The sequence below is a fragment of the Pantoea sp. EKM20T genome (genome assembly GCF_011800485.1).
Taxonomy (GTDB): Bacteria; Pseudomonadota; Gammaproteobacteria; order Enterobacterales; family Enterobacteriaceae; genus Pantoea; species Pantoea agglomerans.
In genome coordinates, this window is sequence record NZ_JAALFW010000006.1 from 172,089 (window position 1) to 229,759 (window position 57,671).

Annotated in this window: 46 protein-coding genes, 1 tRNA gene, 1 pseudogene and 1 riboswitch (2 of these 49 cut by a window edge); of the genes and pseudogenes, 23 read left to right on the top strand and 25 right to left on the bottom strand. The window is 56.1% G+C overall.

Features of this window, described 5'->3' with window-relative positions:
- The 5 genes from HFD94_RS12885 to HFD94_RS12905 all read left to right on the top strand — a co-directional run.
- A protein-coding gene (locus tag HFD94_RS12885; RefSeq protein WP_010249015.1) for a TRAP transporter substrate-binding protein crosses the window boundary here: on the top strand, positions 1 to 834 show its 3' portion. Its footprint begins 138 nt before the window's first position; 834 of the gene's 972 nt are visible here — the last part of the coding sequence; its start codon lies beyond the left edge, outside the window; it ends in the stop codon at positions 832 to 834.
- Positions 835 to 882: 48 nt separating this feature from the next.
- On the top strand, positions 883 to 1,389 hold the full coding sequence (locus tag HFD94_RS12890; protein WP_167433186.1) for a TRAP transporter small permease: 507 nt from the start codon (positions 883 to 885) through the stop codon (positions 1,387 to 1,389).
- Positions 1,390 to 1,403: 14 nt separating this feature from the next.
- Positions 1,404 to 2,690 (top strand): TRAP transporter large permease, encoded by a 1,287-nt coding sequence (locus HFD94_RS12895; RefSeq protein WP_022623879.1) that lies wholly within the window; start codon positions 1,404 to 1,406, stop codon positions 2,688 to 2,690.
- A gap of 135 nt (positions 2,691 to 2,825) precedes the next feature.
- Positions 2,826 to 4,016 carry a cystathionine beta-lyase gene (metC, locus tag HFD94_RS12900; RefSeq protein ID WP_010671119.1) on the top strand — a complete coding sequence of 397 codons (1,191 nt, stop codon included), beginning with the start codon at positions 2,826 to 2,828 and terminating at the stop codon, positions 4,014 to 4,016.
- 210 nt (positions 4,017 to 4,226) lie between these two features.
- Positions 4,227 to 4,889, top strand: a complete 663-nt coding sequence (locus HFD94_RS12905; RefSeq protein ID WP_010249020.1) for a DedA family protein — start codon at positions 4,227 to 4,229, stop codon at positions 4,887 to 4,889.
- Positions 4,890 to 4,921: 32 nt separating this feature from the next.
- Here the strand turns inward: HFD94_RS12905 and HFD94_RS12910 are convergent, their stop codons facing one another.
- A complete protein-coding gene (locus tag HFD94_RS12910) occupies positions 4,922 to 5,830 on the bottom strand; it encodes an AraC family transcriptional regulator (protein ID WP_010249021.1) in 909 nt (302 codons plus the stop codon).
- A 204-nt stretch (positions 5,831 to 6,034) separates the two neighbouring features.
- Between HFD94_RS12910 and dkgA the strand changes: the two genes are divergently transcribed.
- Complete coding sequence (dkgA, locus tag HFD94_RS12915) at positions 6,035 to 6,859, top strand: 2,5-didehydrogluconate reductase DkgA (protein ID WP_010249022.1); 825 nt, start codon at positions 6,035 to 6,037, stop codon at positions 6,857 to 6,859.
- Positions 6,860 to 6,957: 98 nt separating this feature from the next.
- On the opposite strand, the gene ftsP is transcribed toward dkgA, so the two are convergent.
- From ftsP to HFD94_RS12935, 4 genes are all read right to left on the bottom strand, one after another.
- Entirely contained in the window at positions 6,958 to 8,388 is a 1,431-nt protein-coding gene (ftsP, locus tag HFD94_RS12920) for a cell division protein FtsP (RefSeq protein WP_010249023.1), read from the bottom strand.
- Positions 8,389 to 8,529: 141 nt separating this feature from the next.
- Positions 8,530 to 9,267 carry a 1-acylglycerol-3-phosphate O-acyltransferase gene (locus tag HFD94_RS12925; protein ID WP_010671121.1) on the bottom strand — a complete coding sequence of 246 codons (738 nt, stop codon included), beginning with the start codon at positions 9,265 to 9,267 and terminating at the stop codon, positions 8,530 to 8,532.
- A 45-nt stretch (positions 9,268 to 9,312) separates the two neighbouring features.
- Positions 9,313 to 11,586 (bottom strand): DNA topoisomerase IV subunit A, encoded by a 2,274-nt coding sequence (gene parC, locus HFD94_RS12930; protein WP_010671122.1) that lies wholly within the window; start codon positions 11,584 to 11,586, stop codon positions 9,313 to 9,315.
- 192 nt (positions 11,587 to 11,778) lie between these two features.
- A complete protein-coding gene (locus HFD94_RS12935) occupies positions 11,779 to 12,597 on the bottom strand; it encodes a transporter substrate-binding domain-containing protein (protein ID WP_029519639.1) in 819 nt (272 codons plus the stop codon).
- Between the two features lie 114 nt (positions 12,598 to 12,711).
- Here HFD94_RS12935 and HFD94_RS12940 point away from each other — a divergent pair, with 114 nt between their 5' ends.
- The gene (locus HFD94_RS12940; RefSeq protein ID WP_010249028.1) at positions 12,712 to 13,293 is read left to right on the top strand and encodes an NAD(P)H-dependent oxidoreductase; all 582 of its coding nucleotides are present in this window, start codon (positions 12,712 to 12,714) and stop codon (positions 13,291 to 13,293) included.
- Between the two features lie 48 nt (positions 13,294 to 13,341).
- Positions 13,342 to 13,650, top strand: a complete 309-nt coding sequence (locus HFD94_RS12945) for a putative quinol monooxygenase (protein ID WP_010249029.1) — start codon at positions 13,342 to 13,344, stop codon at positions 13,648 to 13,650.
- Between the two features lie 295 nt (positions 13,651 to 13,945).
- Here the strand turns inward: HFD94_RS12945 and HFD94_RS12950 are convergent, their stop codons facing one another.
- From HFD94_RS12950 to nudF, 6 genes are all read right to left on the bottom strand, one after another.
- Positions 13,946 to 14,845 (bottom strand): LysR substrate-binding domain-containing protein, encoded by a 900-nt coding sequence (locus tag HFD94_RS12950; protein ID WP_010671124.1) that lies wholly within the window; start codon positions 14,843 to 14,845, stop codon positions 13,946 to 13,948.
- A gap of 94 nt (positions 14,846 to 14,939) precedes the next feature.
- The gene (gene parE, locus HFD94_RS12955) at positions 14,940 to 16,835 is read right to left on the bottom strand and encodes a DNA topoisomerase IV subunit B (protein WP_010249031.1); all 1,896 of its coding nucleotides are present in this window, start codon (positions 16,833 to 16,835) and stop codon (positions 14,940 to 14,942) included.
- A gap of 49 nt (positions 16,836 to 16,884) precedes the next feature.
- Entirely contained in the window at positions 16,885 to 17,466 is a 582-nt protein-coding gene (gene yqiA / locus HFD94_RS12960; protein ID WP_010249032.1) for an esterase YqiA, read from the bottom strand.
- Positions 17,467 to 17,469: 3 nt separating this feature from the next.
- Positions 17,470 to 18,297, bottom strand: a complete 828-nt coding sequence (gene cpdA, locus HFD94_RS12965; RefSeq protein ID WP_022623882.1) for a 3',5'-cyclic-AMP phosphodiesterase — start codon at positions 18,295 to 18,297, stop codon at positions 17,470 to 17,472.
- Between the two features lie 42 nt (positions 18,298 to 18,339).
- On the bottom strand, positions 18,340 to 18,765 hold the full coding sequence (locus tag HFD94_RS12970) for a DUF1249 family protein (protein ID WP_008925735.1): 426 nt from the start codon (positions 18,763 to 18,765) through the stop codon (positions 18,340 to 18,342).
- Positions 18,762 to 19,397, bottom strand: coding sequence for an ADP-ribose diphosphatase (gene nudF / locus HFD94_RS12975; RefSeq protein ID WP_033758832.1), 636 nt, complete (start codon positions 19,395 to 19,397; stop codon positions 18,762 to 18,764). Before nudF ends, HFD94_RS12970 begins: the two co-directional genes overlap by 4 nt.
- Before the next feature lie 213 nt (positions 19,398 to 19,610).
- On the opposite strand from nudF, the gene tolC reads away from it, so the two are divergent.
- The 3 genes from tolC to HFD94_RS12995 all read left to right on the top strand — a co-directional run bounded on the left by tolC (position 19,611) and on the right by HFD94_RS12995 (position 23,059).
- Positions 19,611 to 21,077, top strand: a complete 1,467-nt coding sequence (tolC, locus tag HFD94_RS12985) for an outer membrane channel protein TolC (RefSeq protein WP_010249035.1) — start codon at positions 19,611 to 19,613, stop codon at positions 21,075 to 21,077.
- 142 nt (positions 21,078 to 21,219) lie between these two features.
- Complete coding sequence (locus HFD94_RS12990) at positions 21,220 to 21,891, top strand: DUF1190 family protein (RefSeq protein ID WP_010249037.1); 672 nt, start codon at positions 21,220 to 21,222, stop codon at positions 21,889 to 21,891.
- Between the two features lie 7 nt (positions 21,892 to 21,898).
- Positions 21,899 to 23,059, top strand: a complete 1,161-nt coding sequence (locus HFD94_RS12995; RefSeq protein ID WP_022623884.1) for a glutathionylspermidine synthase family protein — start codon at positions 21,899 to 21,901, stop codon at positions 23,057 to 23,059.
- Positions 23,060 to 23,248: 189 nt separating this feature from the next.
- On the opposite strand, the gene ygiD is transcribed toward HFD94_RS12995, so the two are convergent.
- A complete protein-coding gene (ygiD, locus tag HFD94_RS13000) occupies positions 23,249 to 24,034 on the bottom strand; it encodes a 4,5-DOPA dioxygenase extradiol (RefSeq protein WP_010249041.1) in 786 nt (261 codons plus the stop codon).
- A gap of 234 nt (positions 24,035 to 24,268) precedes the next feature.
- Positions 24,269 to 24,925 (bottom strand): 3,4-dihydroxy-2-butanone-4-phosphate synthase, encoded by a 657-nt coding sequence (gene ribB, locus HFD94_RS13005; protein ID WP_031590879.1) that lies wholly within the window; start codon positions 24,923 to 24,925, stop codon positions 24,269 to 24,271.
- Between the two features lie 110 nt (positions 24,926 to 25,035).
- Positions 25,036 to 25,193: riboswitch (FMN riboswitch) on the bottom strand.
- 171 nt (positions 25,194 to 25,364) lie between these two features.
- Here ribB and HFD94_RS13010 point away from each other — a divergent pair.
- Complete coding sequence (locus HFD94_RS13010; RefSeq protein ID WP_010249045.1) at positions 25,365 to 25,754, top strand: accessory factor UbiK family protein; 390 nt, start codon at positions 25,365 to 25,367, stop codon at positions 25,752 to 25,754.
- Between the two features lie 39 nt (positions 25,755 to 25,793).
- Here HFD94_RS13010 and hldE read toward each other — a convergent pair whose 3' ends face one another.
- From hldE to HFD94_RS13025, 3 genes are all read right to left on the bottom strand, one after another.
- Positions 25,794 to 27,218 (bottom strand): bifunctional D-glycero-beta-D-manno-heptose-7-phosphate kinase/D-glycero-beta-D-manno-heptose 1-phosphate adenylyltransferase HldE, encoded by a 1,425-nt coding sequence (gene hldE / locus HFD94_RS13015; RefSeq protein WP_031590883.1) that lies wholly within the window; start codon positions 27,216 to 27,218, stop codon positions 25,794 to 25,796.
- A gap of 70 nt (positions 27,219 to 27,288) precedes the next feature.
- Complete coding sequence (gene glnE, locus HFD94_RS13020; protein WP_122889603.1) at positions 27,289 to 30,141, bottom strand: bifunctional [glutamate--ammonia ligase]-adenylyl-L-tyrosine phosphorylase/[glutamate--ammonia-ligase] adenylyltransferase; 2,853 nt, start codon at positions 30,139 to 30,141, stop codon at positions 27,289 to 27,291.
- 33 nt (positions 30,142 to 30,174) lie between these two features.
- A complete protein-coding gene (locus HFD94_RS13025) occupies positions 30,175 to 31,485 on the bottom strand; it encodes an inorganic triphosphatase (RefSeq protein ID WP_010671132.1) in 1,311 nt (436 codons plus the stop codon).
- Positions 31,486 to 31,757: 272 nt separating this feature from the next.
- Here HFD94_RS13025 and HFD94_RS13030 point away from each other — a divergent pair, with 272 nt between their 5' ends.
- On the top strand, positions 31,758 to 32,378 hold the full coding sequence (locus HFD94_RS13030; protein WP_010671133.1) for a TIGR04211 family SH3 domain-containing protein: 621 nt from the start codon (positions 31,758 to 31,760) through the stop codon (positions 32,376 to 32,378).
- A 158-nt stretch (positions 32,379 to 32,536) separates the two neighbouring features.
- The gene (locus HFD94_RS13035) at positions 32,537 to 33,769 is read left to right on the top strand and encodes a multifunctional CCA addition/repair protein (RefSeq protein ID WP_122889602.1); all 1,233 of its coding nucleotides are present in this window, start codon (positions 32,537 to 32,539) and stop codon (positions 33,767 to 33,769) included.
- Between the two features lie 15 nt (positions 33,770 to 33,784).
- Here HFD94_RS13035 and bacA read toward each other — a convergent pair whose 3' ends face one another.
- Entirely contained in the window at positions 33,785 to 34,603 is an 819-nt protein-coding gene (bacA, locus tag HFD94_RS13040) for an undecaprenyl-diphosphate phosphatase (protein ID WP_010249058.1), read from the bottom strand.
- 191 nt (positions 34,604 to 34,794) lie between these two features.
- Complete coding sequence (folB, locus tag HFD94_RS13045; RefSeq protein WP_010249061.1) at positions 34,795 to 35,154, bottom strand: bifunctional dihydroneopterin aldolase/7,8-dihydroneopterin epimerase; 360 nt, start codon at positions 35,152 to 35,154, stop codon at positions 34,795 to 34,797.
- A gap of 108 nt (positions 35,155 to 35,262) precedes the next feature.
- Between folB and plsY the strand changes: the two genes are divergently transcribed.
- A complete protein-coding gene (gene plsY / locus HFD94_RS13050; protein ID WP_167433187.1) occupies positions 35,263 to 35,868 on the top strand; it encodes a glycerol-3-phosphate 1-O-acyltransferase PlsY in 606 nt (201 codons plus the stop codon).
- Between the two features lie 226 nt (positions 35,869 to 36,094).
- Here the strand turns inward: plsY and tsaD are convergent, their stop codons facing one another.
- Positions 36,095 to 37,108 carry a tRNA (adenosine(37)-N6)-threonylcarbamoyltransferase complex transferase subunit TsaD gene (gene tsaD / locus HFD94_RS13055; RefSeq protein WP_010249066.1) on the bottom strand — a complete coding sequence of 338 codons (1,014 nt, stop codon included), beginning with the start codon at positions 37,106 to 37,108 and terminating at the stop codon, positions 36,095 to 36,097.
- A 278-nt stretch (positions 37,109 to 37,386) separates the two neighbouring features.
- On the opposite strand from tsaD, the gene rpsU reads away from it, so the two are divergent.
- The 3 genes from rpsU to rpoD all read left to right on the top strand — a co-directional run bounded on the left by rpsU (position 37,387) and on the right by rpoD (position 41,844).
- Positions 37,387 to 37,602, top strand: coding sequence for a 30S ribosomal protein S21 (gene rpsU / locus HFD94_RS13060; RefSeq protein WP_001144069.1), 216 nt, complete (start codon positions 37,387 to 37,389; stop codon positions 37,600 to 37,602).
- A gap of 118 nt (positions 37,603 to 37,720) precedes the next feature.
- Positions 37,721 to 39,466 (top strand): DNA primase, encoded by a 1,746-nt coding sequence (dnaG, locus tag HFD94_RS13065; protein ID WP_010699748.1) that lies wholly within the window; start codon positions 37,721 to 37,723, stop codon positions 39,464 to 39,466.
- A gap of 536 nt (positions 39,467 to 40,002) precedes the next feature.
- Positions 40,003 to 41,844: an RNA polymerase sigma factor RpoD gene (gene rpoD / locus HFD94_RS13070; RefSeq protein ID WP_010699749.1), complete on the top strand. Its 1,842-nt coding sequence runs from the start codon at positions 40,003 to 40,005 to the stop codon at positions 41,842 to 41,844.
- A gap of 74 nt (positions 41,845 to 41,918) precedes the next feature.
- Here rpoD and mug read toward each other — a convergent pair whose 3' ends face one another.
- Both mug and HFD94_RS13080 read right to left on the bottom strand, forming a co-directional pair.
- Positions 41,919 to 42,437 (bottom strand): G/U mismatch-specific DNA glycosylase, encoded by a 519-nt coding sequence (mug, locus tag HFD94_RS13075; RefSeq protein ID WP_167433188.1) that lies wholly within the window; start codon positions 42,435 to 42,437, stop codon positions 41,919 to 41,921.
- Positions 42,434 to 43,018: a TetR/AcrR family transcriptional regulator gene (locus HFD94_RS13080; protein WP_122889601.1), complete on the bottom strand. Its 585-nt coding sequence runs from the start codon at positions 43,016 to 43,018 to the stop codon at positions 42,434 to 42,436. The genes mug and HFD94_RS13080 overlap by 4 nt, the downstream gene beginning before the upstream one ends.
- A gap of 138 nt (positions 43,019 to 43,156) precedes the next feature.
- On the opposite strand from HFD94_RS13080, the gene HFD94_RS13085 reads away from it, so the two are divergent.
- Entirely contained in the window at positions 43,157 to 43,948 is a 792-nt protein-coding gene (locus HFD94_RS13085; RefSeq protein ID WP_122889600.1) for an SDR family oxidoreductase, read from the top strand.
- Between the two features lie 202 nt (positions 43,949 to 44,150).
- Positions 44,151 to 44,226: transfer RNA gene (locus HFD94_RS13090), tRNA-Ile, on the top strand.
- A 193-nt stretch (positions 44,227 to 44,419) separates the two neighbouring features.
- Here HFD94_RS13090 and HFD94_RS23175 read toward each other — a convergent pair.
- Positions 44,420 to 44,503: pseudogene (locus HFD94_RS23175) on the bottom strand (STM2901 family protein); the annotation flags it as partial.
- A gap of 392 nt (positions 44,504 to 44,895) precedes the next feature.
- Between HFD94_RS23175 and HFD94_RS13095 the strand changes: the two are divergent.
- Entirely contained in the window at positions 44,896 to 45,168 is a 273-nt protein-coding gene (locus tag HFD94_RS13095; RefSeq protein ID WP_235194758.1) for a hypothetical protein, read from the top strand.
- A 118-nt stretch (positions 45,169 to 45,286) separates the two neighbouring features.
- Here the strand turns inward: HFD94_RS13095 and HFD94_RS23125 are convergent, their stop codons facing one another.
- Positions 45,287 to 45,442 carry a YnfU family zinc-binding protein gene (locus tag HFD94_RS23125; protein ID WP_216844881.1) on the bottom strand — a complete coding sequence of 52 codons (156 nt, stop codon included), beginning with the start codon at positions 45,440 to 45,442 and terminating at the stop codon, positions 45,287 to 45,289.
- 307 nt (positions 45,443 to 45,749) lie between these two features.
- Between HFD94_RS23125 and HFD94_RS13100 the strand changes: the two genes are divergently transcribed.
- Both HFD94_RS13100 and ddlA read left to right on the top strand, forming a co-directional pair.
- Positions 45,750 to 54,335: a GH36-type glycosyl hydrolase domain-containing protein gene (locus HFD94_RS13100; protein WP_167433189.1), complete on the top strand. Its 8,586-nt coding sequence runs from the start codon at positions 45,750 to 45,752 to the stop codon at positions 54,333 to 54,335.
- A 225-nt stretch (positions 54,336 to 54,560) separates the two neighbouring features.
- Positions 54,561 to 55,658, top strand: a complete 1,098-nt coding sequence (ddlA, locus tag HFD94_RS13105) for a D-alanine--D-alanine ligase (protein WP_010699767.1) — start codon at positions 54,561 to 54,563, stop codon at positions 55,656 to 55,658.
- A gap of 20 nt (positions 55,659 to 55,678) precedes the next feature.
- On the opposite strand, the gene HFD94_RS13110 is transcribed toward ddlA, so the two are convergent.
- On the bottom strand, positions 55,679 to 57,100 hold the full coding sequence (locus HFD94_RS13110; protein ID WP_122889574.1) for a GGDEF domain-containing protein: 1,422 nt from the start codon (positions 57,098 to 57,100) through the stop codon (positions 55,679 to 55,681).
- A 269-nt stretch (positions 57,101 to 57,369) separates the two neighbouring features.
- On the bottom strand, positions 57,370 to 57,671 hold the final stretch of the coding sequence (locus tag HFD94_RS13115; RefSeq protein ID WP_010256584.1) for a SulP family inorganic anion transporter. The gene runs 1,174 nt beyond the window's last position; 302 of the gene's 1,476 nt are visible here — the last part of the coding sequence; the start codon falls outside the window, past its right edge; it ends in the stop codon at positions 57,370 to 57,372.

Genomic DNA, 57,671 nt, shown 5'->3' on the forward strand with positions numbered 1-57,671 from the left:
GACAAACTCAAACAGGCCACCGATGGACGGCTGGAGATGAAGCTCTTCGCCGGTGGCGTGCTGGGGGACGAAGATCAGACGCTGCAACAGGTGCAGCTGGGCGCAATCGACATGATCCGTGTGTCGCTGGCGCCAGTCACCTCGATCGCCCCGGAAACCAGCGTGCTGACCCTGCCCTACATTTTCCGCGACATTGACCACATGCACAAAGTGCTGGATGGCGAGATAGGTCGCGAAATTGCCGACAAATTCGATAAAGATCCCAACGCCCGCATGGTGTTCCTGGGCTGGACCGATGCCGGTGAGCGCAACATGATCACCAAGAAGCCGCTGGCAAAACCGGAAGATCTGAAAGGCATGAAGATTCGGGTGCAGAACAGCGCCATCTCATTGGCGACCCTGAAAGCGATGGGCGCGAATCCGGTGGCGATGGGCGTCAGTGAAGTGTTCAGTGCGATGCAGACCGGCGTGGTCGATGGCACCGAGAACAACCCACCGACCTTTGTCGCCCATAACTATATGCCGGTGGCGAAGTACTACACCCTCAGCGGCCACTTTATCCAGCCAGAGATGATCCTGTTTTCAAAACGCGCCTGGGATCGCCTGAAACCTGAGGATCAGGCGCTACTGAAGAAGCTCGGCAAAGAGGCGCAGGATGAGGAGCGCCAGCTCTGGGCGACCTATACCGAAGAGTCGATCGCCAAAATGAAGGCGGGTGGCGTCACCTTCCAGCAGACCGACCGCGACTACTTCGTCAAAGCGACCCAGCCGGTGCGCGATCAGTTTGGCGGCAAATATCAGGATCTGATGACCCGGATCGCTGAGGTGAAATAACCCTTCCGCGCCACACTGCCGTGTGGCGTGCTTAATCAGGTATCAATTATGGCTGCTTATACACGTCTGATGGATGGGCTCTATCTGCTCTGCATGCTGGTGGCCGCCGTGGCACTGATGATTATGGTGACGGTGATCCCGATCGGGATCTTCGCCCGCTACGTGATGAACGGCGCGCTCTCCTGGCCGGAACCGGTGGCCATTATCTGCATGATCATTTTTACGTTTATTGGCGCACCGGTCGGACTGCGGGCCGGAACGCATATCTGCGTTTCCATGGTCACCGATCGCCTGTCACCCGCCCGGCAACGCCTGATGCTGCGCGTCAGCGATCTGCTGATGATCCTCACCTGTCTGGTGATCTTTCAGGCCAGTTACAGCCTGTGCGAAGCGATGTGGGTGCAGACGCTCGCTTCATTACCGGCAGTGACTTACGGTGAGATGTATCTGCCGATCCCGATTGGCGCGATCTTCACCCTGCTGTTTGTTGTTGAGCGATTGCTGACCGGCGATCAGAGCCAGCGGCCGATTGTCACGCTGGGCGGCACCCACTAACGCGGAGCAGAAAAATGGATGCATTGATCTTGATAGGCAGTTTGCTGGTGTTGCTGATGGTGGGTTTTCCGGTCGCCTTTGCGGTGGGGCTGAGCGCCTTTATTGGCGCCTGGTGGATCGATCTGCCGCTGGAAGCGGTGGTGATTCAGGTGACCAACGGCATTAACAAATTTTCGCTGCTGACTATCCCGTTCTTTATTCTCGCGGGTGCGATTATGGCGGAGGGCGGGATTGCCCGGCGGCTGGTCAACTTCGCCTATATCTTTGTCGGCTTTATTCGCGGTGGCCTGTCGCTGGTGAACATTGTCGCCTCGACCTTCTTTGGCGCGATTTCCGGCTCATCGGTGGCCGATACCGCCTCGATTGGCTCGGTGATGATTCCGCAGATGGAGGAGAAAGGCTATCCGCGTGATTTCGCCGCCGCCGTCACCGCCAGCGGCTCAGTGCAGGCGGTGCTGACGCCACCCAGCCACAACTCGGTGATTTACTCGCTGGCGACCGGCGGCATGGTGACCATCTCCTCGCTGTTTGTTGCCGGTATCTTTCCTGGCCTGCTGCTGGGTGGCTGCCTGATGATAATGTGCCTGGGTTTTGCCCATAAACGCGGCTATCCCAAAGGAGAACGTATTCCGTTTCGTCAGGCGCTGAAAATCTTCTTCGACGCGTTCTGGGGCCTGTTTACCGTGGTGATCATTATGGGTGGTATTCTCTCCGGCATCTTTACCGCCTCGGAGTCCGCCGCGATCGCCTGTATCTGGGCCTTTTTCGTCACCATGTTTATCTACCGCGACTTTAAATGGAGCCAGCTGCATATCCTGCTGTTCCGCACCATTAAAACCGTCACCATCGTGATGGTGCTGATCGCCTTCGCGGCCGGGTTTGGCGCGGTGATGACCTTTATGCAACTGCCGACGATTATCACCGAGGCGTTCACCAGCCTCTCCGATAACAAATATGTGATCCTGATGTGTATCAATATCCTGCTACTGGTGGTGGGAACGCTGATGGATATGGCACCGCTGATCCTGATCCTGACGCCAGTGCTGTTGCCGGTCGCTACCGCGCTTGGCGTCGATCCGGTTCACTTCGGCATGATCATGCTGACTAACCTCGGGATCGGCCTGATCACCCCGCCGGTCGGTACGGTACTGTTTGTCGCCAGTGCGGTCAGTAAGCAGAAAATCGAGCAGGTGGTCAGAGCCATGCTGCCGTTTTACGGCATGCTGTTTATCGTGCTGATGCTGATTACCTATATTCCCGCCATCTCCCTCTGGTTACCGCGCCTGATGGGCGTGATGTAGCGTCGGCAAAATCGGGTCCGGTGGCGGACCCGATTTTCATCCTGCGAAGCACTCTGATAATCACCATTGAGTCTCAACCCTGCTGGTCGTTTCGTGGTAACGTGAGGGCTTAGTCAGAAGCGGCAAAGGCGACTCATGACCACCAGAAAAATTGATACCACGCTCGTCAGTGCAGGACGCAGCAAGCGTTATACCCAGGGTTCGGTGAACAGTGTGATTCAACGGGCCTCCTCGCTGGTTTTTGATACGGTCGCGGAGAAGAAACGCGCCACCGCCGGTCGGGCAAAAGGCGAACTCTTTTATGGCCGTCGTGGCACCCTGACGCACTTTGCGCTGCAGGATGCGATGACGGAGCTGGAAGGCGGCGCAGGCTGTGTGCTCTACCCCTGTGGCGCGGCTGCCGTGGCGAACGCGATTCTGGCGTTTGTCGAGGCGGGCGACCACGTGCTGATGAGTGGCGCAGTCTATGAACCGACCCAGGATTTCTGTACTAAAATCCTGACTAAGCTGCAGGTTTCAACGGGCTGGTTCGATCACTGCATCGGCAGTGAAATCGGTGAGCTGGTGCAGCCCAATACCCGGGTCGTTTTCCTGGAATCGCCTGCCTCTATCACGATGGAAGTTCAGGATATTCCGGCGATTGTGGCGGCGGTTCGCGCCAAAGCGCCCGAGGCGATCATTATGATCGACAACACCTGGGCGGCCGGTATTTTATTTGATGCGCTGGCGCACGGCATCGATATTTCGATTCAGGCGGGCACCAAATATCTGATTGGTCACAGCGATGCGATGATCGGCACGGCGGTCGCCAATGCGCGCTGTATCGATCAGCTGCGCGAGAACTCCTATCTGATGGGTCAGATGGTCGATGCCGATACCGCCTACATGGCGAGTCGGGGGCTGCGCACGCTGGGCACCCGTCTGCGTCAGCATGAAGAGAGCGCGATTCAGGTGGCAGAGTGGCTGGCAGCGCGTCCCGAAGTGGCGCGGGTTAATCACCCGGCGCTGGCGCAGAGCAAAGGTCATCAGTTCTGGCAGCGTGATTTTAACGGCAGCAGCGGCCTGTTCTCTTTTATCCTGCAGGAAAAACTCAGCGCGCCCCAGCTGGCGGAATATCTCGATCACTTCCATCATTTCAGCATGGCGTACTCCTGGGGCGGCTATGAATCGCTGATCCTGGCGAATCAGCCGGAAGAGCTGGCCGCGATTCGTCCGGCGGGTGGAGTCGACTTCACCGGTACGCTGGTGCGACTGCATATTGGTCTGGAGCACGTTGACGATCTGCTGGCTGACCTGGACGCCGGTTTTGCACGCCTGACGCGTTAATAAACTCAGGCAAAAGATAAACAGACGCTAAACAGAAGATGAACCGGGTAGCGGCCACCCGCAGAGTTTGCCGGGCTGCTGCTCATTTATTGTTAAAATTTATCCCAGACCGTTCAGGTCATCAGTGAGGTCGCTGCATTTATTGCGCAGCGCCGCGACCGATTGCCTGAATGCAGACGGATAGTTCCTTGTGACGTGATGGAATAGCAAATGGGTGTTTTACACGAGATTGTCCACGCGCTCTGGCATCAGGATTTTGCCGCGCTGGCAAATCCGGATGTGGTGTGGGTGGTGTACGGCGTGATGTTCCTGACGCTGTTTCTGGAAAATGGGCTGTTACCCGCCTCTTTCCTGCCGGGCGATAGCCTGCTGCTGCTGGCGGGTGCGATGGTGGCAAAAGGGGTGATGGATTTTGTGCCGACGATGGTGATCCTCACCACCGCCGCCAGCCTGGGCTGCTGGCTGAGCTATCTGCAGGGTCGCTGGCTGGGGAATACCCGGCTGGTGAAGAGCTGGCTGATGCATCTGCCGGCGCAGTATCACCAGCGCGCCTGGAATATGTTTAACCGTCACGGCCTGATGGCGCTGCTGGTCGGCCGTTTTCTGGCTTTCATCCGGACGATCCTGCCAACCATGGCGGGCATTGCGGGCTTACAGAATGGTCGCTTTCAACTGTTCAACTGGCTCAGCGGCGTGCTGTGGGTTGGCATCGTCGTGACGTTTGGCTATGGCATCAGCCAGGTGCCGTTCATCAAGCGTCATGAAGATCAGGTGATGGCGATCCTGATGATACTGCCGATGGTGTTGCTGTTTCTCGGGCTGTTCGGCAGCATTCTGGTTATCTGGAAAAAGCGTCGGCAGAAACAGGCCTGACGTCAGCGCGTAGCATCAGGATCCGCCGCCACTCAGGCGGACGGATCCGCTACCGTCTGCCGCACACGATTCACCTCTTCCCCTGGCGTCACGCCAAAATAGCGCTTAAATTCCCGCGAAAACTGTGAGGGACTTTCATAGCCAACCCGCACCGCCGCTGCACTCGCTTTCAGTCCATCGTGCAGCATCAGTAATCGCGCCTGATGCAGGCGATATCGCTTGAGATACTGCAGGGGCGAGGTCTGCGTAACCGCTTTAAAGTTATGGTGAAAGGCTGAAACGCTCATGTTCACTTCCGCCGCCAGCGCATCGACGCTGAGGTTTTCCGCATAGTGATTCTCAATCCGTCGCAGGGCACGCGCGATCAGGCTGAATTGCGTCTGTCGGCTCACCAGTGAGAGCAGCGCACCACCAATCGGGCCAGTCAGCACGTAGTAGATAATCTCCCGCACGATGTGCGGCCCCAGCACCCGCGCATCGCGCGGCTGGGTCATCACATCAAGCAGCCGCTCAGCGGCACACAGCATCGGTTCCGTCAGCCACGCCGAGTGGATCCCCGAGGTCTGCGGCTGGGGCTGGAACTGATCGTCATCGCCGATTTCAATCAGCAGATCCTGCAGGCTGGCGGTATCGACATTAAGGCACAGCCCGGCAATCGGCACCTCTGGCGAGGCCCAGGTTTCGCACTCCACCGGCAGCGGCACCGTGAGCATCAGGTACTTGCTGGCGTCATACTGAAACACCGTGCTGCCGAGATAGCCGGTTTTGCTGCCCTGAAACAGGATCACAATGCCGGGCTGATACATCATCGGCGTACGGGGACGATATTGATTAGCGTAAATCAGCGACACATTTTCGACCGGGCAAAGACGGTCGTGACCATGGGTCATTAATGTGACGACCTGCTGCGCCAGCCGGTGACACAGGGCATCGTGCGCCATAGCGACTCCTTTTACGGGCAAAAAGCCAGTGTGCCGTGCGAATGCCTGAATCACCAGCAGCCTGGAGAATCAGGCAAGAAATTTACCGGATCGGGCATGGCGGCAGAACCGCTGTTGTTGCCTCAGCTAAGCAGGCTGAGAATTGTTGGCTAGACTTAAGCACAGTGAAATCTCACGGATTAACCGCAACGGAAAGGAGCAACTATGGCAGACCAACCCATTATCAAACTGCGCGATGGCAATATGATGCCGCAACTCGGACTCGGCGTGTGGCAGGCCAGCATTGAAGATGCACGTCATGCGGTGCTGAAAGCGCTGGAGGTCGGCTATCGCTCAATCGATACCGCCGCCGCCTATAAGAATGAAGAGGCGATTGGCCAGGCACTGCAGGAAACTGACGTGCCGCGTGAAGAGATTTTCGTGACCACCAAACTCTGGAACGACGATCAGCAGAACGTTCAGCAGGCGATGGAAACCAGCCTGGAGAAACTGAAACTGGAGCAGGTTGATCTCTATCTGATGCACTGGCCGTGCCCGGAAAAAGACAATTATGTCGATGCCTGGAAGAAGATGATTGAATTGCAGCAGCAGGGGCTGACTAAAAGTATCGGCGTCTGTAACTTCCATGAGGCGCATCTGAAGCGACTGCTGGATGAAACCGGTGTCACGCCGGTGGTGAACCAGATTGAGCTGCACCCGATGCTACAGCAGCGCACGCTGCATGCGTGGAACGCACTGCATCAGATCCAGACCGAATCCTGGAGTCCGCTGGCGCAGGGCGGCAAAGGGGTCTTCGATCAGGAGATCATCAAGTCGCTGGCGAAGAAATATGGCAAGACGCCGGCACAGATCGTGATCCGCTGGCATCTGGATAGCGGCCTGGTGGTGATTCCGAAGTCAGTGACACCAGCCCGCATTGAAGAAAACTTTAAGGTGTTCGACTTCCGTCTGGACAAGCATGAAGTGAGCGATATTGCGAAGCTGGACAGCGGCAATCGTCTGGGGCCGGATCCGGAAACCTTTAACTAAGGCTGGGCGTCACCAGGTGAGCTCACCTTATCTGCCCTGCGGCTGGGGCAGCTAACAATTAACGCGGTCAGGCGGGCTCTCCCTGCCTGACCGCGCTGTTATGCGCTGGGCTGCACCACCAGCTGACCGGCAGTACCGCGGTCGGCCAGTTCCAGCGTCTGACTGTAGTAGACGAACGGGAAGTGATCTGACGAACTTTGCGGGAAAGTGACCATCAGTTCCACGCTGCCATCGACCCACACCGTATCTTTCCAGCCACGATCTTCGCCCATCGGCTGTGCACCATTCACACTTTTAATCAGGAACATCACGCCCTGGATATGCAGCGACTGTGGCCGGTCAGCATGCAGGATCCAGCGCTCAAAGGTGCCCTGCTGTGCTGTGGTGTCAATGCGGCTCATATCCCAGATCGCGCCGTTAATGCCCGGCATGCTGTCACCGATGCGGAATTCACGGGTGCGAACCGCCACGCCATCCAGAATCTGATCGGCCAGCAGCCGCATCGGCAGATTATCCGTCACCAGCGGCAGCAAGCCGGTTGGCCGCAGCGTCAGGATCAGGGTTGACGTCAGAATGGAGGATGGCTCAAAGAAGCCGCGCAGCCGATCCATAATGCCCGCCGCCGTACCTGCGGTAATCGACACTTCATCGCCCTGCGACATATCCACCAGCACTTCGCGGCGTTCGCCCGGCGCCAGTGACAGGCGCTGCACCGCCACCGGCGCAGGCAGATAGCCCTGATCGCTGGCGATGACCATAAACGGGCGATTGTCGCTGAGCACCATCTCATAGCGGCGCGCATTCGAGGCGTTCAGCAGACGCAGACGCACCCAGCCGCGTGACACCTCCACAAACGGATTGCGTACGCCATTCACCAGCAGCGTGTCGCCCAGGAAACCACCATCCTGCGGCGGGTCATAGACCGGCGTGGCAAAGTTATCGAGCCGCTTGTCCTGAATGATAATCGGGAAGTCATCGACGCCGTAATGCTTCGGCAACGGCAGCTGCCTGCCAATATCATCTTCCACCAGCCACATCCCCGCCAGTCCGTTATAGATGTGCGGAGCCATGCGGTTCGGCGTGTTGGCGTGATACCAGCAGGTTGAGGCCGCCTGACGAATCGGCAGCACCGGCGACCAGTCGACACCGGCTGACATCATACGCGGCGCGCCACCCATCAGCGCGCCCGGCAACTGCAGGCCGCTGATAGTCATGGAGACCGGCTCGTTCAGACGGTTGCTGTAGATCAGCTTAACGTCATCGCCGCTGTAAACCCGGACGGTCGGGCCAAGATAGAGGCCATTAATGCCCCACACCGGCACTTTGTTGTTGTCGCCATTAAAAGACCAGTGGCTGCGCTGCATTGTCAGGAACAGCGGCTGACCGCGACGGGATTCCAGCAACGGCGGAACCGGAAGTGGCGTGTCGCCATTAGCTGAAGAAGCGGCACGCGCCGCATGAGGTAGTACACTGGCGCTAAGCGCCGCTCCGGCAGAAAGCTGGATGAACTGACGTCTGCTGAAAGACATAAAACTTCTGACCCTTTACGCGTGGCGCTAAGCGCCGACCCTGTTTTTATTGATCTGTTTTTGCTGTGCTGCGTTCACGGCGGGCGGACGTGCCCCGCCGTGCGGCATCCCTGCAGGATAGTTCGGCGAATGGTTCGCCGGTCAGATATTTCCGTTTTTTTCGCGTTCTGCGACTTCGGCGTTCAGCTCTTCCAGCTTTGCCGCCATCAGTTCGCGACAGTGGGTCGCCAGCTTACGCACCGACGACGACTCGAAAGCCTTTACATCAATCGGTGGCAGCATCTCAACGATCACCAGCCCGTTTTTCCAGCGATTGAGGTTGATCTTGCCATGCGTGTTAGAGACCACAATCGGAATGATCGGCACACCCGCCGCCACTGCGGCGTGAAAGGCACCGGTTTTAAACGGCAGCAGGCCGCGGCCACGACTGCGCGTCCCTTCCGGGAACATCCAGATGGAGATGCGCTTACTGTTAAACTCATCTACCAGCTGACCTATCGTGCCGCGTGCTTTTGCACGGTCATCGCGATCGATCAGCAGGTTACCGGTCAGCCAGTAGAGCAGGCCAAAAAACGGCACCCACAACAGGCTCTTCTTGCCCACCGTCACCGTACAGGGCTGCACCATTTTAGCCGCGGTGACCATGTCATAGTTGTTCTGATGGTTCGCGATGTAGATCGCATTACCATAATTTTCAGCACCTTCCGGTCTGCGTAGTTCTACTTTAAGGCCAAATACCGTCGACAGTTTGCCGAACAGATGGCCAAATGTGGCGACATGACGCGGATTACGCGGTGAAAACAGACACCAGATACAGCCAGATATACAGACTAAGATCGAATAGATGACCACAATAATGGCACGCAGAATCAGTAACATAGTTCCCTCATTGAGCCACGGCTGACGCGGTGTCAGCCGGGTAGTTTACGCTTCGCTATCCGGGCTCGCCGGACGCGCAGGCGCATCCAGTTCAACACGATCAATTTTTTGCAGGCCGCGCGGTAACAGCGTGCCGCGACGTCCGCGATCGGCGCGGAATTTTTGTAGCTCTTCACTGCGCAGCAGCATTTTACGCTTGCCCACGTGCAGCGTGATAGCGCTGCCCGGCGGCAAAATCATCAGCCAGGCCAGTTTGTCCTGACCGGCGGCCGCTTCCGCGGATGGAATCGAGATGATTTTGTTGCCCTTGCCTTTCGACATCTGCGGCAGCTCCCCGACCGGGAACATCAGCATCCGTCCCGCCTGGGTGATCGCCAGCAGCATGTCATCTTCATGATGGACGGCCATCGGCGTCATCACGCGAGCGTTTTCCGGCAGCGTCAGCAGCGCTTTACCGGCGCGGTTGCGCGACACCAGATCGCTGAAGGTACAGATAAAGCCGTAACCCGCATCAGAGGCCATCAGCAGGCGCTGGTCATCCGGCTCCATCAGCACCTGTTCAACTACCGCACCCGGCGGTGGCGTCAGCTTGCCGGTCAGCGGCTCGCCCTGCCCGCGCGCTGAAGGCAGCGACGTTGGATCCAGGGTGTAGCTGCGGCCGGTGGAGTCGATAAAGGCCACCGGCTGATTGCTCTTGCCGCGTGCCGCAGCCAGATAGCTGTCGCCGGCTTTGTAGCTGAGTCCGGCTGGATCGATATCGTGGCCTTTGGCGCTACGCACCCAGCCCATCTGCGACAGCACAATGGTCACCGGTTCAGACGGCACCAGCTCGGTTTCGCTCAGGGCTTTGGCTTCTTCACGCTCACGCAGCGGCGAGCGACGATCGTCGCCGTAGCTGGCGCTGTCAGCCTGTAACTCTTTTTTCAGCAGGGTGTTCATCTTGCGTTCAGAGGCCAGCGTGGCCTGCAGCTGATCGCGCTCTTTTTCCAGCTCCGCCTGCTCGCCACGGATCTTCATCTCTTCCAGTTTTGCCAGGTGGCGCAACTTCAGTTCGAGGATCGATTCGGCCTGGGTTTCGCTGATGCCAAAGCGTGACATCAGGACCGGCTTAGGCTCATCCTCAGTACGGATGATCTCGATCACTTCATCGATGTTCAGGAACGCAACCAGCAAACCTTCCAGGATATGCAGGCGGCGCAGCACGCGATCCAGGCGGTGATTCAGACGACGTTTGACCGTATCGCGGCGAAACACCAGCCATTCGGTCAGGATCTCATGCAGGTTTTTCACCGCAGGGCGGTTATCCAGCCCGATCATGTTGAGGTTAACGCGGTAGCTCTTTTCCAGATCGGTGGTGGCGAACAGATGGTTCATCACCTGATCGAGATCGACGCGGTTGGAGCGCGGAACGATCACCAGGCGGGTCGGGTTTTCGTGATCCGATTCATCACGCAGATCCTCCACCATCGGCAGCTTTTTATTGCGCATCTGGTTCGCAATCTGCTCCAGCACGCGCGCGCCCGACACCTGATGCGGCAGCGCGGTAATCACCGCCTCGCCCTCTTCCTTCTTCCAGACTGCACGCTGGCGAATCGAGCCGCGACCGGTCTGATAGATTTTGCGGATTTCGTCACGCGGCGTGATGATCTCCGCCTCTGTAGGATAATCAGGCCCCTGGACAATATCCAGCAGCTGTTCCAGCGTGGTTTTCGGCGAGTCGATCAGTGCGATGGCGGCCTGAGCTACTTCGCGCAGGTTGTGCGGCGGAATATCGGTCGCCATACCCACGGCAATCCCGGTGGTGCCGTTCAGCAGAATATTGGGCAGGCGCGCCGGTAACATCTTCGGCTCCTGCAGCGTGCCATCAAAGTTCGGCTGATAATCGACCGTCCCCTGACCCAGCTCACCCAGCAGCAGCTCGGCATATTTTGACAGGCGGGATTCGGTGTAACGCATCGCCGCAAACGACTTGGGATCATCCGGTGCACCCCAGTTACCCTGGCCATCGACCAGCGGATAACGGTAGGAGAACGGCTGCGCCATCAGCACCATCGCTTCATAACAGGCGCTGTCGCCGTGCGGATGGTATTTACCCAGCACGTCACCTACGGTACGCGCCGATTTTTTGAATTTTGCGCTGGCGCTCAGTCCCAGTTCGGACATGGCGTAGACGATACGTCGCTGAACCGGCTTTAATCCGTCGCCAATGTAAGGCAGGGCGCGGTCCATGATGACGTACATCGAATAGTTTAAGTACGCATTCTCGGTGAATGTGTGCAGGGCAAGACGCTCTGCACCATCCTGAGTCAGTTCACTCATTAATTTCTCATCCTCACATCGTGGCCCACAACGGCGGGACACCCGGCGGTGGTTTGGCGAGGATAGTACCTTATTCGCTGGTGTTAGTCACAGGGGAAGCGCGGGAGAGCAGGCGTCCCGCCACCCGATTTCATATGCCGGAGGCACGCCGGATTCAGACCGGCAAGTGCCTGACCTCTCTGCGGAAGTGGATCAGGGCTTTGCGCCCATCCACTGGCGGGCAATGTCACGATATTCGCCTGTGGCGGTGCTGAGATGCAGCCACTGATCGACATAGAGCTTCCAGCTGATATCGTCACGCGGAATCATGTAAGCCTTCTCGCCATACTGCAGCGGTTTGTCGGGATTGATCGCGCAGAGCGTCGGGTAATGTTGCTGCTGAAAACGCGCTTCAGAGGCATCGGTGATCATCACATCCGCCTTGTTGTCCACCAGTTGCCGGAAGATGGTGACGTTATCGTGGAACAGCGTCAGTGAGGCCTTTGGCAGGTGGCTGTGCACAAAGGCTTCGTTGGTGCCGCCTGCCGGTTCAATCAGCCGCACGTCAGGCCGGTTAAGCTGTTCGATGGTCTGGAAGCGATCTTTATCGCTGCAGCGCACCAGTGGGATTTTGCCATCCACATCCAGCGGCCGGGCGAACCAGGCGGTCTGCTGGCGTTTCAGCGTGACGGAGACGCCGCCGACGGCGATATCACACTGCTTTGCCAGAAAATCGGGCATCAGGTTTTTCCAGCTGGTTGGCACCCACTCCACTTTCGCGCCGAGCGAGGTAGCCAGCGCGTTCGCCATGCTGATATCCAGCCCTTCATACTGACCATCGGGTCGCAGGTAGCTGTAAGGCTTGTAATCACCGGTGGTGCAGACCTTAAGCGTTTTAGAACTGAGGATGGTGTCGAGATGAGATTGTGCCTGGACAGCATTGCTGGCCAGCAGCAAAGCGAAGACTATTTTTTTCATTTTGCGTTTTTCTTTAATTGTTTTCATGGTGAGTTTGCCTGCCGATGGTGCCATAAACCGGCGCATTGTTGCTTCCACAGCAAAAGTGTTGTGATCAACCTCCCATTTTTCTGCGACCGTAGCGCGCGTAAGCTAAGCGCCATATTCAGGAAATGAGGCAAACAATTCATGAGCAAGATTTTAATTATCGATGGCGGCAAAACCTTTGCCCACTCTAAAGGCGAACTGAACCACACGCTGACCGACGTTGCGGCCAGCCAGTTGCGTGACATGGGGCATGAGGTGTCTGTGACCCTGGCTGACAGCGACTACGTGGTCGCAGATGAAGTGCAGAAATATGTCGACAGTGATGTGGTGATTTATCAGATGCCAGGCTGGTGGATGGGCGAGCCGTGGACCGTGAAGCGTTACATCGATGAAGTCTTTACCGAAGGCCACGGCTCGCTCTACGCCAGCGATGGCCGTACCCGTTCTGATGCGGCAAAGAAATATGGTTCCGGCGGTCTGCTGCAGGGCAAAAAATATATGCTGTCACTGACCTGGAACGCGCCGCTGCAGGCCTTTACCGACCCGGAGCAGTTCTTTGAAGGCGTCGGCGTCGACGGTCTTTATCTGCACTTCCACAAAGCCAACCAGTTCCTGGGCATGGAAGCGCTGCCGACCTTTATCTGCAACGATGTGATTAAAGCGCCGGACGTGCCACGCGATATTGCCGCTTATCGGACCCATCTTAGTCGCGTTTTTGCGTAAGATGGCTGGGGGACACCCCCTATTTTCCCACGAAAGAGGAATTCGCGAATGTTAACAGTCGTTGCTGAAATTTGTGTCAAACCCGGTCGCCGTCAGGCCGTGCTGGATGCGGTGAAAAAACTGATCCCGCTGGTTTTAGAAGAAGAAGGCTGCCATCAGTATGACGCGCTGCTGGACCATCAGGCGCAGGTGCCGTGGAAACAGAACTCGCCGGACTCCATTTTTATGCTGGAACAGTGGGAAACGCTGCGTCATCTGGAGCAGCATCAGCAGATGCCGCACATGGATGCGCATCGCGCCATCATTAAAGATGATGTCGTGGATGTGAAGATTCTGGTGCTGGAACCCAGCGCCTGATTCGTGCTGAAGGCTTAACCCCTTTTCGGTAAAAGGGGTCAGGCTGCTGACAACCTCAAACCTGAGTGCCTCTGGCAGCAATGAATTAGCTCAACGCGAAGGGAACACGGTCAGAAGAGGAAAGCGTCCCGCGCCAGGGATGGCGCGGGTAGAGCGACCAGGGACTGGCTTGAGCGTCTTTCCGATCTGACCGTGTTCCCTGTGCAAGCACAATCTCAAAGCGAATCCGGCCAGACTTGCCAGCATCTCCAAACCCCTGCCCTATGACAGGGGTTTTTTATTATGCCAGGAGAGATCACAGCAGCTGACGCCGATCAATCTCGGTGCGGAGAAAATCCAGAAAGCAGCCGATGCGCGAAGAGAGCGTGGTGTTACGGTAATAGACCGCATGCACCGGCAACCGCAGCTCGCGGGTTTCAGCGGGGAGAACCGGCACCAGCCGGCCTGCCGCGCAATCTTCCCGGCTGACAAAGTCGGAGAGGCGTGCGATCCCCTGTCCTGCCAGCGCCAGCTGCCGGATGGTTTCGCCGCTGGAGGCAGAGATTGTGGGCTTAATGCGCATGAAATCGCCATCAGGCTGCCATATCGGCCAGACGTTGTGCGCCTCAAGATGGCTGAAGCCGATGATTTGATGCTGCGCGAGATCGGCAACGCTCTGCGGGGTGCCCGCTTTCGCCAGATAGGCCGGACTGGCCATCAGCCGGATCGCACTGCTGCCAAGCATCCGGGCGCGCAGCGTAGAGTCGCGCAGTTCGCCGATGCGAATGGCAATGTCCGTTTGCTGCTCCAGCAGATCGATCAGGATATCGTCGGTATTCAGTTCAAGCTGGATCAGGGGATAGCGGGCGCGGAAATCGTCCACCAGCGGCACAATCACATGCAGCATAAAAGGGGTGGCGGCGTTTACCCGCAGCCGCCCTGACGGCATCTCGCGCCGCAGGGCTATCTGCTCTTCGGCCTGCTCAACCGAGGCCAGGATCTGTCGCGCATGCTCCAGAAAAACCTGTCCCTCTTCGGTCAGCGCCAGCCGTCGGGTGGTGCGATGCAGCAGGGTGGTCTGCAGCTTACTCTCCAGCCGGGACAACGCCCGGCTGATGCCCGAACTGGTCTGCGCCAGCTGGGATGCCGCCGCGGTAATGGAACCGCTGTCCACCACCGCCACCCAGGCGCGTAACTCTTCCAGGGTAATTTTCACAAGGATTACTGTCTCTGCTCTGAATCTGCCGGGTTCTCCGGGGATGTGCTGGCTGAAGCACAAAGAGAACAGGACGCTTTCGCGTCCTGTTCTTTTACACTTCGATATCGGCCTTGTCGCCTTTTTCCTGCAACCAGTTACGCCGGTCTTCGGAGCGTTTCTTCGCCAGCAGCATATCCATCATGCGCAGCGTCTGGTCGATATCCTCTTCACTGATGGTCAGCTGTACCAGACGGCGGGTATTCGGATCCAGCGTCGTTTCACGCAGCTGCAAAGGGTTCATCTCACCCAGCCCTTTAAAGCGCTGAACGTTAGGTTTGCCCTTTTTGCGTTTCAGCTGCTCCAGCACGCCCTCTTTCTCATCTTCATCCAGCGCGTAGTAGACCTCTTTACCGAGATCGATACGGTAGAGCGGCGGCATGGCAACGTAGACGTGTCCGTTTCTGACCAGTGAACGGAAATGTTTCACGAACAGGGCACACAGCAGCGTGGCGATGTGCAGACCATCCGAGTCCGCATCCGCCAGAATGCAGATCTTGCCGTAGCGCAGCTGTGAAAGATCTTCGCTGTCGGGATCGATGCCGATCGCCACGGAAATATCATGCACTTCCTGCGACGCCAGCACCTCATCGGAAGAGACTTCCCAGGTGTTCAGGATCTTGCCCTTAAGCGGCATGATCGCCTGATATTCACGATCGCGCGCCTGCTTGGCCGAGCCGCCTGCCGAGTCCCCTTCGACCAGGAACAGTTCTGTTTTATTCAGATCCTGCGCGGTGCAGTCCGCCAGCTTGCCCGGCAGCGCCGGACCGCTGGTGAGCTTTTTACGCACCACTTTTTTGGCTGCCCGCATACGTCGCTGGGCGCTGGAGATCGCCAGCTCAGCCAGCTGCTCTGCGATCTGGATATTCTGGTTCAGCCACAGGCTGAAGGCATCTTTTACCACGCCAGAGACAAAGGCTGCACACTGACGTGAAGAGAGGCGCTCTTTGGTCTGCCCGGCGAACTGCGGATCCTGCATCTTCACCGACAGCACATAGGCGCAGCGATCCCAGATATCTTCAGCGGAGAGCTTCACGCCACGCGGCAGAATGTTGCGGTATTCGCAGAACTCGCGCATCGCATCCAGCAGCCCCTGACGCAGGCCGTTGACGTGAGTCCCGCCCTGCATGGTCGGGATCAGGTTAACGTAGCTTTCAGTTAACAGCTCACCGCCTTCCGGCAGCCACAACAGCGCCCAGTCAACCGCTTCCACATCGCCAGCAAAGCTGCCGACAAACGGTTTTTCCGGCAGCGTCGGTAAGCCATTCACCGCTTCGCACAGGTAGTCAGTCAGGCCATCTTCGTAGCACCAGGTCTGTTCGGTATTGTTCAGCTTGTCTTTAAAGACAATCTCAACGCCAGGACAGAGCACCGCTTTGGCTTTCAGCAGATGTGATAAGCGTGACACCGAAAAACGTGGGCTGTCGAAGAAGCTTTCATCGGGCCAGAAATGGACGCGCGTGCCGGTGTTGCGTTTAGCCACCGTGCCGGTAACCGTGAGATCCTGGACTTTGTCGCCGTTCTCAAACGCCATGTCATAGATTTCGCCATTACGGCGCACCGTGACTTCGACGCGTTTTGACAGGGCGTTAACCACCGAGATACCGACGCCGTGCAGGCCGCCCGAGAACTGATAGTTTTTATTGGAGAACTTGCCGCCCGCGTGCAGACGACACAGGATCAGCTCGACGGCAGGCACGCCCTCTTCCGGGTGAATATCCACCGGCATGCCGCGACCATCATCAATAACTTCCAGCGACTGGTCAGCGTGCAGAATCACTTCAACCCGCTTCGCGTGGCCGCCCAGCGCCTCATCGACGCTGTTATCAATCACTTCCTGACCCAAATGGTTGGGTCGCGTCGTATCGGTGTACATCCCCGGGCGACGGCGAACAGGCTCAAGGCCAGTCAGGACCTCAATGGCATCCGCGTTATAGTTAGATTGACTCATCGTAAATGTCTGATTAGAAGGGTGAAATGGGGTGCGATTTCCGCATTACTCAGGGATGATTCAGACCGAGAAAGTCCAGAATCTGCGGGAAATGGCGCTCGAATCCAGTAAATGCATGATTTCCGCCCTCTTCTACCGTGTGACGGCACGCGCTGTAATAGTCGAGCGCCTGACGGTAATCGAGAACTTCATCGCCGGTCTGTTGCAGCAGCCAGAGTAAATCGGGCGCTTCCAGCGGTTCAATCTGCATTACTTTCAGATCGTAAATGTGGCGTGACTCTAACACATATTGCTGGCCGGTGTAGGGATTCTGATTTTCGCCCAGGAAATCCGCCAGCAGCTCAAAAGGCCGTACCGCGGGATTGACGACCACAGCAGGCAGCATAAAGCATTGCGACAGCCAGGTGGCGTAATAACCGCCCAGCGACGAGCCCACCAGCCCCAGCGTTTCGCCACTGCGGCTCAGTACCAGATCTTCCAGCATTGCGGCGGCATCGGCCGGAAACGTCGGCAGCTGGGGCACGATCATTTCGATCTCCGGATGCTGCGCCTCTAACCATTGCCGGAACTGCGTCGCCTTAGCCGACTGCGGCGAGCTGTTAAAACCGTGCAGATAGAGTAATGCCGCCACGCGTCAGTATCCTTCTGAGTCTAAATCGGGACGAAAAGCGTCGGTGTCGAGCCGGTTAACCTCGGTCTCAAGGCCGCCATCCGGATACAGCGTGAACCAGCGCCAGCCTGGTGCCACGGTGTCGATCGTAAAGCTGGTGCAGTGCGGTTTGAACTGAACGCAGGTTGAAGGGGTGGCCAGCACACGACGACCGTGCCACTCAAGATCCAGCTCCTGGTGAATATGACCACAGACCAGCGTCCGGGCTAACGGGTAATGCTGTAACACCGCATCGAGCTGATGTGAGTTGCGCAGGCTGTGCTGATCGAGCCAGGTACAGCCAGAGGCCAGCGGATGGTGGTGCAGCAGGACCAGCGTATGACGTTGCGGATAGCGGGCCAGCGCGTTATCGAGCCACTCCAGCTGATAATCGCTCAGCATCCCGTGCGGCACACCCGAGACCTGGCTGTCCAGCAACACAATCTGCCACTGCTCACCCACCAGCACCTGCTTGTGGGCATTGATATGAGCGGCTGCCAGCGTGTCGAACATCGCGGGCTGAAAATCGTGATTACCGGGCAGCCAGACGCAGGGCCGCGGCAAACGTGAGATGCCCTCAGCAAAATGCTGATAGGCTTCGATAGAGTGATCCTGGGCGAGATCGCCGGTGGCGATAATCAGGTCGTAGTCGCGATGTTGCGCAATAATCGCATCCAGCACCGCTTTATAGCTCGACCAGGTGTTCACCCCAAGCAGCGATTCATGTTTTCCCGCGAACAGGTGGGTATCCGTGATTTGCAAAATCCTGATTTCGGAACCGTTCGCTGCAGGAAGAGTTAGCAGGCTATCCAAAGCGTTTCCTTCGTCTCCACGCCATTTACTGCATTATACGCATCAGCAGACCGGAACTGCCATCGCACCATGTGCCAGGCAGTAGCGCAGCCAGTCTGCGAGAAACTGGTTTATCTGATGTTTTTCATCGCGCTGATGCAATTTTTTATTAGGATAATCATAGCGCGCTTTGAAACGATAGATCTGTTGAGTTGAACACACTTCGGCGACCATCGCATCGTGATAGAGCCTTACCGACATCGAGGGCAGACTCCAGTAACTCACGGCAGGCGCGACCTGGCGGATCTCCACCAGCGTGGTGTAGCGTGTGGACTCCTGGATCGTCAGCTGATAACGGGCGCCACTCACCTGATAGATCACCGATTCTCCCGCCTCATCGTTACGCGGCAGCAGGCGGCGTAACTGGGCGAAATTGGTTTCGCAGAGCCGCATCATTTCGGGAAAGTCAGGGGTATAGCGCTGTTTCATTTTTGTATCCACTCTTCGCGTAGTTTCTCATGGTGCAACGCCAGCCATTGCAGGGCGATGACAGACGCCGCATTGTCAATTATCCCCTCTTCCACCCAGCGGTAAGCCTGTTCGCGGCTCACCACATGGACAAGAATATCCTCATTCTCTTCCTCCAGACCATGGCATCCTTCTGCCTGGCTGGCATCCACTTCCCCAATCAGCACCGACAGACGTTCGCTGGTGCCGCCAGGGCTGGCCAGATAGTTAAGCATGGGCTTAATCCGGCCGACCTCTAATCCTGCTTCTTCAACGGCTTCACGGCGCACGACCTGCTCAACAGATTCACCGGGCTCAATAATGCCGGCGACCATCTCCAGCAGCCAGGGCGAAACACTGCTGTCATAAGCCGGGATGCGGATCTGTTCAATCAGCACCACTTCATCGCGTAAGGGATCATAAGGTAGCAGCACGGCGGCATGTCCGCGCTCAAAAACTTCGCGCTGTACTTCCCCACTCATTTCGCCGTTAAACTGGCGGTGGCGGAAGCGATAACGTACGACGGAAAAAAAACCATCATAGACGGTTTCGCGTGCAATAATTTCTACATCGTTTTTTGTGAAAGTCACAGGGGATTTTTTTTCTTCCGGCATCATCGGGTTCCTTATGCAGATTGAGGTGGAGCGAAAAAAGCCTGTAACCGTGCTCCATGTAAGTGGTTCTTTCTGAATTATTTACGTAAATTAGGGGGAGAAGGCACGTTCAGCCAACTTATCTCACAGTTGCCCTCTGCTAGAATCGGCGATAATTTTTTGGCTTACCCGGCAGCGCACCCACTGCAATTTGCTGCAACAAAAGGAATGCAAATGAAAAAACTGCTCCCATTTTTTATTGGGCTGAGCCTGGGCGGTTTCAGCTTCGCCAGCCAGGCCGAAGACCTGCTTCAGGTTTATCAACAAGCACGTCTGAGCAACCCGGATCTGCGCAGCGCCGCTGCCGATCGCGATTCTGCCTTTGAGAAAATCAACGAAGCGCGTAGCCCATTATTACCCCAGCTCGGCCTGGGTGCAGACTACACCTATAACAACGGCTATCGCGACAGTAGCGGTCTCCATTCCAACACGACCAGCGGCTCGCTGCAATTAACCCAGACTATTTTCGACATGTCGAAATGGCGCGCACTGACCCTGCAGGAAAAAGCTGCCGGTATCCAGGATGTGACCTATCAGGTGGCGCAGCAGGATCTGATTCTGAACACCGCGACCGCCTACTTCAACGTGCTGAAAGCGATTGATACCCTTTCTTACACCGAAGCGCAGAAACAGTCGATCTATCGCGAGCTGGATCAAACCACCCAGCGCTTTAACGTTGGCCTGGTTGCCATTACTGACGTACAGAACGCCCGTGCGCAATATGACAGCGTGCTGGCTAACGAAGTGACCGCGCGTAATAACCTCGATAACAACGTGGAAACGCTGCGTCAGATCACCGGCATGGACTACATGTCGCTGGCGTCGCTGAGCATTGATCGCTTCAGAACCGATAAGCCCGAACCGGTCAGCGCGCTGCTTAAGCAGGCGGAAAGCCGTAACCTGTCGCTGCTCTCTGCGCGTCTGAACCAGGATTTAGCCCGTGAGCAGATCCGCTCAGCTGAAGCTGGTCACATGCCGACGCTGGGTCTGACGGCCTCTACCGGCATGTCGAACAGCAAATATGGCGGCAGCCGTGCGAACCAGAGCCAGGGGTCTACTGACTCCATTACCGGTTCTAACCAGGTGGGTCTGAGCTTCTCACTGCCACTCTATAGCGGCGGCAGCGTCACCTCTCAGGTGAAACAGGCACAGTACAGCTTCGTCAGCGCCAGTGAATCACTGGAAAGCGCGCACCGCTCTGCGGTTCAGACAGTCCGCTCATCGTTTAACAACGTGAATGCTTCTATCAGCAGCATCAACGCTTATAAACAGGCCGTGGTCTCTGCGCAAAGCTCTCTGGATGCGTCAGAAGCGGGCTATCAGGTTGGTACGCGTACTATCGTTGATGTGCTGGATGCAACCACCGTGCTCTACAACGCTAAGCAGCAGCTCTCTGATGCGCGCTATAGCTATCTGATTAACCAGCTGAATATCAGCTATGCGCTGGGTACGCTCAATGAGCAGAGCCTGCAGAAACTGAACAGCCAGCTGGGTAAAGAGATCCCGACCTCACCGGAAACGGTAGCACCGGAAAATGCACAGCAGACCGCGCGCGTGGATAGCGGTCCGGCGGCTACCGGCTCTTCTGAGGCAGCGCGTCCTGCGGCTCGCCACAGCAGCGGTAATCCTTTCGGTAATTAATGAGCGGACGGGCTGCTTTGCGGCCCGTCTCTCTGTTGAACGTATAACTAAGTAAAGATCCCTGTTGTATCAGGCCTCCAGCTTCAATTTTACCCCCCCATCCCCTATTCTATGCGCTACCTTTGGGCACAGGATAATCATAATGAAACGCACAAAATCTATTCGCTATGCCGCTTTTCGCAAAAGCTGGCAGGCACGCCATTTAACGCCCGTTGCTATCGCCGTTTCGGCGGTATTTATGCTGGCTGGTTGTGAACAGAACGACGAAACAGTTTCGATGTACCAGAATGCCGATGACTGTTCAAAAGCCAATCCGGGCCAGAGTGCGCAATGTACTACCGCATTCAATGAAGCGAAAAAAGAGGCGGAACGCACCGCGCCAAAATATGCCACGCGTGAAGATTGTGTCGCTGAATTTGGTGAAAACCAGTGTCAGCAGACACCGGCTCAGGCGGGCGTGGGCACCACTAATGCCGAATCGCAGCAGAGTGGCGGCAGCTTCTGGATGCCACTGATGGCAGGTTACATGATGGGTCGCATGATGGGCGGTGGTTCGGGCTTTGCACAGCAACCGCTCTTCTCACCGAAAAATGCCCGCAGCCCGGCCAATGGTCAGTTTGTTGATGCATCAGGCCGTAATTATGGTGCAGCAACATCCGGCAAAAGCATGACCGTGCCGAAAACGGCGCTGGCACCAAAACCGGCTACCACCTCCACCATTACCCGTGGTGGCTTTGGTGAAACCGTCGCGAAGCAGAACAGCATGCAGCGTAGCAGCGCCAGCGGCACTTCCAGCCGCTCAATGGGAGGCTAACGCCCCGATGGAACGCATTGCCATTTCAGAGCGCCCAGGCTGGCGCGAAAAAGCCACCGAGTTCGGTTTTCGTTTTCACACCATGCATGGTGAACCCTACTGGTGTGAAGATGCTTATTATCAGTTCACGCTGGCGCAAATCGAGCATCTGGAAGAGGTGACCGCTGAATTACATCAAATGTGCCTGCAGGTGGTGGAAAAAGTGGTTAACAGCGAAGCGCTGCTGGCTAAATTCCGCATTCCTAAACACACCTGGGACTTTGTGCGCGATTCATGGCATCAGCGTCAGCCTTCGCTTTACTCTCGTCTGGATCTCGCCTGGGATGGCAAAGGCGATGTAAAGCTGCTGGAGAACAATGCCGATACGCCGACCTCGCTGTATGAAGCGGCGTTTTTCCAGTGGCTGTGGCTGGAGGACCAGCTTAACGCCGGTCAGCTCCCCGCAGGCAGCGATCAGTTTAATAGCCTGCAGGAAAAGCTGATTGAACGCTTTGCCGCGTTACATCAGCAGCACGGCTTCAACTGGCTGCACTTCGCCTGCTGCCGTGATACCGACGAAGATCGCGGCACCGTGCAATATCTTCAGGATTGCGCCACCGAAGCGGGACTGCCGAGTGAGTTTCTCTACATGGATGAAATTGGACTGGGCGAAAAAGGGGAATTTACCGACGCCCAGGATCAGGTGATTAGCAACCTGTTCAAGCTCTATCCGTGGGAATTCATGCTGCGTGAGATGTTCTCCACCAAGCTGGGCGATGCTGGCGTGCGCTGGCTGGAACCGGCCTGGAAAAGCATTATCTCGAATAAAGCCTTGTTGCCGTTGCTGTGGGAGATGTTCCCGAATCACCCTAACCTGCTGCCCGCCTGGTTCGCGGAAGATGACGTGCCGCACATGGACAAATATGTGGTGAAGCCGCTGTTTTCACGTGAAGGTGCCAACATCCGCATCGTGGAAAATGGTCAGGAGATCGCCCGCGTCGATGGGCCGTATGGCGAAGAGGGAATGATCGTCCAGCAGTTCCATCCGCTGCCTAAGTTTGGCGACAGCTATACGCTGATCGGCAGCTGGCTGATTGACGATCAACCGGCCGGTATCGGCCTGCGGGAAGATCGCGACCTGATCACGCAGGATCTTTCCCGTTTCTATCCGCACGCTTTTATCGGTTAATGCACCGCAATAATCTCCGTTTGGTTTAGCGGTTAGACCGAGCCTGCGCAAAGAACACGGTCAGATCGGAAAGACGCAAAAGCCGTCATCCATGACACGCTCGGCCCGCGCCGTCCCTGGCGCGGGACGCTTTCCTCTTCTGACCGTGTTCCCTGCACAATAAGCTCTTCTATGGCTGTCAGCTTCGCCCTAACCTACCTGAACCGACAACATGCTGATCGCCCCCATCTCCATGCCATCAACCGGAATGCTGATGGCGTCATCCGGCTGACGTGCGCCAAGTACATAGAGCAGCGGCAGATAGTGCTCAGGTGTCGGATTAGAAAGCGCCGCACCAGGATGATCCATAAAGTTAACCAGCGGATGAGAAGCAGCATCGCTCTGCACCGCCAGGTTATCGCGCACGAACTGTTCAAAACTGCTGGCCCATGGATAAACTTCGCTGTTGCCATCCCAGCGCACTTTACGCAGGTTATGTACCACGTTGCCGCTGGCGACAATCATCACGCCCTGATCGCGCAGTGCAGCCAGTTTCTGGCCCATCTCAAAGTGCCATGCCGCAGGTTTGGTGCCATCAATGCTTAGCTGGACCACCGGAATATCGGCCTCCGGATACATCTTGATCAGCACACCCCAGGAACCATGATCCAGTCCCCACTCGTGATCCAGCGTCACCGCAACGGGCGCTAACTGCTCCACCAGCTGCTGCGCCAGTTCAGGCGATCCCGGTGCCGGATAGCGCGTATCAAACAGCGCCTGCGGAAAGCCACCAAAATCATGAATGGTCTCAGGCTGTGCCATTGCCGTCACGGCGGTGCCGCGCGTATACCAGTGCGCCGAAACCGCAATAATCGCGCGTGGACGTGGCAGAGTATCGCCCAGGTGACGCCACGCGGCGGTATAGCGATTCTCTTCAAGGGCATTCATCGGGCTGCCGTGACCCAAAAACAGCGCTGGCATTCGTAACTGGCTCATTCGTGATCCCCGGGATCGAGTATTTGATAGCCATTACGATACGCGCATCCGCTGCTTTATCACGCGGATAACCATGATGGTGATCATCAGGAAATTTGAATGAAATTTAACGTGGCAGGTTTAACAGGGTTTTCGGCATGAAGGAAAGAGGAGTAGTCAGCGGTCAGGCCGTGCCATTCCTGGGCGGCAGGAAGAAAAACAGGCCCGGGGGGCCTGTTTATCGCGGCAGCCAGATTAGCTGGCGTGGCGTGTTTCGTGCGCGCGACGCCAGGCGATTAGATCTTCGATGGTCACCACCGGCATGTTGTGCTGACGGGCGAACGCAATCGCTTCTGGCGCATGGGCCATGGTGCCATCGTCGTTGGTCAGTTCGCACAGCACACCTGCGGGCTTAAAGCCGGCCAGGGTGACTAAATCAATAGTCGCTTCGGTATGCCCGCCACGGGTTAATACGCCGCCTTCGCTGGCACGCAGCGGGAAGACATGACCAGGGCGATGCAGATCGGTGGGTCTGGCATTGTCGGCAATGGCGGCGCGGATGGTGGTGATACGATCCTGCGCAGAGACGCCCGTGGTGACGCCTTCTGCGGCCTCAATGGTCACGGTGAAGCCAGTGCCGAAAGAGCTGGTGTTGTTTTCCACCATCATTGGCAGATCGAGCTGCTGGCGACGCGCTTCGGTCAGGCAAAGGCAGACGATGCCGCTGCCGTGACGGATAGTCAGTGCCATCTGTTCAACGGTCATGGTTTCTGCGGCGAAGATCATGTCGCCTTCGTTTTCGCGATTTTCATCGTCGAGTACCATCACACCGCGTCCCTCACGCAGGGCGGCGATAGCACGTTCTACACGCTGTTCAGGCGTGCCAAATTCAGAAAGTAGCGTCTGATTCATGGTAATAAAAACCTTAAAATGTATGGGTTACCAGAATCAGGGCGTGCTTAGGAGTGACGTCAAAAAGACGTGGCAATAACGTGAAGCAGACACAATTGTCCGACAGATGTCGTTACCCTCTCCCATCCGGACTGTAACCGTCGGCCCCGGAATTACACCGGATCTGCTGACCTTTACCTCTCTTTTCATCAAGATAAAGCGCTCGCGGGCTTTCAGCCGAAGCTGATTTACCGCCGGTGGGGAATTGCGCCCCGCCCTGAGAATAAGCACTTTAACTATAACGCCGATCGTTTGAGGCGGCAATCATCAATAGCGCAATTGCTTTTGCATTTCCTGCGTTACCGATTTGAGGTTTATCCTTTTCATTTCTGGCATTACACTTAACACTTATTACGTTGGTAAACACGCTGACACAGCTCCCCGTAACCAGGAAATCATCATGATCGACACGAAAAAAATTGAACAACTTGCCCGTCAGGTTCACGAAGCGATGCCTAAAGGTGTTCGTGAGTTTGGTGATGATGTCGAAAAGAAAATTCGTCAGGTTCTTCAGGCGCAGCTGACCCGGATGGATCTGGTCAACCGTGAGGAGTTTGATGTGCAGACGCAGGTATTACTGCGTACACGTGAGAAGCTGGCGGCGCTGGAGCAGCGTCTGGCGCAGCTGGAAAGTCAGGGTTCATCAGCCGGTACGCCGCCGACGGCAACCGCACCAGTAACACCTGCTGCGGCGACCACACCATCAGCCGCCGTAGCGACCTCACCTGCAGCCTCGCCGTCACCGGTTGCGGACGTGGTGAAGCCTGTTGCGGACAACAAGCCAGAATAAGCCCTTAAGCGGGAGCGCGGCTCCCGCTTACGCTGCGCTTTAGCTGCCGCGGATGGTTTTGATAATGTTGGTAGTGGAGATACCATCTTCGAAGTTCAGCACCTGAACGTCGCCGCCATTTGCCCACACTTCTTTGCTGCCCGCGATATCTTCCGGCTTGTAATCTCCCCCTTTGACCAGCAGGTCAGGGAGAATGCCCGCAATCAGCCGCTGCGGCGTATCCTCTTCAAATACCACCACCCAGTCGACCGCTTCCAGCGCGCCCAGCACGATCATCCGGTTTTCCTGCGGATTCACCGGACGGCTTTCGCCTTTCAGACGTTTAGTTGACGCATCACTGTTCACCGCGACAATCAGTCGATCGCCGAGCTTGCGGGCATTTGCCAGGTAGGAGACATGACCGGCATGCAGAATGTCGAACACGCCGTTGGTCATTACCACTTTTTCGCCACGGCGGCGAGCCATCTCCACGGCGGCTTTTAACTGCGCTTCGGTCATGATGCCGAAACCCTGTTCCGGGCGGGCATGAATCGCATTTTCCAGCTCAACGGTGCTGACGGTGGACGTACCCAGTTTACCCACCACCACACCCGCAGCCGCGTTGGCCAGGAAACAAGCTTCTTCCAGCGAATCACCGGCCGCTAATGCCGCCGCCAGCACGCCAATCACCGTATCGCCGGCACCGGTCACGTCATAGACTTCCTGTGCCTGGGTGGGCAGATGCAGAGGCGCTTTGCCCGGCTGCAGCAGCGTCATGCCATTTTCTGAACGGGTCACCAGCAGCGCGGAGAGGTCAAAATCGGCGATCAGCTGGGTGCCGCGCGCCACAATTTCCTCTTCGTTTTTACATTTGCCGACCACGGCTTCAAACTCAGAGAGGTTCGGCGTCAGCAGCGTCGCGCCACGGTAGCGCGCAAAATCGGTGCCTTTCGGGTCGATTAATACCGGTACGCCCGCTTCGCGCGCCAGAGTAATCATGGTCTGCACGCTGGAGAGCGCGCCTTTGGCGTAATCGGACAGCACCAGCGCACCCGCGGCGGCCAGTGACTCACGCATTTTCTGGTGAATCGGCTCCGGATCGACCTGATCAAAGCCCTCTTCAAAATCGAGGCGGATCAGCTGCTGATTACGGGAAAGCACGCGCAGTTTGGTAATGGTCGGATGGCTTTTGACCGCCACGAAGTCACAATGCACGTTGACGTCTTTCAGCGTGTTACTCAACACACGCGCCGCATCATCTTCGCCAGTCAGGCCAATCAGTCGCGACGCGGCACCGAGTGCTGCAATGTTCATCGCCACGTTTGCCGCGCCGCCAGGGCGCTCTTCAACCGTGTCCACTTTCACCACCGGAACCGGCGCTTCAGGGGAGATACGGCTGGTTGGGCCATACCAGTAACGATCCAACATTACATCGCCAACAACCAGCACTGAGGCTTGGCCGAACGCGGGCAGAGTCACTTTCATTCCAGACACTCCAGACTGCATTAAAAATAGTGCGCGGATGATAGCACAGTTGCGATTTGTGCTATCAGCATCACGCCAGGATAGACGCAGGCGTTATCAGCCAGCGCTGCCAGCTGCTCAGAACCGTCTGCCGCTCCGCTGCATAGGCCTCTGGCTCAACGTGGCCGGGCTGTTCCTGCAGGGCGCGATGGTGCAATGCGTCGCGCAGCGTCACATAAGCCTGCGTCAGCGCCTGTGCTTCATCGGCGGGCATTTTATGGTACTTCGCCATCAGCTCGAAAATGCGCACATTGTCAGACCAGCGCGTCAGTTCAGGCTGCTCAGCGGCGTAGCGTAAGACAAGATATTGGGCGATGAATTCAATATCGGTGATGCCGCCCGCGTCGGCTTTGATATCCCAGCGACCTTTATGTTTGTTGCTGAGGTGAGCGCGCATCTTTTCACGCATCTCACGCACTTCCGTTTGCAGCGCTTCCGCGGCACGTGGCAGTGACAGAATCGCCTGACGAATTACGCTAAAACGTTCACCCAGTGCCGCCTCGCCAAAGACGACGCGTGCCCGGACCAGCGCCTGATGCTCCCAGGTCCAGGCTTCACTGCGCTGATACTCTTCAAAGGCCTCAAAGGTACTCACCAGCATGCCCGCCGCGCCCGAAGGACGCAGGCGCGCATCCACTTCGTAGAGAATGCCGGAGGAGGTGCGGGTACTGAAAAGATGCATGATGCGCTGGGCGAGGCGCAGATAGAACTGACGGCCATCGATGCTGCGCTCCCCTTCTGTCACCGCGTCTGCCGGGCAGTCATGCAGGAACACCAAATCGAGGTCAGAACTGTAACCCAGCTCCCAGCCCCCCAGTTTGCCGTAGCCCAGCACGGCAAAACCACGTTCATGTTCATTACTCAGATGCGAAGGACGGCCGTAACGCTGCACCATCATATTCCACGCCTGGCGCACCACAGATTCGATAATCGCTTCTGCCAGCCAGGTGAGATGATCGCTGACTTTCATCACCGGCAGCGTTCCGGCGATGTCGGCGGCAGCAATACGCAGATGCTGTGCCTGCTTAAACTGCCGCACCGCTTCCAGCTGCTGCTCTTCGTCCTCGGTAGGGATGCGCAGCAGATATTGTCGCAGCTCATCGCGATAGGCATCGGTGGCGGTTGGCTGATAGAGCGTGGCGGGATCGAGCAGTTCATCCAGCAATAAGGGATGACGCGCCAGCTGGCTGGCTACCATCGGTGAGGCGGCGCACAGGCGAATTAAGTGGCGCAGCGCACCGTGATATTCGGTCAGCAGCTCCAGATAGGTGCTGCGGGTCAGTACGCCGATCAGCAGCGGCGTCAGGCGGCCGAGCGTCACCGCCGCATCTTCACGCGGGCAGACTTCGCTCAGCAGACGCGGCATCAGCTGGTCCAGCGCCTGACGGCCACGCGGGCCGATGGTGCGCCGGTTGATATCCTGACGAAACGCCTCCAGCGTCTGGTGCAGCGTAATCCGCTGCTCGTCACTGAGTTGCGGCACCAGCGGCGCCAGTTCGCTATCCTCCAGCTGGTCCTGCCACAGCACCTGAAACTCTGCCAGCTCACGCTGATCGCCAATCTCAGGGGTATCTTCGCCAATCAGCTCGTCGAAGATGGCGCGCACCGCCGCCATCTGGCCGTCGAGCCGGGTCATCAGAGCAGGCCAGTCGGCACAATCCATCGCCCACGCCAGCCGGGCGCGATGCAGTTCATCCTCTGGCAGGGTCTGGGTCTGCTCGTCCCCCAGGCTTTGCAGCAGATTCTCCAGCCGCCGCAGGAACAGGTAGGCAACACGCAACGCATCGACCTGTTCCGCGGGCAGCAGGGCCAGGGTTTTGATCGCCTCCAGCGTCGGCAGCAGTGAGCGCAGCTGTAACGAGCGCTCACGCCCGCCGCGAATCAGCTGGAATACCTGCACGATAAATTCGGTTTCACGGATGCCGCCCGCACCCAGTTTGATATTGTTTTTCAGCCCGCGTCGCCGCACTTCGCGGCTGATCATCCCTTTCATGTTACGCAGTGACTGGATCACGCTGAAGTCGATGTAGCGGCGGTAAACGAATGGCCGCAGCATCTGCTGCAGCTCCAGGCTCCAGCGATCGTGGTCATCACCCATCAGCCGCGCCTTGACCATGGCGTAACGCTCCCAGTCGCGTCCCTGCTCCTGGTAATAATCTTCCAGCGCGGCAAAGCTCATCACCAGCGGGCCGCTGTCGCCAAACGGGCGCAGACGCATATCCACCCGATAGACAAAACCATCCATGGTGGGTTGATCCAGCACTTTAATCAGCCGCTGTCCCATGCGGGTAAAGAACTGAGCGTTGTCGAGTTCACGCCGTCCGCCACGCGTTGTGCCGTTTTCCGGCCAGGCAAAAATCAGGTCAATATCAGAAGAAAAATTGAGTTCGCCGCCGCCCAGCTTGCCCATGCCCAGAATCAGCATCGGCTGCGCGTCGCCGTCCGCATTACAGGGCGTACCAAAATCACGACAGCAATCCTGATAAACCCAGTCACGCGCCCGGCTGATCAGCACTTCGGCTAATGCGCTGAGCTGTTGCAGGCTCTGTTCGGTTGTAGCGTGCTGCAGAGACTGCATCCAGGCGATGCGTACCAGCATACGGCGACGAAACAGCCGCAGTTCGCGCATCAGGCTCGCTTCACTGTCGATGCCGCTAAGCGCCTGATCGAGCCACGCAGAGTAGTGTTGCCACTCATCAGGCTGCGGCGGCTGGTCGAGCATCGCCTGCCACCAGTCGGGATGTTGTTGCAGGTTTTCCAGCACAAAATCGCTGAAAGCCAGTCCGGCAGCCTGCTCCGGGCTTAACGAAGCCAGCGGAACCCCAATCTGTCGGGCGGCCTCTTCGGCCTGGTCGCGTAGCAACGCGGGAAGTGCTGACAACATAACTCCCTCCTTGATGGCGTGACGGAATACCCGTTAGCGACCAGCGCCGCTGGTGAGCCAGAACGGAGGCTGTTTCAGCGCCTGCATCGCCAGCCAGGCTAACCCGGACGTCTGTTTTTCATGAATTGCCGACAGCAGCTGTTGCCACGGGTCGAGCCAGCTGACGACCGCCTCAGACGGATAGAATCCCGCCAGCAGGTGGACGGTAAGCAATTGACGCGCCAGACGGGTAGCTTTGTCCTGATACTCGTTGGGTTGTTTTACCGTGATGAACGTTTCTCTCAGATCGGCATTGACGCGGCTCAGCATAATGTCGCTGAAGCGTTTATAGGACCCCTGCAGCTTGGCTTCCCCTTTGGCATCGATCCACTGACGCCACTGAGATTCAGCCAGCCAGTGTGTCAGCGCCAGCTGCGTCTCAACCGAGAGGGAAGATAAGCAGAAAGTGGCAGCATCCTGCTCTTCATTCACCAGCGTCTCTTCCAGCGTGGTCAGCTGCTGACGCAGCGCACTGCTGGCTTTACGCGGCACCAGCGCACCAAACAGGCTGAACGCCTGACGCAGCAGATCCAGCGCTTCGCGCACCGCATCCTGGGCCGCCGCATTGCCGCGCAGCCAGACTTCTTCATGATATTGCCAGTGATGAAGTCCTGCTGACATCGCGGCCACCATGCCCTGCTCTACGGTGGCTTTGGCGCCCGCTTTCAGCAGCGGGAAAGGCTGTATCTGGCGCGGCGGATTACCCTGCGCCAGCTGATAGCCGCGGGCAGCTTTGCTCAGGCTGCCCATACGCAGACCGCCCAGCGCCACCAGCTGCTGTGCGAAGGCCAGCAGATCCTGGCGTTCGCCACGTTTCAGCTCCAGCTCGATCTCGCACAGCGGTTCGCTGAGATCACCTGCCGTGACCTCGCCCTGATCAAACGCCACTTCAATTTCACTGTTGCCTGTGGTGATCAGCCAGATCTCGCGCTGGAAATGGGTGGTGAACAGGGGCTGCAAGCGCGGCTGCAACGCCGCGACATCGGTGCCCTGCGGCCAGATCTCTGCCGGCAGGCGTGCAATGTCCAGAACCGGTTCGCTGAGCTCAACGTTGTATTCCGGGCGCTGATGCAGTCCGCCGAGCGTCTGCCCCGCCGCTTTCAGCGTCATTTCATAACGCTGGTCTACGCCGCGGATACGCAATCCCATATCCCAGCGTCGTAGCTGGTTGTCGTCGGTTTCAAAGTAGATGTTGGTCAGCTCGCGAGCAGCCTGATGCTGATGCGGCAGAGTGGAGAGCAGTTCAGCCAGTTTCCCGGCCGCCTGTGGAGTTGCAATGAACTTTAGTTCGATTTCGATGGTCATAATTTTTTATTCACTACGCCGCTGGCACTTAAGAGGGTGTTTCCTGCATATTTCAGGCGATTATCAGCAGGTTACTCAAGCTGTCGCCTGGAGGGCAAGGGGTTATCAGGCGAAGATTAATGCACAGAAGCCGCGCTGTCTCTGCTTTCTTTGCTCTTTCGCAGACCTTTTCGCACTCTCATGAGACCAGGATAGTTCTCATTCAGATTTATGCGAGGCCTCTCCAGACTGTGCCGGTAAATTTTTAGTCAGACTAAGCCAAACGAAATCGAATGAAAAAAATTACTCTCGCTGGACTCACTTTGCTTGCCCTTAGCACCCTTGCACCTGCCCATGCCGAAGAAAAACGCTATGTTTCTGATGAACTTTCTACCTGGGTTCGCAGCGGACCGGGCGATCAGTTTCGCCTGCTCGGTAAGCTGAACGCCGGGGAAGAGGTGCAGCTGTTACAGACCAACAATGACACGCATTATGGCCAGATCCGTGATTCGGAAGGCCGCACCACCTGGATCCCCCTGTCGCAGCTCAGTGCTAATCCGAGCCTGCGCACCCGGGTGCCTCAGCTTGAGCAGCAGGTGAAAGATCTGACCGCCAAACTGGATAACATCGACAACAGCTGGAACCAGCGCACGGCTGAGATGCAGAACAAAGTCGCCAGCAGCGACGGCGTTATCAACGGGCTGAAAGGCGAGAATCAGAAGCTGAAAAATGAGCTGATCGTCGCGCAGAAGAAAGTCAGCGCCGCTAACGTTCAGCTGGATGATAAGCAGCGCACCATCATCATGCAGTGGTTTATGTATGGCGGCGGCGTGCTGGGCGTCGGCCTGCTGCTGGGCCTGTTACTGCCGCACATGCTGCCGCGCCGTAAGAAAAGCGATCGCTGGATGAACTGACACCATTTAGCCGGATTTGAGCAGGGGATCGCAGGATCCCCTTTTTGGCATGTCTGCAATCCGGGGAATCTGTGCAACAATAAAATGATATGCACCGCTGATTTCAGGCGCGGGACGCGCCCGGCGTGCAGGTCATTTCTTTTTCTCTGGAGTTTTGCGTGAAGACGTTTCTTGTTGGCGGTGCGGTGCGTGATGCGCTGCTGAATCTGCCGGTTACAGACAAAGATTGGGTGGTGACAGGTTCCACGCCCGAAGCCATGCTTGAGCAGGGCTATCACCAGGTCGGTCGCGATTTTCCCGTTTTCCTGCATCCCGTCAGTCGCGAAGAATATGCGCTGGCACGTACCGAGCGGAAAAACGGGAAAGGCTACACCGGTTTTGTCACCTGGTCCGCGCCCGACGTGACGCTGGAGCAGGACTTACAGCGCCGCGATCTGACCATCAATGCGATTGCGCAGGATGAAAACGGTGAGCTGGTCGATCCTTATAATGGCCAGCGTGATATTGCCCTGCGCCTGCTGCGTCACGTCTCTGACGCCTTCAGTGAAGATCCGCTGCGGGTACTGCGCGTTGCGCGCTTTGCGGCGCGTTTTGCCCATCTCAACTTTCGTATTGCCCCCGAAACCCAGCAGCTGATGCAGCAGATGGCCGAAAGCGGCGAGCTGTCGAATCTCACTGCTGAGCGGGTGTGGAAAGAGACGGAAAAGGCGCTGAGTTCCCGTAATCCGCAGGTCTATTTTCAGGTCCTGCGCGACTGCGGTGCATTGCAGGTGCTGTTTCCTGAGCTGGATAATCTGTTTGGTATTCCTGCGCCGATTAAGTGGCACCCGGAAATCGATACCGGCGTCCATACGCTGATGACACTGGCGATGGCCGCCGCCCTCTCCAGTGAGATCGAGGTGCGCTTCGCCACGCTGTTCCATGACGTCGGCAAGGCGCTGACGCCGCCTGAGTTGTGGCCCAGCCACCACGGTCATGGTCTGGCGGGCGTTCCCCTGGTCGAGGCGCTGTGCCAGCGACTGCGGGTGCCAAACGCGATTCGCGATCTGGCGCTGATTGTGACCGAATTTCACGACGTGGTGCACACCATTGAACGGCAATCTGCCGCGTCGCTGGTAGCACTGTTTGACCGGATCGATGCCTGGCGTAAGCCACAGCGCGTTGAGCAGATGGCGCTGACCAGTGAAGCGGATGCGCGCGGGCGAGCCGGACTGGAGAGCATGCCTTATCCGCAGGGCGACTATCTGCGTCGTGCTTTTGCGCTGGCGCAGGCGGTGCCGACCAAAGCGGTGGTCGAAGCGGGATTTAAAGGTGCAGAAGTGCGGGAAGAGTTGACGCGACGACGGATTGACGCCGTCGCGCAGGGTCTGGCGATTACGCAGCCTGACTAGCAGGCTGCGTGGGCTTTACATGAAGACCATGTAAACCGCGGCTGCCACAATAAAGCGGTAGATCGCGAACGAAACAAATGAGATGCGTTTGATCAGCTGAAGGAAGGCTTTAATTGCAATCAGCGCCACGATAAACGCCGTGACAAAGCCCACCGCGAACATCGGGAAATCCGCCATCGTCAGGAAGCCGATGCTCTTGTACATATCCAGTACGGTCGCACCCATCATCATTGGCACCGCCAGGATGAAGGAGAACTCCGACGCGGCATAGCGGCTCACGCCCATCAGCATGCCACCGGAGATGGTTGCACCGGAACGTGAGAAGCCCGGCCACAGCGCTAAGCACTGGAAACAGCCAATCATAAACGCCTGACGATAGGTAATATCATCGACGCCCACCGCTTTCGGCTGTTTTGGCTTAAGGTACTCAGCTGCCAGCAGCAGCACACCACCTACCACCAGGGCGTACATCACGTTGATCGGATTAAACAGCGTTTTGATCTGATCGTGCAGCACCAGACCCACGACCACCGCCGGTACCATACCCAGCAGGATATGGATCAGCGACAGACGGCCAGTGCCGACGCCTTCATGTTTAACTTCGCCAAAGTGGATGCCAATCAGGCCAAACAGACGGCGCCAGAACATCACTACTACAGCCAGAATCGATCCTAACTGGATCACAACTTCAAAGGTCTCGGCTTTTTCACCCTCAAAGCCCAGCAGGTGACCCACTATAATCATGTGCCCTGTGGAAGAGACCGGTAAAAATTCGGTCAGCCCTTCCACAACGCCCAGGATTGCAGCTACCCAAAGCTGATGAATATCTGCCATCAAATGTTTCCTCTATCCGTTTCAAAACCATTAAAAAGGCGGTAGCGCGTGGCTATCGCCTGAAATCATGCCGCTATCAGCCTGAATTAAACCTTAAGGTCTACACCATTTCGCCTGCTGTAACGAAACGGTACACGCTATGACAGACAGTAATTTGGTTTGGTTTCATTGTGATGGCAATCACATCGTATTTATTTAGGAATAGTCCCGCGCTCAATTCGCACGCCAACCTGTGCTGCCTGGGCTACAGCCCCCGGTTTGCTTACCTTTATGCGGACGCCAGGCGAATTGAAACGGTTCATCAACAGATCCGCGATTTCTTCAGCAACCCGTTCAACCAGCGCAAAACGACTGCCGGTAAGATGCGTCAGAATCGCCGAGGAGACATCCGCATAGCTCAGACAATCTTTCACATCGTCGCTACTGGCCGCCAGACGGTTATCCCAGGCCATTTCGACATCGAGCACCAGCTTCTGCTGTATGCCCTGTTCCCAGTCGTAAACGCCAATAGTGGTGAAGACCGTGAGTTGTTCTATAAATACAATATCCATGATGAGAGTCTCTGTTTTTGGCTAAGCCGGATACCACTTCCGGCTGATTATGCGTATTATCCACGGTTAAAGAGATCAAAACGACCCTAAAGGGAACGGTACGGTGTTATGAGTGCTTTCGCGCTTGGTATGATTATTTTCGCGTATCTTTGCGGTTCGATTTCCAGTGCGATTCTGGTTTGCAAACTCGCTGGCCTGCCCGATCCGCGCACACACGGTTCCGGCAATCCGGGTGCCACTAACGTCCTGCGTCTGGGGGGTAAAACCGCAGCAGCCAGCGTATTAGTGTTTGATGTGCTGAAAGGGATGGTGCCGGTCTGGCTGGCCTATCTGATGCACGTGACTCCGCTCTATCTCGGTCTGACCGCCATTGCCGCCTGTCTGGGTCATATCTATCCGGTGTTCTTTCACTTTCGCGGTGGCAAGGGTGTGGCGACGGCATTTGGCGCGATTGCGCCGATTGGCTGGGACTTAACCGGGCTGGTCACCGGCACCTGGCTGTTAACGGTCTTACTCAGCGGCTATTCCTCGCTGGGTGCCATCGTCAGCGCGCTGATCGCGCCTTTTTATGTGTGGTGGTTCAAACCGCAGTTCACCTTCCCGGTTTCTATGCTCTCCTGTCTGATCCTGCTGCGTCATCACGATAATATTCAGCGGCTGTGGCGGGGTCAGGAAGGCAAGCTCTGGAAGCGCAAAAAGAAATCTCAGCCATAAAAAAAGCTGGCCTGAAGGTGTCGACAAAGTCTGGCTTTATGTCCGCGACTGCGCAGGAAACAGGGTCAGATCGGAAAGACGCAAAAGCCGTCATCCCTGACCGCTCGGCCCGCGCCATCCATGGCGCGTGACGCTTTCCTCCTCTGACCCTGTTCCCTGCGCGTTGAGCTTATCCGTTACGGCCAGATTCCCCCAGATGCAGGCTTGTGAGCCGGCTTTTTTCACATCAGATGGCGGGCAGTTCCGCCAGCGGCCAGCGCGGTCGCACGCTGACGCTTAACTCTCCCCGCGTTCCGCCTTTTAACCGCACCATGCCCGCATACGCGATCATCGCACCGTTATCGGTACAGAACTCCGGGCGGGCGTAGAACACTTCGCCGCCGCGCTTTTGCATCATGATCGCCATCTGCTCGCGCAGTGTGCGGTTAGCGCTGACGCCACCGGCAATCACCAGCCGCTTAAAGCCGGTCTGATCCAGCGCACGCTTACATTTGATCGACAGCGTATCCACCACCGCATCTTCAAAGGCGCGGGCGATGTCAGCACGGGTCTGAGCATCATCATCATTGGCGCGGATAGTATTGGCGGCAAAGGTTTTCAGGCCGGAGAAGCTGAAATCCAGGCCCGGACGATCGGTCATCGGACGCGGGAAGGTAAAACGTCCCGCCGTGCCCTGCTGCGCCATCTTCGACAGCATTGGCCCGCCCGGATAATCCAGCCCAAGCAGCTTGGCCGTTTTGTCGAACGCTTCACCCGCGGCATCATCGATCGATTCACCCAGCAGCGCGTATTCACCAATGCCGGTGACGCTAATCAGCTGCGTATGTCCGCCCGACACCAGGAGTGCAACAAACGGAAATTCCGGCGGATTCTCTTCCAGCATCGGTGCCAGCAGGTGGCCTTCCATATGGTGGACCGGCACGGCGGGGACTTTCCAGGCAAACGCCAGGGCGCGGCCAATGGTGGCACCAACCAGCAGCGCACCGACCAGTCCAGGGCCTGCTGTGTAAGCCACCGCGTCGATCTGCTGCGGCTCCAGACCGGCCTCTTTCAGCGCAGCCTGAATCAACGGCACGGTTTTACGCACGTGATCACGTGAGGCCAGTTCCGGCACCACACCGCCATAATCGGCGTGCAGTTTTACCTGGCTGTAGAGTTGGTTAGCCAGTAATCCGGCCTCGTCATCATAGATTGCGATGCCGGTTTCATCGCACGACGTTTCAATACCCAGAATTCGCATTGCATCACCTCATTCTTGCGGCGCGCAGTTTATCACAGCAATTGGATGTGCAGCGCGGGCATCCACCGTAAAAAGTCATTTTCTGTCGGCTAAAGAGTGCGCTATACTCCCGCCCCTGGAAAAACCGGCAGCCGCACAGGCAAACGCTCCTGTTGGTTTCAAATTATCCATGGTGCTTTACAAACCAACTTGAGTTGGAGTAAAATGCTGCACCATTTTGAAATGTGCTGGCGCCGCAGTCAGCAGCAAAAACCGAATTTTATCGAGGTGAGAGTTACATGCCGGTAATTAAAGTACGTGAAAACGAGCCATTTGACGTAGCACTGCGTCGCTTCAAGCGTTCATGCGAGAAAGCAGGCGTTCTGGCTGAAGTTCGTCGTCGTGAGTTCTATGAAAAACCGACTACCGAACGTAAGCGCGCTAAAGCGTCAGCAGTTAAGCGTCACGCCAAGAAACTGGCTCGCGAAAACGCACGCCGCACTCGTCTGTACTAAGTCGTTCCGGAGGTCCGCCTCCACCGCGTGATTCACGCAGACAGAGTCAAGTAAAAGGCCGTGCTTTCCGAAAGGAAGCGCGGCTTGTTGCCGTTTATGAGCTGAAAATCTGGGGCGTATGGCTGGACGAATTCCACGCGTATTTATCAACGATTTACTTGCCCGCACGGATATCGTGGATCTTATCGATGCCCGCGTTAAGCTGAAAAAGCAGGGTAAGAATTTCCATGCGTGCTGTCCTTTCCATAATGAAAAAACGCCCTCTTTCACCGTAAACGGCGAAAAGCAGTTCTATCACTGTTTCGGCTGTGGTGCACACGGCAACGCTATCGACTTTTTAATGAACTTTGATCGTCTGGAGTTTGTGGAAAGTATTGAAGAGTTAGCCACTTCCCACGGTTTAGACGTGCCTTACGAAGCAGGCAGCGGGCCCAGCCAGATGGAACGCCATCAGCGCCAGAGCCTGTATCAGCTGATGGAGAACCTGAACGGTTTTTATCAGCAGGGTCTGCAGCAATCCAGTGCGCAGCCAGCACGCGACTATCTTGATCGTCGTGGTCTGAGCGCCGAAATCATCAATCACTTCGCCATAGGTTACGCGCCAGCCGGCTGGGATAACGTTCTCAAGCGTTTTGGTAAGCAATCGGAAGATCGCGAGTCATTGATGGAAGCGGGCATGCTGGTCAGCAATGACAAAGGCCGTACTTATGACCGGTTTCGCGACCGCGTCATGTTTCCGATCCGCGATAAGCGTGGACGCGTCATAGGTTTTGGCGGACGCGTGCTGGGTAACGATACGCCGAAGTATCTGAACTCGCCGGAAACACCTATTTTCCATAAAGGCCGCCAGCTCTATGGCCTCTATGAAGCCGTTAAGAACCATCCTGAACCCGCCCGCCTGTTAGTGGTTGAGGGATACATGGACGTGGTTGCGCTGGCGCAGTACGGGATAGATTATGCCGTTGCGTCATTAGGCACCTCCACCACTGCTGAACACATTCAGTTGCTGTTTCGCAGTACCGACACCGTGATCTGCTGTTACGACGGCGACAGGGCTGGTCGTGAAGCGGCATGGCGTGCGCTTGAAACCGCATTGCCTTACATGAATGATGGTCGTCAGCTACGCTTTATGTTTTTACCCGATGGTGAAGACCCGGATACGCTGGTACGCAAAGAGGGTAAAGACGCCTTCGAAGCGAGGATGGAGCAGGCGATGCCGCTCTCTTCGTTTTTATTTGATAGCCTGCTGCCGCAGGTGGATCTGAGCTCACGCGACGGAAAGGCGCGCCTGAGCACGCTGGCTTTACCGCTGATTACACAGATCCCTGGTGAGACCTTACGAATTTATATGCGTCAGGAACTGGGGAATAAGCTGGGTATTCTTGACGACAATCAGCTTGAAAAGCTGATGCCGAAGCTGGCCGCAAGCGGAACGACGCCGGTAGCGCCACCGCTGAAGCGTACCACTATGCGCGTGCTGATCGCGTTGCTGATTCAGAGTCCGCAGCTGGCCACCCTGGTGCCTTCGCTTGATGGGCTGTCTGAGTCAAAAATGCCGGGTTTACCGCTATTTATTGAATTAGTGGGCCGTTGTAATGAGAATCCTGGATTGACCACCGGTCAGCTACTAGAGTTATATCGCGGAACAAATTTTAGTCAGACGCTTGAAACACTGGCGATCTGGAACCACATGATAGTAGATGAGGAAGCCGAAGCGGTGTTCCAGGACTCGCTGGCCAGCATCTACGACTCTGCTCTTGAAGAGCGCCTGGAGTTTTTGATTGCGCGTGAACGCACCCAGGGACTGAGCGCCGATGAGCGCCGGGAACTCTGGACTCTCAGTCAGGCGTTTGCCAGAAAGTAACTGTTTTCAGCACGCTGCCCGTTCTGACAGATGAAAGGGCAGATTGCCTGTTTTAGTGCCGCGGACACCCGTTTCGCTACCGTGAGTGATGCCGGTACCGAAATAGTCCGCAGTACCAAAAGTTAAAGGCCGCAGGCGTCGAAGCCAGTCTGGTCACCGCCAGCGCACAGCTTCCGCAGCGTACTGAAGTACGTGAGGAAAGCGAGCACTGCCGGGGAGCAGAATGGCAAGTAAGCCAGGCCAGCAGCACATATTTTAAAGGCCGCAGGCGTCGAAGCCAGTCTGGTCACCGCCAGCGCACAGCTTCCGGAGCGTACTGAAGTACGTGAGGAAAGCGAGCACTGCCGGGGACAAGAATGGCAAGTAAGCCAGGCCATTAGCACAGAGTTTATACAAGCGGCTTAAGTGCCGATTACTGATGGGCAAAGCCCACGCCGCGACGAAGGCAGCGGCAAGAATTAAATGCCTTTACTGCTATTGTTGGCTCGCTGCCGACCGACACCAATCTAATTTAACAGAAGTGTGGATACCGTCTTATGGAGCAAAACCCGCAGTCACAGCTCAAGCTTCTTGTCACCCGTGGTAAGGAGCAAGGCTATCTGACCTATGCTGAGGTCAATGACCATCTGCCGGAAGATATCGTCGACTCAGATCAGATCGAAGACATCATCCAGATGATTAACGACATGGGTATTCAGGTGGTTGAAGAAGCCCCGGATGCCGACGATCTGATGCTGAACGAAAACAGCTCCGATACTGACGAAGATGCCGCGGAAGCTGCCGCTCAGGTGTTATCCAGCGTTGAATCTGAAATCGGGCGTACCACTGACCCGGTCCGCATGTATATGCGTGAAATGGGTACCGTTGAACTGCTGACGCGCGAAGGCGAAATTGACATCGCTAAGCGTATTGAAGACGGTATCAACCAGGTTCAGTGTTCTGTAGCCGAATACCCTGAAGCGATTACGTATCTTCTGGATCAGTACGACAAAGTTGAAGCAGGCGAATCACGCCTCTCCGATCTGATCACCGGTTTCGTCGATCCTAACGCAGAAGAAGATATCGCCCCAACGGCAACGCACGTGGGCTCTGAACTTTCTGAAGCCGATCGTAAGGACGATGAAGAAGAAGATGAGGAGGATGATGACAGCTCCGACGACGATAACTCAATCGATCCGGAACTGGCGCGTGAGAAGTTTTCTGACCTGCGTAAGCAGTATGAAACTACCCGCGCAGTGATTAAAAGCAAAGGTCGCAGTCATGCTGCCGCCGTTGCTGAAATCCAGAACCTCTCTGATGTCTTCAAGCAGTTCCGCCTGGTACCGAAGCAGTTCGATTACCTGGTAGGCAGCATGCGCACCATGATGGAACGCGTTCGTACGCAGGAACGTCTGATCATGAAGCTCTGTATTGAGCTGTGCAAAATGCCGAAGAAAAACTTTATCACGCTGTTTACCGGCAACGAAACCAATGAAACCTGGTTCAAAGCTGCTCTGGCCATGAACAAGCCGTGGTCTGAAAAGCTGCTGGAAGTGCAGGATGACGTGACACGTTCCCTGCAGAAACTGGCGCAGGTCGAAGAAGAGACCGGTCTGACCATTGAACAGGTCAAAGACATTAACCGTCGCATGTCGATCGGTGAAGCCAAAGCACGTCGCGCCAAGAAAGAGATGGTGGAAGCTAACCTGCGTCTGGTTATTTCGATTGCCAAGAAATATACCAACCGCGGTCTGCAGTTCCTTGACCTGATTCAGGAAGGTAATATCGGCCTGATGAAAGCGGTAGATAAGTTTGAATATCGCCGTGGTTACAAGTTCTCGACCTATGCGACCTGGTGGATCCGTCAGGCTATCACCCGCTCTATCGCCGACCAGGCGCGTACCATCCGTATTCCGGTGCATATGATTGAGACCATCAACAAGCTCAACCGTATTTCACGCCAGATGCTGCAGGAGATGGGCCGCGAACCCACGCCGGAAGAGCTGGCTGAACGTATGCTGATGCCAGAAGATAAAATCCGTAAGGTGCTGAAAATCGCTAAAGAGCCGATCTCCATGGAGACGCCGATTGGTGATGATGAAGATTCACATCTGGGCGATTTTATCGAAGACACCACGCTGGAGCTGCCGCTGGATTCTGCTACCTCAGAGAGCCTGCGTTCTGCTACCCATGACGTGCTGGCTGGCCTGACCGCGCGCGAAGCGAAAGTGCTGCGCATGCGTTTCGGTATCGATATGAACACTGACCATACGCTGGAAGAAGTGGGCAAACAGTTCGACGTTACGCGTGAGCGTATTCGTCAGATTGAAGCCAAAGCTCTGCGTAAACTGCGCCATCCGAGCCGTTCGGAAGTGCTGCGCAGCTTCCTCGACGATTAAGTCAGACAAAAACCCCGGTTCGCCGGGGTTTTTTATGCCTGCCTGTTACTGCCTCTCCCCTGCCCTGCGCAGATTCATTCGCTCCCCGCATGCAGTTCCACATAGAGCTGACGATACGCCTCTACCATCTCGTCCAGAGATGCGCGATTAAGGCCGCTGGGATTCGGCAACACCCACACCTGCGTTTTCCCCATACATATCGGCTGTTTGCCCCATTCGACTTTGTTCTGCTTAAAAGCACGACGAAACGCATCCTTACCCAGGATAGCCAGCGCAGCCGGCTGGTAATCCAGTACCTTTTCCATCAGCCGTTTGCCGCCATCGCGCAGCTCATCAGGCGCTAATTCACTCGCCTGCACCGTGGGCCGCTCAACCAGCATGGTGATGCCGCAGCCGGTCTCCGTTAAGCGCTGCTCCTCTTCCGGCTTCAGTTGCTGCTGGGTGAATCCCGCCATATGGATGACTTTCCAGAACCGGTTGCCGGGATGCGCGAAGTGGAACCCCTGATGGGCGGTTGACTGACCCGGGTTAATGCCACAGAACAGCACATCAAGACCGGAACTGATGATGTCGCGGATAGCGTGTTCACTCATGCCGCCACCTCCAGCGTGCGCTGCTTCAGCGCATCGCGGCTGCGTTGCAGCATCTGGCTGGCCTGCTCTGTATCCGGACAGGCGCGCGCCAGCGCCAGCGCACCAACCATCTCTGCCAACATGCTGGAGGCCAGTGCTTCCGCATCCGGCAACTCCAACTCACGTAATATCTGCGCCAGACCGGCATGCATCGCATTAAAGCCCTGTGCGAAGATCTGCCGTGTCGGCTGTGGAAGATGAGCCACTTCACTCACCAGAGCGGCTAATGGACAGCCCTGCGCCGGCGCATTGCGATGCGCCTCGGAAAGATAGCTATCAATAAAATCTGCCAGCTGCTGCGCTGGCTGGGTCACGGACTCCGCGGGCTTTAAGGTATCGGCTTCAGCAAACATATGCTTCAGCACCTCCTCAACCAGCTCCTCGCGTGAGGTAAAATGCGCATAAAAACCGCCGTGTGTCAGCCCGACCCGCTTCATCAGCGCCGCTACACCAATTCCTTCGGTGCCGGTTTCACGCATCACGCGCGCCGCCTCATCAAGGATACGCCGCCGCGTATGCGCTTTGCTGCTCTGCTTCTCCATCTCATCTCCTGCGGTGTCTGCTACGTAGCGTCTGGCTATTATAGTAATTATTACGGTCATCATATTCCAGCTTGACGACAGATATGATGATCGTCATATTGATGGCTATTATGACGACCACCATACGAGGAAAAAGAGATGTCACAATCAGGCACAGCTTTAATCACCGGCGCATCCAGCGGTATCGGCGCGACCTATGCAAAACGACTGGCAGCACGCGGTTATGATTTGATTCTGGTCGCACGCGATCAGGGGCGGCTCACCACCCTGGCTGACGCACTGGCAAAGCAGCACGATATTCGGGTGACGGTTATGGCGGCTGACTTAACGCACGAGCAGGATCTGCAACGCGTGGAGTCGGAGCTCGCGAACAACGCACAGATTACGCTGCTGCTGAACAACGCGGGCATGAACGTTGAGGGAGAGTTTCTTGAGGCGGACATCATACGCATTAACACCATGCTGGCGTTGAATATTCTGGCACCTACCCGTCTGGCACAGGCGGCTGGCCGGGCTTTCAAAGCGCGCGGAAATGGCATCATTATCAATATCGCCTCGGTGCTGTCGCTGGTGCACGAGATGTTCAACGGCGCCTATAACGCCACTAAGTCTTACGTACTGACTCTGACGCGTGCGATGCAGCGTGAACTCGCAGAGAGCGGTGTGCAGGTACAGGCGGTGTTGCCCGGTGCGACCCGTACGGAGATTTTCGATCGCGCAGGCCAGTCTATTAATGACATCCCGGCTGAAATGCTGATGGACGTTGATGAGATGGTGGACGCCGCGCTTGCCGGACTCGACAGCAAGGAGACGGTAACCATTCCGGCACTGGAGGATCTGCAGATGTGGCACGACTACGATCAGGCTCGTGGCACAATGGTTCCCCACCTTTCACGGAATCAATCAGCATCCCGTTATCGTCAGCGCTGAGTCAGCCATCAGCCATAACGACTGAAGTCCGGTTTCACTAAAGGCACGGAGAAGCATTATCCGTGCCTGTTTGCGACTTCGGGATCGCGGTTCGCCAGATTTGTTATAGAAATCAGCAGGTAAATCACTGCTGCTTATTTCAGCAACCGGTGGCTGAGTGCTGGATTGCCCTGAAGAGATACTTTATAATCCCCGCTCCGCTGGCCCCTTAGCTCAGTGGTTAGAGCAGGCGACTCATAATCGCTTGGTCGCTGGTTCAAGCCCAGCAGGGGCCACCAAATTTAGTCATAAAATACATATATTTAAGCCGCTCATTGAAGCGGTTTTTTTGTATCTGAATTTCTGAGTGGCGGTAAAGTGGCGGTGCATTTTCCTCAACAGCCTTATCATGCCGCTGCTGATTGCTTTAAGCAGGTGGAACAAAACTACTAAACAAAGCAAAAAACCTCAGAAGTATGTAAAGTAACTCGTCCATGTAATAGTACGGCGTTTTTTCTGAAAACGCTGGCGAATAAGCATTCGGCTTGCGAGAGAAAGCGGGCTGGTTCCACGTGTGGTTTGTGGCTTAGTGGTCCGGTTTGCCTCATCGGTCGCGGCGGCGAGTCAGTTGATAGCTTTCAGCACTGCATTTTCAGCTTCTGGTACCGACTCAGCCGTTTCACCTCTCCCTTTCCCTGATTAACCTCACACTCTCATACCCACTATTTTCCCTGTAAAAGACACCGCTAATCCTCATTCTGATAACCCGACAATACTCCGGAGTCACTTTTTAACCCGGCAGAGGGTGTATCAGATTATTTTCATAAACCCGCTATATTTACGGATATGAACAAATGCAGTCCAGACGGGCCAATTGAAATCTGCACAACGTGTGCGCTGAGGTCAGATTCACAATTATGCAGATTAATTTATTGAACAGAAGAGTATGAATAGATTAGAGGTTTATCATGAAAAGTTCATCAAGTGCTGAACTCTGCTGCCGGGTAATTCGTGGAAGAACCATCATGCCGCTGAAGAAAGTTGCGTTGTATCAGGTCGAATTTAAAAATGGCAGATTTGCTGTGTTACGCATTAATAACCTTCTGACGCTTCAGGAAGGCGATATTATCTCAAGAGTTAATGAAGTGTGGTCTGCAGGACCAGATATTATTCAACTTTCACCATTCGAATTTCTCGACCAGGGTGAATCACAACGTTATTTCACCGAGTACGAAAGATAATGCAGGATTATCAGCACATTGAAATTAATGTTACGGATAAATTGCCTCAATGAGGGATAAGGTTAAACAGTATGACTTGCTGCTGCCTGGTGATCGCAACATAAAAAGACGACGGACTTTATATAACATACAATGACTTACAGTGAGGGCATAAGACTGCCTGTCCTTTATTCTTTTTAGCTACAGACTGTCTGGAAAACTTTTTACACACCGGACACTGTGTATTGGTTTCGCTGCTGTGTAGCGCGTCGAAGAGAAAGCTCAACCAGGTCATGTCGTTATCCTCTGAAATGTTGCCATCAGCGTAACACAGTGCAGGTAAATTAATTTTTTTATCTGTCGGCTCTGATGTTAAAAAGGGCTAAGGTGAGGAGAAGGCAGCTGTTTATTTTTTTTAACTTTATTTTATCGCCATAAGAGAACGTCAGCCGGTTAATCAGGATAGCTACGAATAACGGAAACAGGACTATAATCAATATCATCTACACCTGTTTATCACCTCCAGCCCTTCTTTTGGCTCCTTTTTGTCATCCTTTCTTTTTTTCCGGATCCAGCTGCTGCGCAAGCGCAAGGAAATGAGTGTGAAAATAAAACTGACGACGTGGTTCAGCCGGGAAAGTGAATTACCCGATGAGCATTTTCCTTTGTTCCCGACTGAAGGTATTTATCAGGCCCACCGGCCAGATATTTTTTCGGCTGAACAAATGGATAACTACGGCGAAAAATTAGCGAAAACGCATAATCTGTCGGGTGGAAAATGGTCCTACCGACTGTTGCAGCAGCTGGCAGATAATGAACTGTCATTGACGCGCAGCGCAGAAATCCTGAGTGAAGGCGATAAGCGCAGCCAGACACCAGCGGCCGTCTGGATACTGGATAATTTTTACATCATTGAAGAGCAGATCCGCCTGGTCCGGCACCTGTTACCGGCAAAATTTGGTAAAGGACTGCCCATGCTGGAGGAGTCGGCTCATTACCTGCGCATCCAGGCTATCGCCGAGGAGATGATTAAGCACAGTGATGGCCGACTGGAAACCAGCGTCCTGCATCCTTTTATCGCTGCCTACCAGCGCGTTACGCCCCTGCTGCTCGGCGAACTGTGGGCCATGCCTGCCATGTTACGGTTTGCGCTTATCAACAATCTGGCCCGGATTGCGGCTGACGTCGCCAGGGTACATCAGGAACGTAATAAAGCGGAGCAGTGGATCAGCGATATCCTCTCCACTGCCGCCGAAGATGCGTCAAAAGTTATTCTGGTCATCGCTGATATGGCCCGCCAGAACCCACAGGTTTCCGGCGCTTTCGTCGCTGAACTTGAACGGCGATTAAGTGGCCAGAACAATACTCTGGCGTTAACCTGGGTCGAACAACAGCTGGAAAATACCGGCCGGAAAACCTCGGAAGTCATTGAGCAGTTCAACCGGCAGCTGGCCCTGAGTCAGCTCTCTGTCAGCAACAGTATTACCGGCCTGCGGCAACTCGGCGAAATTGACTGGCAGGCTTTTGTCGAATCCGTCAGCCTGGTTGAGAAAGTCCTTCAGCAGGATCCCACCGGGACATACCCGCTGATGCATTTTGACAGTCGCGATGACTACCGCCACGTGATTGAACGTCTGGCACGGCACAGTCGCTTTGATGAACGTGAAGTCGCCCAGGCTGTGCTGACGCTGGCCAGCCAGCCTGATCTTCCCCTGCGTCAGCAGCATGTCGGCTATTACCTGCTGGATAAAGGATTTCAGCAACTGGAACAGCAGCTTGACGTTAAGGTGACGTGGCTGAACAGGAGCCGGCAGCATCTGAGTCAGACCCCTTTACTCTCCTGGTTAGGCAGCCTTTTACTGCTGACAACCGCGTTTACCGCCGAGATGCTCTACAGCACCCATCAGGCGGGCATGGCGTCATTACTCTGGTTGCTGGTGCTGCCCGCCATCATTGTCAGCAGCCAGTTAGCCTTACAGTTGCTGAGCGAGTTAACCACCCGCAGCCGCCATCCCCTTCCCCTGCCCCGACTCGATTATGCTCAGGCGGTACCGGAGCATGACCGCACACTGGTAGTTATCCCCTGTTTACTCAGCAGCAATGAGGGAACAGACGCCCTGCTGCGCTCTCTGGAAATCTGCTATCTCGGTAACGCCTTAGCGAATATCAGTTTTGCGTTGCTGACCGACTTTACCGATAGCGTCGAACAGGACCATCATCATGACGCCGCGCTTATCCGTTACGCCGTGCTGAAAACGGAAGCGCTGAATCGGCGCTACAGCGGGGGTAAATCGGACATTGCGCTCTTCTCCCTGTTACACCGTGACCGCACCCATAATATTTCTCAGGGCGTCTGGATGGGGTATGAACGCAAGCGCGGTAAGATCCATGCCCTGAATCGCTGGCTTCAGGGTGAAGAAAACGCCTTCAGCGTCACGGTAGGTGCCACACAGGCTCAGCTGCACAGCGTTAAATATGTGATTACTCTCGACAGCGACACAATACTGCCGCGTGAGACTGCGCATAAGCTGATTGGCGTCATGGCCCACCCGCTCAACGCGCCGGTGTTCGATGATGTCAAAAATCGGGTGGTTGAAGGCTATGCCATCCTGCAGCCTCGTCTGGCTGAAGAGATACCGGTTAACGGTCAGAGCCGCTATGCCCGGCTGTGCAGCAGCATTCCGGGGAATGATGCTTACTCCTCACTCTCATCCGATATTTATCAGGATCTGTTTGGTGAAGGCTCATTTGTCGGCAAGGGTATTTACGATGTCGCTGCCTTTAGCCGGGCGATACGCAATACCTGTCCGGAAAATCTGGTGCTGAGCCATGACCTGCTTGAGGGGTGCTATGCCCGCTCCGGTGTGGTCAGTAACGTCGTCCTGTATGAACAATATCCGGATAGTTATCTGAGCGATGTTGCCCGACGATTTCGCTGGGTGCGGGGCGACTGGCAGCTCCTTAACTGGCTACGGTTGCAGGTGCGGCAGGAAGATTGCAGTCGTCAAAAGAACCCGCTCAGTGCGCTTTCCCGCTGGAAATTAACAGACAATCTGCGCCGCAGCCTGGTAGCGCCTGCCCTGCTGATGCTGGTGTTTATGCTGTGTACGATAGTACCGAATCCAATATTCTGGGTCGGGTGCATCATGCTCTTTCTGCTGCTTCCGGGACTGCCAGCGTTGGTAATCGACGGGGTGACGAAAAGTAAAACGCGTGCCTGGCGGCAGCATCTATCCATGCTGGTCACCGATGCCTTTAACCGCCTCTCCCGCGCTGGCCTGGCGCTGGCCATCCTGCCTCACGAGAGTTACTGGTCGCTGAAGGCGATTATCGTGACCTTATGGCGCCTGACTATCAGCCATCGCTACCTGAACGAGTGGAAAAGCGCTTCATCACTGAAACCTGTCGAGCCTGATGTGCGCCATTTCTACCGCCGCATGTGGATTAATCCGGTAGCAGGCGCGGTCCTGGTATTCCTGACCAGCCTGAGCATGCCGTCGATGACGCATGTCGCACTGGCGCTCGCCTTATTGTGGGCGGTCGCCCCCGCGTTACTGAGCCGCATGAGCCAGCCTAAACGCGCTCAGCCAGGCAGCCTTTCAGCGGAACAGCGCCTCTTTTTGCGTCGCACCGCGCGTAGAACCTGGGCCTGGTTTAACGAATTTGCCAGCAGTGATAACAACCATTTGCCGCCGGATAATCTGCAGGAGATTCCGGAGTCGCGGGTGGCCCACCGGACCTCACCGACCAACATTGGCCTGTCGCTGCTGGCAAACCTGACGGCCTGGGATTTTGGTTATATCAGCCAGAATCGGGTCATCGGCCGGACTCTCGACACCCTCGATACCCTTGATCGAATGGAGCATTTCAGAGGACATCTTTATAACTGGTATGACACCCAGACGTTAAAACCGCTGAACCCACGCTACGTCTCAACCGTAGACAGCGGTAATATGGCGGCTCACCTTGTGACCCTTCAGGCTGGCCTGGCGCAGTGGAAATACCAGCCGGTGATGTCTCTCCCCTGTATCCTGGAAGGTCTCTCCGATACCTTCTCACTGCTTAAAGACCAACTGAGCGACACCCGCAGCGACATTGTGGAACAAATCGCAGCTAAGCTAAGCCTGATGCAGCGCGCTTCACCCGCCGATTTTCACGCCGGGATGCAGGCTCTGCTGGCGTTAAGCGTGGTGGCAGAACAGGCTTATCTTCCGACAACGCGGGTAAACTGGCCGGCGCTTTTCCACCAGCAGCTGGTCGATTTTACTCAGGAGTGGTCCCTCCTTTTCAGCTGGGTTAGCCCGGATGCGCCACTGCCTGCCGACATTCCGTCATTGCTGTGGCTCGCTGAGTTGAACCTGAACCGCCCCGGCCTCCCGGAAAAACAGGCAGAGACTGCGATATGGGCCGCCCGCGAACGGATGGCTGCCCTGCTGGAGCTGGACAGCCGCCTCAGCGATCACGCCAGTATGGACTTCCGCTTTCTCTATTATCCGGCCACGTCTTTACTCAGCGTGGGCTATAACATGGACAGCGGTCTGCTGGACGCCAGCAAATATGACCTTTTCCCTTCAGAAGTCCGCCTGACGCACTACTTTGCTATTTCCACCAGTCAGCTTCCGGCCAAGAGCTGGTTTGTACTGGGTCGTTTATTTACTCAGCTTAATAACCAGCCCGCCGTAATGTCATGGAGCGGCTCAATGTTTGAATACCTGATGCCGCACCTGGTCATGCCGGTTTACCCCGACACGCTGCTGGAAAAGATGGCGTTATCGGCGGTCAGGCAACAAATTGTCTCGGGTAACAGCACCGATACGCCCTGGGGCGTTTCGGAATCGGGTTACGCTGCGTTTGACGTCAATCATAACTACCAGTATCGGGCATTTGGTACGCCGGAACTGGGTCTGAAACGCGGCCTGAATGACAATCATGTTGTTGCGCCCTATGCGACGCTGCTGGCGCTGATGGTGCTGCCGCAGGAGGCGACGGCTAATCTGATAAGACTTAAAAAAATGGGTGCCAGCGGTGACTACGGTTATTACGAAGCGCTGGATTTCACCGCGGATCGACTGGCTCCCGGTCAGCCATTTGCGATCGTCAAATCGTATATGGCCCATCACCAGGCGATGGGATTGCTAGCACTCTCTCACCAGCTGCTGGATGCGCCCATGGTCGCGCGCTTTATGTCCAGCGCACTGTTTCAGTCGTCGCGTTTGCTGCTTCAGGAAAAAGTGCCTGATGATATTGAGCTCTATACCCCACGCCGCAGTTTTGTCGAAAACAGTGACCCTAAACAGCAGCGCAGCATTCCCGACCAGCGTGAATTCAGTGGTTCAGATCCGCGCCAGCCACAACTTCAGCTGCTTTCCAATGCAGATTATCATCTGATGGTGACGCACGCGGGGACAGGCTACAGCCAGTGGAAGGGGCTGGCACTCACCCGCTGGCGTGCGGATAGCACCAGCAACAACTACGGAACGTTCTGTTACGTTACCGATCAGCAATCCGCCGAAGTGATTGCTCACAGCTATCAGCCGACCTGCTGCGAGCGTCCGCATTATAAAACCCGTTTCAATGATGCCGGGATTGAGTTTGACGCTTCAGGCACTACCTTCAGCATTCACACGCATATCGTAGTCTCCCCGGAAGATGATGTGGAGATCAGACGCATCACGGTCACTAACCGTTCCCGTCAGACCCGCCCATTCGATATCACCAGCTACACAGAAGTGGTACTGGCACCAGCAGCCAGCGATATGGCCCACCCTGCGTTCAGTAATCTGTTCGTCCAGACTGAGATCGTTGACAGGCTGGAAGCGATTCTGGCTCACCGTCGGCCACGTGAAGAGAAAGAAGTGACGGCATGGATGTTTCACGCGATGGCGATACATGGCAATACCGGCCGCCAGACCTCTTTTGAAACCGACCGGGCTCGTTTTCTCGGGCGTGGCAGGACGCCAGCCGATGCTCAGGCGCTGATGCCGGGCAGTGAATTAACGGGTCAGCAGGGGGCAGTGTTAGATCCCGTGTTATCAATTCGCCAGTCAGTGACGTTAAAAGCGGGAGAGGCCGTCACCATCGATATGCTTTACGGTGTGACACTTCAGCGTGACACCACTATTGCGTTGATTGAGAAGTACCGTAACCACATCAGCGCCGATCGGGTATTTGAACTGGCGTGGTCCCACAGTCAGGTCGCCTTGCGTCAGTTGAATATCCGCACCGAAGATACCAGCCTGTTTAATCAGCTGGCCAGTGCCGTGCTGTTTTCCAGTGCCGAAATGCGTGGCGAATCAGACGCGCTGATGCAGAACCGGCTGGGCCAGGAGTCATTGTGGCGTCATGCGATTTCGGGTGATCTGCCGATTCTTCTGGTTCGGATAGAAAACATTAATCAGCTCGATCTGGTCACCACCCTCATTCAGGCGCATCAGTACTGGCGACAAAAAGGGCTGACGGTCGATCTGCTCATCCTGAACAGCGACCAGGGCGGGTACCAGCAGAACCTGTTCAATCAGCTCACGACCCTGATCCCTGCCGGAGATGAACGGCAGCAGGCGGACAAACCTGGCGGCATATTTATCCGCAAAAGCGAAAGTTTTTCCGCTGACGATCTGCAACTGTTGCTGAGCGTCGCGGCTGTCGTGCTGGAAGGCCGGAACGGTAGCCTCGCCGATCAGCTCAGCACGCTGTTAAAACCGGTGCGCACCCCGCCTGCTTTTGCGTTTCCATCGGTCAGTAAGACGCCGCCGCCTGCAGCCGTCACCTTTTCGCCGGAGCGGTTGCAGTTTTTTAATGGCACCGGTGGCTTCAACGAGGACGGCAGCGAATATCACATCATTCTTTCCGGCCAGCAGCAGACGCCTGCGCCGTGGTGCAATGTGCTGGCCAACAGCCAGTCTGGTACCGTCATTTCCGAGAGTGGCCAGGGCTATAGCTGGTATGAAAACGCGCATGAATATCGTCTGACGCCCTGGCACAACGATCCCGTCAGTGACAGCTCTGGCGAAGCGCTTTATCTGCGTGATGAAGAGACGGGTGATGTCTGGTCGCCCACGCCGCTTCCGGTTCGCGGCAAGGGTGATTATCTGACCCGTCATGGCTTCGGTTACAGCACGTTTGAACACACGGAGTATGGCATCAGCAGCACGTTAACGGTGTTCGTGGCAGAGGAGGCGCCGGTCAGACTTTCCCTGCTGACGCTGAGTAACCTCTCTGGCAAAACGCGTAATCTGTCGATTACCGGATACGTCGAATGGGTTCTGGGTGAGCTGGCGAGCCGCTCCGCAAGGCATGTGGTGACGTCCCCTGCCGCTATCGCCACAGGCAGCGCGGTTCTGGCCAGAAACTTTTATAACAGCACGGGCTCTGCGCGGACCGCTTTTTTTGCCGTCACAGGTACCCGGATTGCGTACAGCGGCAACCGGCTTGAGTGTCTGGGTCGTAACGGCACCACACGGCAGCCCGCGATGATGAATGTTCGTGGTCTGTCGGGTAACACCGGGGCAGGAATGGATCCCTGCGCCGCGCTGCAGACGCTGACGACACTGATTGACGGCGACAGCCGCAGCTTTGTTTTTGCTCTCGGCGTCGGGGAAGATGAGGGTGCAGTGACCGCGCTGATGCAGCAGTTCCTCTCCACCGGGGAGGCTCAGAACGAGCTGACCAAAGTTAAACAGCACTGGCACCAGCTACTGACTAAAGTGCAAATCCAGACACCGGCAACGGAGGTCGATTTACTGGCAAACGGCTGGCTGCTGTACCAGACGCTGGCCAGCCGTTTGCTGGCGCGCAGCGGATATTACCAATCCGGTGGTGCCTTTGGTTTCCGCGATCAGTTGCAGGATACGCTGGCGCTGACTCACGCGGCCCCGCAGCGGCTGCGCGATCAGCTGTTGTTGTGTGCATCCCGCCAGTTTATCGAGGGAGATGTACAGCACTGGTGGCATCCGCCTGCTGGCCGTGGCGTCAGAACCCGCTGCTCCGACGACTACCTGTGGTTGCCCTATGCGCTGTGCCGCTATGTGCAGGCAACCGATGATATTGCGCTGCTGTCACAGCCCGTCAGCTACCTTGAAGGTCGCCTGCTGGCAGAGGACGAAGAGTCTGTCTATGAGCTTCCGGGCGTCAGTAAGATTAATGAACCGCTATGGCAGCACTGCGTTCGCGCGGTTAACCACGCCCTTAATTACGGTCAGCACGGCCTCCCGCTGATGGGCTCCGGGGACTGGAACGATGGTATGAGTACCGTCGGGATTGCCGGCAAGGGTGAAAGCGTCTGGCTCGGCTTCTTCCTCTATACGGTTCTGGACCGCTTTGCCGCGCTGGCTGTGCGGTTCGGCGATACCGATACCGCCCGCCACTGTCAGGAGCACGCGCAGACGCTCAAAACCGCGCTTAACCATGCGGCCTGGGATGGCGAATGGTATCTGCGCGGCTTTTTTGACAGTGGCCAGACGCTCGGTTCACATGCTGACAGTGAGTGCCGGATAGACGCCATTGCCCAGAGCTGGTCGGTACTCTCTGGCGCAGGCGAGGACGCCAGATGCCGGTCAGCGATGGAGGCGCTTTATCAGCATCTGGTTGATAAGGATAACCGGCTGATTAAATTGCTCACTCCGCCTTTCGATGGTGCAGGGCCAAATCCGGGCTACATTCGCGGTTATTTACCGGGCGTCAGGGAAAATGGCGGTCAGTACACCCATGGGGCTCTGTGGGCGATTATGGCCTTTGCGGCGATGGGTGAAACAGAGCGCGCCTGGTCCCTGCTCTCTATGATTAATCCGGTTAATCATAGTGGCAATCAACAGGATATGGCGATCTACAAAGCAGAGCCTTATGTGATGGCTGCGGATGTGTATGCGGCCGAAGGCCACAGCGGGCGGGGTGGCTGGACCTGGTATACCGGTTCGTCAGGCTGGACCTATCAGCTTATCAGTGAGAGTCTGCTTGGGATAAGCCGGCGCGGCAACGCGCTGTCTCTTCGCCCACAGCTTCCCGCTGACTGGTCAGAGATAAAAATTGTCTACCGTGAGGGAGAAGGGATCTACAACATCCGGGTTACTCGCGGTGACAGCATTTATCAGCTGTGGCTGGATGGCAAACGGTGTGACGGCGACGAAATAGCGCTGGAAAGCCATCGCCAGGAACATCAGGTTGAAGTCTGGCTGGGTTCTGCGTCAGATTAAGTTAAACCTGACAACCCGCCTGCATCAGCTTAAAGAGGATATTCAGTGGCCTTTGCGAGCGGGCCGTTGAGCTGCCACCCGCGTCAGCACGGGCAGCTCAACGACAGCGATCCGGTGAATGGCGAGGGTTAATCGCCTGCCCACAATTATCTGTCGCCCTGCCCTGTTTTCCCTCGCGAAGCCCATGCTATCTTGTGGTTTTGATTTTTTCAGTGGGCAAAATTGATGACAAAGTTGCGGGTAGGGATCGTGTTTGGCGGGAAATCGGCTGAGCATGAGGTGTCGTTACAGTCGGCCAAAAATATCCTTGAGGCGATCGACAAAACCAGGTTTGACGTGGTGTTGCTGGGCATTGATAAGCAGGGACACTGGCGTCTTAACGATGCTTCAAACTTCTTACTTAACGCTGAAAATCCGGCGCTGATCGCGCTGAATCACGCCGCTGAAGATGTGGCGCTGGTGCCTGGTACGACTCAGCAGCAGATCATCACCCGTCATAACGCCCATCCGCTGTCGCAGATCGACGTTATCTTCCCGATCGTGCACGGTACGCTGGGTGAAGATGGCTCCCTGCAGGGCCTGCTGCGTATGGCCTCGTTACCCTTCGTCGGTTCCGACGTGCTGGGCTCTGCGGTCAGCATGGATAAAGATTTTACCAAACGCCTGCTGCGCGACGCCGGCCTCAACGTCGCGCCGTGGGTGAGCGTCACCCAGGCCCAGCGTGCACAGCTGGACGCCAGCGCAGTCATTGCCCGCTTTGGCCTGCCGCTGTTTATCAAACCCGCCAACCAGGGTTCATCGGTGGGCGTCAGCAAAGTGGATAGCATTGAAGAATTTGATGCCGCGCTGGCGCTGGCCTTCTCCTTTGACCGCAAGGTGCTGATTGAACAGGGCATCAAAGGTCGCGAGATCGAGTGTGCGGTGCTGGGCAACGATGCCCCTGAAGCCAGCCCCTGCGGTGAAGTGGTGGTGCATGACGCCTTCTACTCGTATGACACCAAATATATCTCCGAGAGCGGTGCGCAGACGGTGGTCCCGGCAGCCATTTCACCGGAAACCAGCGATGCGATACGTGAGGTTGCCATCAAAGCCTTTACCGCGCTGGAGTGCTTTGGCATGGCGCGCGTCGATGTGTTTTTAACTGCCGATGGCGAAATTATCGTCAACGAAGTGAATACCCTGCCCGGCTTCACCAATATCAGCATGTATCCGAAACTGTGGCAGGCAGCCGGACTCAGCTATCAGGATCTGATCAGTCGCCTGATCGACCTGGCAATTGAACGCCACCAGCAGGCCAGTACCCTGAAAAGCAGCGTCAGCTGACAGAACCCGGCGGCGTGGCGTTATGCCACGTCGCTGGTGATGGCACGGTAGTTAACCGGCGAGGTCTGATTGCGGCCATTGCGTTTCGACAGATAGAGATTTTTATCGGCTGCAGAAATCAGCCGGTTGATCACGCGGTGCCACTCCGTCGCCTCACCGGCACAGCCATGCGCCAGCCCCAGACTGACGGTTACCGTGGCCGTACTGCCCTGCAGCCAGAACTTCTCCTTCGCCATCTTCTGCCGGATGCTCTCAGCAAGAAAGTAGAGCTTTTCCGGATTCTGGTCGAACAGCACCACCGCAAACTCTTCGCCGCCAAAACGGCAGATGCGCCCCTCTTTACCCACGACGCGCTGCATACGGCGGGCGATCTCTTCCAGCACGCTGTCACCCGCATCATGACCAAAATTGTCGTTAATCGCTTTAAAGTAGTCGACATCCAGCAGGATCACGCCCACCCGGCGGTCCGGGAAGATCGGCTCAGCACGCAGACTTTCATAGAGGCCGGAACGCGACAGCAGCCGGGTCAGGAAGTCATAGTTGGCGCGCAGCGCCAGACGCTGGTTGAGCTGGCGAATCGCATCCATGCTCACCGCCACAATCAGCGGGCTGATCGCAATGGTCGCCACGCCCAGCCGTGCCGAGGTCAGATGGGTGATCGGCAGCATATTGTCATCGCCCTGGATATTCATCACGCCATGCGAAACCAGAATGATTTCGCTAATGCCGGTGAGCAAAATCACCAGGCTGGTGAGCGGCATCGGCAACACGATGGCGCACCAGACCAGCGCCGGAACCGGGAACGTCAGGCTGCCTGCGCCGCCCATCATCGCGCCAATCATCAGCGAAAAAATCACGGCGACAACCGGTGCCAGCTTGCGCATCTGCATAAACTGCCGGGGCGACAGCGACGCCCAGTCGCGCGTCAGCAAAAAGGGCAGCAGCATCAGCCCGGTTGAGAACTGTTCGCTGAACCATTCGCCCCAGGCCGTCACCAGCCCGCTGTTAAAATCGGCCTGCTGCGCCAGCGCCCCCCAGCTGGCGCAGGCCAGTCCGGCCAGCAGACAGGCCGGAAAAATGCGCAGCACGCTGGTTATACGCTCGCTGCCGGAGTCGTGCTGAAGATGCTTTACCAGCAGCGTCACCGCCACCAGCACAAACAGAAGATTCGCCATGTTGAGGGTAAAAGCAGAGAGCGCCCAGCCTGAAAAAACGATGTCGTTAAACACCATCGCAGCAAAGGTGGCCAGGTAATAGCGGGTCTGATGCAGAAAAGGATTCCGGACGATCACGCCAGTGACGATCGCGTTGACCGGCCAGAACAGCGACAGCTCCTGTGGAAAGCGCAGGTGTCCGCCGATAAAGCAAAACAGCAACGTGATTAAAAACAGTGAAAATGCGTTCTTCTTAACGTTGTGCTCTTCAAACAGCTGTATGCGCATACATCCGGACCTTGTCACAGAGAGGCTGGCTGTCCACGCCAGCCTGGACAGGCGCGTGGTGTCAGAATGATTAAATCCTGAATATCCTCAATGTCATCCGGCGATAAAACCTCGTTTCATGGGCTAACTCAGAAAAGTTACCGTTTTGAGGCTAAACCCATCAGATGACAGCAAAAACTGGGGCTCTATTATGCATCGCAAATAAAAAAATCGGATATCCGAGATATCCGATTTTTGCTGTTCTGACGACTTTACCGTTGCGCTAAACGCTATTTTACGGCAACCGGCCACTGACTCAGGCGAATGCCGCGTTTGTCGGCGTTATCGCCAAAATCTTTCAGCACCGCTTTAACGTCGGGATCGATATATTCCGCATTGTCGTTATCGACGATGACTACGCTGTTCTCCGGGATCTCATCCAGCAATCCCTGCAGCTTTGGATTGTGCATAAAGGTCAGATTCTGCTGAAAGCGCAGCACGTAGTGGTCGTCATAGCGGGTGAGCTGCAGCGCGTTGCGATGGCTTTTATAGATGCTGTAGAGGATCTGCGTGGCGATGCCGATACCAATCC

Bases quoted from the DNA above. Each gene is read 5' to 3' on its own strand.
- ftsP (WP_010249023.1), bottom strand. From the start codon at position 8,388: ATGTCTTTCAGCAGACGTCAGTTCATCCAGCTTTCTGCCGGAGCGGCG.
- nudF (WP_033758832.1), bottom strand. From the start codon at position 19,397: ATGCCGGAAGAAAAAAAATCCCCTGTGACTTTCACAAAAAACGATGTA.
- folB (WP_010249061.1), bottom strand. From the start codon at position 35,154: ATGGATATTGTATTTATAGAACAACTCACGGTCTTCACCACTATTGGC.
- HFD94_RS13030 (WP_010671133.1), top strand. From the start codon at position 31,758: ATGAAAAAAATTACTCTCGCTGGACTCACTTTGCTTGCCCTTAGCACC.
- HFD94_RS12935 (WP_029519639.1), bottom strand. From the start codon at position 12,597: ATGGCACCATCGGCAGGCAAACTCACCATGAAAACAATTAAAGAAAAA.
- HFD94_RS12990 (WP_010249037.1), top strand. From the start codon at position 21,220: ATGAAACGCACAAAATCTATTCGCTATGCCGCTTTTCGCAAAAGCTGG.
- HFD94_RS12995 (WP_022623884.1), top strand. From the start codon at position 21,899: ATGGAACGCATTGCCATTTCAGAGCGCCCAGGCTGGCGCGAAAAAGCC.
- HFD94_RS12905 (WP_010249020.1), top strand. From the start codon at position 4,227: ATGGGTGTTTTACACGAGATTGTCCACGCGCTCTGGCATCAGGATTTT.
- HFD94_RS13085 (WP_122889600.1), top strand. From the start codon at position 43,157: ATGTCACAATCAGGCACAGCTTTAATCACCGGCGCATCCAGCGGTATC.
- dkgA (WP_010249022.1), top strand. From the start codon at position 6,035: ATGGCAGACCAACCCATTATCAAACTGCGCGATGGCAATATGATGCCG.
- HFD94_RS12910 (WP_010249021.1), bottom strand. From the start codon at position 5,830: ATGGCGCACGATGCCCTGTGTCACCGGCTGGCGCAGCAGGTCGTCACA.
- tsaD (WP_010249066.1), bottom strand. From the start codon at position 37,108: ATGCGAATTCTGGGTATTGAAACGTCGTGCGATGAAACCGGCATCGCA.
- mug (WP_167433188.1), bottom strand. From the start codon at position 42,437: ATGAGTGAACACGCTATCCGCGACATCATCAGTTCCGGTCTTGATGTG.
- ygiD (WP_010249041.1), bottom strand. From the start codon at position 24,034: ATGAGCCAGTTACGAATGCCAGCGCTGTTTTTGGGTCACGGCAGCCCG.
- tolC (WP_010249035.1), top strand. From the start codon at position 19,611: ATGAAAAAACTGCTCCCATTTTTTATTGGGCTGAGCCTGGGCGGTTTC.
- HFD94_RS12925 (WP_010671121.1), bottom strand. From the start codon at position 9,267: ATGTTACTGATTCTGCGTGCCATTATTGTGGTCATCTATTCGATCTTA.
- plsY (WP_167433187.1), top strand. From the start codon at position 35,263: ATGAGTGCTTTCGCGCTTGGTATGATTATTTTCGCGTATCTTTGCGGT.
- rpoD (WP_010699749.1), top strand. From the start codon at position 40,003: ATGGAGCAAAACCCGCAGTCACAGCTCAAGCTTCTTGTCACCCGTGGT.
- rpsU (WP_001144069.1), top strand. From the start codon at position 37,387: ATGCCGGTAATTAAAGTACGTGAAAACGAGCCATTTGACGTAGCACTG.
- ribB (WP_031590879.1), bottom strand. From the start codon at position 24,925: ATGAATCAGACGCTACTTTCTGAATTTGGCACGCCTGAACAGCGTGTA.
- HFD94_RS12940 (WP_010249028.1), top strand. From the start codon at position 12,712: ATGAGCAAGATTTTAATTATCGATGGCGGCAAAACCTTTGCCCACTCT.
- HFD94_RS12895 (WP_022623879.1), top strand. From the start codon at position 1,404: ATGGATGCATTGATCTTGATAGGCAGTTTGCTGGTGTTGCTGATGGTG.
- HFD94_RS13025 (WP_010671132.1), bottom strand. From the start codon at position 31,485: ATGACCATCGAAATCGAACTAAAGTTCATTGCAACTCCACAGGCGGCC.
- dnaG (WP_010699748.1), top strand. From the start codon at position 37,721: ATGGCTGGACGAATTCCACGCGTATTTATCAACGATTTACTTGCCCGC.
- parE (WP_010249031.1), bottom strand. From the start codon at position 16,835: ATGAGTCAATCTAACTATAACGCGGATGCCATTGAGGTCCTGACTGGC.
- HFD94_RS13010 (WP_010249045.1), top strand. From the start codon at position 25,365: ATGATCGACACGAAAAAAATTGAACAACTTGCCCGTCAGGTTCACGAA.
- glnE (WP_122889603.1), bottom strand. From the start codon at position 30,141: ATGTTGTCAGCACTTCCCGCGTTGCTACGCGACCAGGCCGAAGAGGCC.
- bacA (WP_010249058.1), bottom strand. From the start codon at position 34,603: ATGGCAGATATTCATCAGCTTTGGGTAGCTGCAATCCTGGGCGTTGTG.
- ddlA (WP_010699767.1), top strand. From the start codon at position 54,561: ATGACAAAGTTGCGGGTAGGGATCGTGTTTGGCGGGAAATCGGCTGAG.
- metC (WP_010671119.1), top strand. From the start codon at position 2,826: ATGACCACCAGAAAAATTGATACCACGCTCGTCAGTGCAGGACGCAGC.
- hldE (WP_031590883.1), bottom strand. From the start codon at position 27,218: ATGAAAGTGACTCTGCCCGCGTTCGGCCAAGCCTCAGTGCTGGTTGTT.
- HFD94_RS23125 (WP_216844881.1), bottom strand. From the start codon at position 45,442: ATGACCTGGTTGAGCTTTCTCTTCGACGCGCTACACAGCAGCGAAACC.
- HFD94_RS13110 (WP_122889574.1), bottom strand. From the start codon at position 57,100: ATGCGCATACAGCTGTTTGAAGAGCACAACGTTAAGAAGAACGCATTT.
- parC (WP_010671122.1), bottom strand. From the start codon at position 11,586: ATGAGTGAACTGACTCAGGATGGTGCAGAGCGTCTTGCCCTGCACACA.
- HFD94_RS13095 (WP_235194758.1), top strand. From the start codon at position 44,896: ATGAAAAGTTCATCAAGTGCTGAACTCTGCTGCCGGGTAATTCGTGGA.
- HFD94_RS12970 (WP_008925735.1), bottom strand. From the start codon at position 18,765: ATGAAACAGCGCTATACCCCTGACTTTCCCGAAATGATGCGGCTCTGC.
- HFD94_RS13080 (WP_122889601.1), bottom strand. From the start codon at position 43,018: ATGGAGAAGCAGAGCAGCAAAGCGCATACGCGGCGGCGTATCCTTGAT.
- HFD94_RS12945 (WP_010249029.1), top strand. From the start codon at position 13,342: ATGTTAACAGTCGTTGCTGAAATTTGTGTCAAACCCGGTCGCCGTCAG.
- HFD94_RS12890 (WP_167433186.1), top strand. From the start codon at position 883: ATGGCTGCTTATACACGTCTGATGGATGGGCTCTATCTGCTCTGCATG.